This is a genomic window from Collinsella aerofaciens (assembly GCF_039062365.1).
Taxonomy (GTDB): Bacteria; Actinomycetota; Coriobacteriia; order Coriobacteriales; family Coriobacteriaceae; genus Collinsella.
In genome coordinates this window covers 57,672-115,342 of record NZ_JBCJBI010000004.1, presented here as the reverse complement: position 1 = coordinate 115,342, position 57,671 = coordinate 57,672, and the positions used below count along the sequence as shown (strand labels likewise).

Genomic DNA, 57,671 nt, shown 5'->3' with positions numbered 1-57,671 from the left:
CTCGCTGATACGGCTGACGAGCTTGAGGTCATGGAGGAGGACAACGATCCGTATGTCGCCCGTGTCGTCGAGCTGCGCGAGCAATCCAAAGTTGACCGAGCTGGTGCTTTCGAGGGCTTTTCTCGCCTTGTCGAGGAGCTGGAAGCCAAGTGTACTGTTGCTGAGCTTTTGGCGACGGGCCCGGTGCAGACCCAGTTCTGCGATAACCAGCTGGTGCGCATGGTGCTGCCGGTGATGGAGGAGGACCGTTCCGTGCGTATCCTTCGCGCTCCCGATGCGCTGTATTTTGCCCAGCACGAGATCTGCAGCTTTTACGCCGAACAAGAGGACTTTGAGCGTGCGTTGCCCGAGGTGCGTCGTCTCTACGATTTGGCGCGCTCGTCCATGCAGTCTCACTTTGCCCTGATCAACGTGCTGGCACGCCTGGAGCGCTATGACGAGATTATCGAAGTGGCGCGCCACGGCCTACGCATTGCCAGCGACCGGCCTTCGATCGGTTACCTGTTCTATCGCCTGGCGTTTGCCTACTGGAACTGCGACCAGCTCGAGCTGGCGCTGGCATGTTATCGCCTGGTGCCGCGCGGCGAGGAGTCGGGCGGCAGTGCGCAGGAGGAAATGCAGGGCCTTATGAACGAGATGGGCGTCATCAAACCGCCCACGTTTGACGAGGCTGTCGAGACCATCCGCAAGGCGGGTCTTGAGCTGCCGCCGGTGCCCGCCGTGACCAATCAACTTGCGGATGCCGCCGTGCGACTCGTCGATAACGGCTTCTTTTTCTTGGCGCGCGGCTGCATCTATCAAATGTGGCGCACCATGGGCAACGATGAGCTCGGCTCCCTCAACCGCTCGCTGGGGTAGGGGCGGCATAGAGGGGCCGCACCGCGCTATTTGTATCGGTGCGGGCGGGAGGACCCGACAGAATCGGTAAGGCATAAAGCCGCCGAGCCTGCTAAAACTGTTAAACTCTGCTAAAGTTGCTAAACTTTGTTAAAGTTGTTAAAACTGGCAGAGGAGGTCGAATGTCAAAAGCTATTAATCCCTTTAAGCCAACAGCGGGCATGAATCCACCTGAGCTTATCGGACGCGACGCTGTTTTGGATGACTTTGCCGAGGCTCTTGAGAATGGCCCTGGTGCCCCCGATCGACTCATGCGCATCTCGGGTGTCCAAGGCACGGGTAAAACGGTGCTCCTCAACGCATTGGGCGATCTTGCGCGCAAAAAAGGATTCGAGGTTGTCGACGTCGCCTCAAATGCCGGTTTTTGCGACAGAATTCTCGAGGCTCTGCAGCGAAATGTTCGTCTTGCATCAATGTCGATTTCCCCATCGATTTTAGGAGTCAGCCTTGGCTCCGTGGAGCTGTCGAAGTCAGCCTCTCATCTGGGCGAGGCAATGTACGATGCCGCGAAGCGAGGTGGTTTGCTCATCACACTCGATGAGATTCAGGACGCCTCAACTGAGGAAATGCGCGAGCTGGGTAATGAAATGCAGCTCTTGATTCGCCAAGGGGCGAATGTCGCCTTTGCATTCGCTGGTTTGCCAACCTCTGTGGATGGCGTGGTGGTGGATGATACGTTGACGTTCCTTCAGAGGGCGAAGCATATCGAACTCACGCGGCTTTCAGATTTTGAAGTCGGCGGATCGTTTGAGGATACGATGAGGCGTGCGGGCAAGGAACTCGACGAAGGCGTTGCCGAGCTTTTGACAAAGGCTTCGGCAGGCTATCCCTTTATGGTCCAGTTGGTCGGATATTACGCTTGGCAGGTTGCTGCGCGCAGCGGGTCGGAGAGCGTGAGCGAAGAGGCGGCTCGCAAGGGTGTCCAGGCGGCTCTTGATAGTTTCAATGCCATGGTGATTGCCCCCGCGCTGCGCAGGGTGTCGGAGCGGCAGTTTCAATATCTCGCGGCGATGGCGCAATGCGAAGGCGGCGAGATTACGAACGGTGATATTGCCAAAAAGATGGGATTGCCGGCGAACAAGGTCGGCTCGTATCGTAAACGTCTCATCGATGCGGGGTTGATTGAGCCTGCGGGCTATGGCTGTGTTTCGTTTGCAATTCCGTATATGCGCGACTATTTGTTGGAGGCGGTACGGGAAAGGTAAAAATGGAATCGCTCCAAAATTTCCCCTTGCCCATCCTCGACTGTTTGGTTACTATAGAACGGCTGTTACGGAGAGCTGACCGAGAGGCCGAAGGTGCTCGCCTGCTAAGCGAGTATGCCCCAAAAGGGCATCTGGGGTTCGAATCCCCAGCTCTCCGCCAGTAAGACTTTAAAGAAGGGTTCCAAAAGGGACCCTTTTTTAGTTGAACCACGTTAGCTGGGGATTCGAACCCGAGAGGGCACGGGCGTTAAGCAAACGCGAAAGCGTTTGTAGCCCGTGGGCGAAAAGCCGCCAGGCTTTGAAGCCGGAGGGCATGCGCAGCATGCCCGGATATCCCCAGCTCTCCGCCAGTATGACATGAAAGAAGGGTCCCATTTGGGGCCCTTTTTTTATTAGAAGAACGTTAGCTGGGGATTCGAACCCTCAAAAAAATGAGGCGCCCCGTCGGACGCCTCATTTTGGTTCGATGTGATAACGCTTTGGCCCTACACCTCAGGAGCCTTGGCTACGGTCTCGCTCTCGGCTGTGAGCGGGCGGTTGTCGATGCGGCGGCCCAGGCGGTCGAGCTTCACGAGCAGCCACTCGATGGGATTGGGCCCTGTTCCTTCCTCGTCGGCAACCAGGTCCATGACGGCAATCTTGGTGCCGTCCTGCTTAAGCGTAACGCTGCCCACCTTATCGCCAACATGCACCGTGCCCGAAAGGTCATCGTAGCTAACCTTTTCGGTCACTTTGCCGGCGAGTGAGAACACCGTTGCCCGTGCGGCGGGGTCGGCGAGCGTGGCGTCGATTGTCTTGTCCGTCCAATCTGTCTGGCTAATGCGCGCCATGAGCGGGTTGCCGTTGGCGGTCTTCTCCTGTGTATTGGCAATTGCGACCGTCACCTTGTGACCGTAGTACCAGTTGGCAAGGGTCGCCGTATCGGTAAAGCGCTGATCGTTGGTTGTGGAGTTCAAAATAACGGTGTAGACCTCGTCGCCGTCGCGGTTGTAGGCGCTCGTAAAGCAATAGCCCGCGTCGTCGGTGGTGCCGGTCTTGCCGCCAATGTTTCCGTCCTGACCGAGCAAAACGTTGTGCGTGTCCATGGAATGCGAATGGTCTGAGTCATCGGCGCCCGTGACCTCAATCCAAGAATCCTCGCTCGCGACGACTTCGCGAATCGTATCGTTTTTCATGGCCTCCCGCATCATCAGTGCCACGTCATGTGCGGTTGAGTGCATGTCGCCGGCCCACTCATCAAAGTCCAGGCCGTGTGGGTTCTCAAAGACCGTGCCGGTGCAGCCGAGCTTTTTGGCGCGCTCGTTCATGGCCTTCACAAAGGTTGCCTCGGCGTCTTTGGTCTTGGGGTCGATCTTTTTGCCTACGTACTCGGCAAGCACGGTGGCGGCGTCGTTGCCCGAGGGGATCAACAGGCCGCGTAGTGCCTGCTCCACGGTGAGCTCGTCGCCTTCGAGCAGGCCGGCAGTCGAGTTGCCTACGGTGGCGGCAGCGTTGCTCACCGTGACCTTCTCGTCCATCTTGCAGTTTTCGACGGTCAGGATTGCGGTCATGACCTTGGTGATCGAGGCAATCTTGACCTGCTCATCGGCGCCGCGTCCATAGTAGACGGTGCCGTCCTTGTCCATAACAAGGGCATTCGTTGCCTCGATATCGGGCAGGTTTTCTGTCGTGATGTCGCGGGCGTCGGCGGTCTTGCCGCAGACGTCGTCGGTCGTGAGCACTTGGGCACCGGCAACAGAGGGCACGCCGGCAACAAGGGCGATGGCGCAGGCAAAGCCGGCGACAAGCTGGGCGGAGCGCTTTGCAAAAGAGGTGAGGGACTTCACAGGTTTCGCTTTCGACGGGATGGTCTCTTCTGGCACTAGAGTATATCGTTTGCCGGCGACGACGATCGTTGCGTGCGCGCATGGCCCGCATTCGTGCTCGAACGGGCGCAAGGGTGCTTAAGGTCGACTTAATCGCCCGCGCTTGTTGTGTGTGGCGGGCGCCGCCTCGGGCATAATGGAGCGCGAGAGGAGCACGCATGAACGAGCGCATACTGGTAGTTGATGACGAGAAGGCCATCGCCGACCTGGTTGGTATCTACCTTACAAAGGAGGGCTTTGACGTCCAGATCGCCTACAGCGGGGCCGATGCGGCCAAGGCGATCCTAGAGCAAGAGTTTGACCTGGCACTGCTCGATGTCATGCTGCCCGATATCGACGGCTTTGAGCTGCTGCATACCATCCGTGCCAGCCATACCTATCCCGTAATTATGTTGACGGCACGCGATGCACAGCAGGATAAGATCGAAGGCCTTTCTCTTGGCGCGGACGATTACGTGGTCAAGCCGTTCCGCCCGCTGGAGCTCATCGCGCGCGTTCATGCTCAGCTGCGCCGCTACACCAGCTACGGTAGCCGCGCGCAGGCGACCGAGTTGCCGACCCTCCAGCTCGACGGCCTCGAGATCAACCGTGACGCTCGCTCCGTGACGGTGGACGGTGCGCCGGTGCGCCTCACGCCCATCGAGTATTCCATCTTGCTGTATCTGGCCGAGCATCGCGGCAGCGTAGTGCCCGTGGAGGACCTGTTCCGCGCGGTGTGGAACGAGGACTTTATGCCCGGCTCCAACAATACGGTGATGGTGCACATTCGTCACCTGCGCGAAAAGATCGGTGACGACGCTCAGAAGCCGCGTTTTATCAAAAACGTTTGGGGCGTCGGCTATATCATCGAATAACGCCTTTGTTAGCGAGGACATGGACATGACAAAAGACGATAAGCAGGCGTTTGAGGTGCCCGATCGGCTCTTTGAATACGTAAGGGCGGTCGTCGATAATCGCGCACTTGCGACGGTGCTGCTCTTTTTGCTGAGTCTGCTGCTAATCGGCATTGGTAACATCGCCGGTATCTTGGCGGTGCTACTCATCGGCTTCTTGCTGATCGATCGCTTTGAAATCGTGCGCCGTTGCGTGGTGATCGGCGGTGCCGCGTGGGCCATGACGCTGGCGATCGGCGCCATGGCGCTCGGTGGCATTGAGGGACCGGTGCTGTTCGATGCCGGCTTTGTATTCAACATGCTTGGCTTTGTCTTGGCGCTCGCCGTGTGCGTCCTGTTCTTTTGCGGCCGCGTTCTGTACTACCAGGGCTATGAGCAGGGTGAGCGGCATTCCGACCGCGTGCTTGCCGCCCGTATTCAGGACCGCCTGATCGATCATCCTGACGCCTGGGATAACATCGACGGCGACTTCCTGGAGGTCGAGGGTGCGCTCAACAGCGTGCGCGATCGCGAGCGTAAGGTGCAGCAGGCCCTACGCGACGAGTCGCATCGCAAGGACGACTTGGTCACATACTTGGCGCATGACCTGCGCACACCGCTTGCCAGCGTGGTGGGCTACCTCTCGCTGTTGCAGGAGGCACCCGACCTGCCGGTTGAGCAGCGCGCACACTTTACGGGCGTGGCGCTCGACAAGGCGCACCGACTCGACGCGCTTATTGAGGAGTTCTTTGATATCACGCGCTTTGACTTCCACGATATTGTGCTTACGCGCGGCTACGTCGACCTGGGATTGCTACTGGCGCAGGTGGCCGATGAGTTCTATCCCATTCTCAACGAGCAGCACAAAGATGTCCAAGTTGATGTGCGCGAGGATCTGACGGTACTTGTGGATGGCGACAAGATGGCTCGCGTGTTCAACAACATCATGAAAAACGCCATCGCCTATAGCTACGAAGGATCGACCATCACGATTGAGGCTGGGCGCCAAGATGACGGTGGCGTGCGAATTCGCTTTATTAACCATGGTGACCCGATTCCTGCGGCTAAGCTCAAGGTAATCTTTGAGAAGTTCTATCGCCTGGACGCGGCACGTGCGACCAATCGCGGTGGCGCCGGGCTTGGCCTTGCTATCGCCAAGGAGATCGTTACAGCGCACGGCGGCACGATCGCGTGCGAATCGACGCCCGAGCACACGATATTTACCATCGAGTTGCCGGCGGAATAGTCAAGGTGCCCTTACAAACACTTGACAATGCGCTCACGTGCGCATGAGCCGCGATTTCTACTATCGATACTGCTGAATTGATATCGATATGGAGGTATGCGGTATGACGGCTGCTGCGGCGATGGAGCCTACGGAGCTTGAGGAACTCATAGAGGCGCAGGCCGAGGCCGCGCACGAGCGCGAAGTTGGGGATGCGACTCGCCCCACGGCGCAGGACCTTGCCGCCTCGCCGACGCGCATCGATGTTGAAGGCCTTGACCTGTTTTACGGCGACCATCATGCGCTCAAGGACGTGAGCATCAAAATTCGTGACAAGCAGATCACCTCGTTCATCGGGCCTTCGGGCTGCGGAAAGTCGACGCTGCTGCGCTGCTTTAACCGTATGAACGACGGTATCAAGGATTGCCGCATTGAAGGCAAGATTGCACTCGACGGCCAGAATATCCTGGGCGATTACGATATCTGCCGCTTGCGCCAGCGCGTGGGTATGGTGTTCCAACGCCCCAATCCGTTTCCCATGAGCATCTACGACAACGTCGCCTACGGTCCTCGCGGCATGGGAGTGCGCGACCGCGTCGCGCTCGACGAGCTGGTCGAAGACTCCCTGCGACGCGCCGCGCTGTGGGACGAGGTCAAGGACAAGCTCAGGGAATCGGGTCTGGGTCTTTCGGGCGGCCAGCAGCAGCGTCTGTGCATCGCCCGTGCGCTGGCCGTGCAGCCCGACATTCTGCTGATGGACGAGCCGACCTCGGCGCTCGACCCCGTATCGACGCTGGTGGTGGAGCAGCTGGCCTGCGAGCTCAAGGAGACCTGCACGTTGGTGGTCGTTACGCACAACATGCAGCAGGCTGCGCGCATTTCCGACTCGGTTGCGTTCTTTTTGCTGGGCGAGCTGGTGGAGCACGCGCCCACCGCGCAACTCTTCAAGAATCCGACCGATCCGCGCACGGCGGATTATTTGACGGGCCGTTTTGGCTGATACCATCTAGTACAGGCACCTTTAGGGTTAAGATGCGGTCATGTCGGCCGCAAAGGGGTTCAACATGATCTATTACGTCGAGGACGATGACAACATCAGGGATTTGACGGTCTATGCGCTGCGCAAGCAGGGGATTGAGGCCGAAGGCTTTTCGTGCGACGGCGAGTTTAAGGCCGCCGTGGCGCGACGGGTGCCCGATGCCGTCCTGCTCGACATCATGCTGCCCGATACCGATGGTTTGGCGATTATGCGCCGCCTGCGCGCCGACCGCCTGACGGCGACGGTGCCCATCATGATGCTTACCGCCAAGGACACCGAGCTCGACAAGGTGATGGCGCTCGATGGCGGTGCCGACGATTACCTGACTAAACCCTTCTCGCTCATGGAGCTTGCGAGCCGCTGCCGCGCACTGCTGCGTCGCGGCGGCATGGTCAAGCAGGCGAGCGATGTGCTCAGCGTGGGCGACATTGTGCTCTCGCCCAGCCATCGCGAGGTGACCGTTGCCGGCGAGTCGCTTAAGCTCACCCTGCGCGAGTTCGACCTGCTCGAGTACCTCATGCGCAAGCCCGGCGTGGTCTTTACCCGCGAGTCGTTGCTGCAGAGCGTGTGGGGCTGGGACTTCGACGGCGGTTCGCGCACTGTTGACGTGCACGTGCAGACGCTTCGCCAAAAACTGGGCGAGCATGCCAGCGCCATCGAGACCGTGCGCGGCGTGGGCTACCGCTTGGCCGAGCCTTCTGCCGGTGATGGTGCCGAAGGTGACGTCACCGCGGCCACCGCATCGGAGGAGTAACCCGTGGTCTTCGCCCCCCAGGGAAAACATACGCTGTCGCACCGCGTTTTTGTGACGATCTTTGTCTGCGCCATGGCGGTTATCGTGGCGTTTACGGTGCTGGGTGCGTTCTTTGTGCAAAACACCTTGGCGGATGCCACGAGTGCCAATCTGGCGCAGGAAACCGAGCTCATTGCTGCCGCCCTCGACGAGCAGCAGGAGCCCATCCCGTTCTTGCGTAGCCTTGATCGCGAGGACTTGCGCATCACGCTGATTAACAAGGATGGATCGGTTGCCTACGACAACGAGGCGTCGCCTTCCACACTGCCCAACCATGGCGATCGCCCCGAGGTCATCGAGGCCTTTGAGAATGGTTCGGGTTCCGCGGAGCGCGCAAGCTCTACGCTCGACGAGATTATGCTGTATCGCGCCGTCGCCCTTGATAACGGCCAGGTTGTCCGCTTGGCGCAGGCCCAGCCTGGCGTTGCAGCGATTTTGCTGTCGATGGTGGCGCCGATGCTGCTTATCGCAGCAGCGGGCGCGGTACTCTCGTTTTTTATGGCGCGCCGCGAGTCCCGTGCCATCATCGCGCCGTTGCAAGAGGTGGATTTGGACCACCCACGCCGTAGCTATGAGCACGCCTATGCCGAGATGGTCCCCATGCTTGAGCGTATCGAGTCGCAGCGCCAGGAACTCAAGCGCCAAATGGCGGTGCTGGCGGACAACGACCGTATGCGCCGCGAGTTCACGGCGAATATCACCCATGAGCTCAAGACGCCGCTTACGGCGATTTCGGGCTATGCCGAGCTCATCGCAAACGGCATGGTCGAGGGCGAGGACGACCTGCGCAACTTTGGCGGTCGCATCTATCGTGAGGCGGGCCGTTTGGCGGCGCTTGTCAACGACATCCTTACGCTGTCTAACTTGGACGAGGCCGAGCGTGCAACTGAGGGCGAGGCGGTGCCCATTGGGTCCACGGAGCCTATTGAGCTCTCGCGTGCCATCTACGCGGTTGAGCAGCGTCTTGAACAGGTCGCCCGTCAGGCGAATGTGACGATAAGTCATGAGACCAAGCCTGTGGTCATCGAGGGCGTGTCGCGCTTGATTGACGAGCTCATCTATAATCTGGCAAGCAACGCCATCCGCTACAATCGACCCGGCGGTACGGTTACGCTGCAGTGCGGCACCAACGACGAAGGCCATCCGTTCCTTGCGGTCGCCGACACGGGAATCGGTATCGCGCCTGAAGAACAGGGCAAGGTATTTGAGCGGTTCTATCGCGTGGACAAGAGTAGGTCCAAGGCGCGCGGCGGAACCGGTCTGGGGCTTGCCATTGTCAAGCATGCGGCCCTGTATCATCACGCCACGCTCGATCTGTCGAGCGAGTTGGGCGTGGGAACCACCATTACGGTGACGTTTCCCATACAGCAGGACGAGCCATTCGCATAGCGATACAACATAGGTATTGATGTAGACGCCGCATTTGACTTTCGGGTGCGGCGTTGTTGTGCAATTTTACGATTGCTTCCGACATTTTTACAGGAGAGCCTGTTTCTTATGTATAGAGTTTGGTCTCGGTAAAAAGATGCGATAACATACGGACAGTTTTGTCAATCCGAACTGGGGAAATGAAAGGCAAGCTGCATGACCCTTCTCGAACTGTTCCAGCTGCTGAAGAAGCACCTCAAGCTGGTCATCACCCTTCCGGTGGTCTGCGCGATCGCCATGGGCATCGTGTCCTTCGCCGCGATGGACAACACCTATACCGCGACGACGAGCATGTACATTCTCGCCAAGACCGACGATAGCGGCCAGATGAGCTACAACGATCTCTCGGCGAGCCAGATGCTTTCCAACGATATCGCCACGCTGCTGGATAGCGATAGCGTTAAGAGCGGCGCCGCCAAGGAACTGGGCCTCACCGATCTGGATGACTACAAGGTGTCTGTTTCCTCCGAGACCACCACGCGTGTCATTACGCTTTCGGTTACCGGCACCGATGCCAAGGAGACGGCTAAGGTCGCAAAGGCCATGGCCAGCTCGGTGAGTACGGTCGCTCAGAACGTCGGCGCTGCCCAGAGCATCAACGTTATCGACGAGGCTAAGACCCCCGAAGCCCCCAGCGGTCCCAAGCGTATGCTGTACGTTGCTGTCGCGTTCCTCGCGGGCATCTTTATCGCAGTTGCCTATGTCGTTTTGGCAGACATGCTCAACACCCGCATCCGCGGTGCCGAAGAGGCAGAAGAGCTCCTGGGCATTCCCGTTGTTGGCCGAATTCCGGCTATGAAAGGTGGTAAATAGGCATGGCTAAGGCAAAGAACACCGATAAGCTCGTTGTACAGAATGCCGCCAAGACCCTTCTGGCCAACATCCGCTTTGCGAGCGTGGACGACCCCATTCGCACCATCACCGTTACGTCCTCGATTCCCAACGAGGGCAAGTCTACGGTTTCCATCAACCTTGCCCAGGCTATCGCCACCAGCGGCAAGAGCGTCCTGCTGGTCGAGGCTGATATGCGTCGCAGGTCCCTTGCCGATATGCTCGGCGTCCGCTCCCGCGGCGGACTCTATGCAGTCCTTTCCGAGCAGGTTTCTATTGACCAGGCGATTGTCGAGACGGGTCAGAAGAACTTCTACTTCCTCGATGCCGAGCCGCATATTCCCAATCCTGCCGACATCATCGTCTCTCACCGCTTTGCCAAGCTGGTAAAGGCACTGTCCGCCAAGTTCCAGTACGTCATCTTTGATGCTCCCCCGGTCGGCACCTTCATCGATGCTGCCGAGATCGCAAGTCTGACCGACGGTGCGCTTTTTGTCGTGCGTGAGGATTTCACCAAGCGCGAGGAGGCGCTCAACGCCATCGGTCAGCTTAAGAAGTCCGAGAAGGTCAAGCTCATCGGTACCGTTATGAACTACTGCGAGACCGAGACCAGCGAGTACTACTACTCCTACTACACCAAGGACGGTAAGAAGGTGAAGAAGGGCTCCGACGATCAGGGGACTTCCAAAAAGGGCATCTTCACCAACCGAGCAAACGTTTAGTTGATTAAGGCTGACCTATGCGTGACATTCATTGCCATATCTTGCCGGGTGTAGACGACGGCGCCGCCGATCTCGATGAGAGCTTGGCGATGCTCGAGGCTGCCAAGCGGGCCGGTGTAACCAGAATCGTTTGCACTCCTCACTGCCGTGATCCCTATTTTGATTACGACAAGATGTGGGATGCCTTTGAGCTGCTGCGTGATAACGCTGACGGTTTTCCGCTCCAGATGGGCTTCGAGGTCAACCATCGAAAGCTCGTTGAGCTTGGTATCGATGCCGCGGAGCACTTGCATTTCGATGGGACCAACGAGTTTCTGCTCGAGCTTTCGACGCATGCCGATGCGTATGCGTTTAGAGAGTACGAGAACACGATTTACGATTTGCAGTGCCGTGGCTACCAGGTGATCATCGCTCATCCTGAGCGCTATCGTGCGGTTCAAAAGGATGTAAGCGTGGCGGAGCGCCTGGTCGATATGGGCTGCAAGCTGCAGGCTTCGGCGGACTTTATTGCCGGCGGTCGATTTGGTCGCGAGAAAAAGCCGGCACAGCGCCTGTTCGATCAGAACCTGTACAGCTTCATCGCGAGCGATGCCCATAACGTGGGTCATTACGACTGCCTGGCGAAGGTTCGCGCGAAGTTTAGCGTGCGCGGAGCTCATTTTCGCTAATATCTGTCCCTAACGTTCGCATTGAATGAAAGGGCAGCCATGGATATCCAACTTAAGACGGGATGCTTTGATGACGCGGCGTTGGTGCGCCGCGTCGTTTTTATGGACGAGCAAGGCTACGAGAATGAGTTCGACGCTATCGACGAGGATCCAAACTGCATTCATGTGACGCTCTATGTAGACGGCGAGCTTGCCGGTTGCTCGCGCGTGTTTCCCGAGGAACTGGAGCGCGCGGCAGATGCAGAGGCTCCGGTTTCGCCGGCGTGCGACTTGGACGAAGGCGTTGCGGCGGGGGAGACCTACATTATGGGGCGCGTCGCCGTGCTGCCGGCTATGCGTCGTCGCGGACTGGCGAGTGCGATCGTCGAGACCAGTGCTTCGTGTGCACGCGATGCCGGCGCTAAGCTTATTAAGCTGCATGCGCAGGAATACGTGCTGCCGCTCTATGCAAAGGCGGGCTACACGCAAATTGCCCCGGTAGATTACGAAGACGAGGGCCAACCCCATGTCTGGATGGCCAAGCGCGTAGATGGCAGATAGGGACGTTCCTTTTCTGCCGGCAGTTGGGGACACTCCTTGGCAATTGACGCATTGGAGCGCTCGGACATACAGTTTTTCGATTCCGTATGTATATATGCGCGTTAATGGGTTATAAAATCTAAGTCTGAACATAGCAGGTCTGCGATGCGGCTCGGGCGACCGGGCCGTTTTTGCGGACAGGGGTAGCGCGAAAGGACTGCACATGCGTCAATTTAAGACCGAGAGCAAAAAACTGCTCGACCTCATGATTAACTCCATCTACACCAATAAGGAAATCTTCCTGCGCGAGCTTATCTCTAACGCGAGCGACGCCGTCGACAAGCTCAACTTTAAGAGCCTGCAGGACCCGAGCGTCAAGATCGACCAGGGCGACCTGGCCATTCGCGTCTCCTTTGATAAAGACGCCCGCACCATTACCATCTCGGATAACGGCATTGGCATGACCGCCGAGGAGCTGGAGCGCAATCTGGGCACCATCGCCCATTCCGGCTCCGAGGAGTTTAAGACCGAGAACGCCGAGCAGCAGGGCTCCGATGTCGACATCATCGGTCAGTTTGGCGTGGGCTTCTACTCGGCTTTTATGGTCGCCAGCCATGTGAAGGTCGTCAGCCGCGCTTATGGCGAGGATGTCGCCCATGTGTGGGAATCCGACGGTCTTGAGGGCTACACCATCGAGGACGGCGAGCGCGCCGAGCACGGTACCGATGTCATCCTGACGCTGCGCGAGAACGAGAAGCTCGATGCCGACGGCGAGGCCGAGACCTACGATCGCTTCCTGACCGAGTGGGGTCTCAAGAGCCTGATTCAGCAGTACAGTAACTATGTGCGCTACCCGATCCAGATGATGGTGTCCAAGAGCCGCCAGAAACCCAAGCCCGAGGACGCCGGCGACGATTACAAGCCCGAGTACGAGGACTACCAGGAGCTCGAGACCGTCAATTCCATGACACCGATCTGGAAGAAGCGCAGCTCCGATGTCGAGCAGAAGGACTACGACGAGTTCTACAAGTCCACGTTCCACGACTTTGACGATCCTGCGCGCACCATCAGCTTCCACGCCGAGGGCACGCTCGAGTATGACGCCCTGCTGTTTGTGCCGGGACGCGCGCCGTTCGATCTGTACAGCAAGGACTACGAGAAGGGTCTGGCGCTCTACAGCTCCAACGTCCTGATCATGGAGAAGTGCGACGACCTGCTGCCCGACTACTACAACTTTGTCCGCGGCGTCGTGGACTCTGCCGACGTGTCGCTCAACATCTCACGCGAGACGCTGCAGCAGAACCGTCAGCTCAAGGCCATCGCCAAGCGTGTGGAAAAGAAGATTACCGCCGACCTTGAGGATATGCGTGACAACGACCGCGAGGCCTACGAGAAGTTCTTTGAGAACTTTGGTCGCGGTCTTAAGTACGGCATCTACTCGAGCTATGGCATGAAGGCCGATGAGCTCGCCGACCTGTTGCTGTTCTGGTCTGCCAAGGAACAGAAGATGATTACCCTGGCCGAGTATGCCAAGGGCATGCCTGAGGATCAGAAGGCCATCTACTACGCCGCCGGCGACTCGCGTGAGCGCTTGGCCAAGATGCCCGTGGTAAAGGGCGTGCTCGACCGCGGCTATGACGTGCTGCTGCTGACGCAGGATGTGGATGAGTTCACGTTCCAGGCTATGCGTGAGTACATTGCCGCCGATATGCCCAAGATCTACGAGGACGATGCTGCCCGCGAGGCTGCCGAGAAGGCTGTGGCCGACGGTGCCGAGCCCGAGGTCGAGGATCGTCATCTGGAGCTCAAGAACGTCGCGACCGGTGATCTTGACCTGGCGACCGAGGACGAGAAGAAGGAGGCCGAGGACGCCACCAAGGAAAACGAGGACCTCTTTAGCGCTATGAAGGAGGCGCTCGGTGACAAGGTCGAGAAAGTTGCCGTCTCCGCGCGCCTGACCGATGCCCCCGCTTGCATCACCACCGAGGGCCCACTTTCGCTCGAGATGGAGAAGGTGCTCCAGAAAGGACCCGAGGGCGCGCCCGACGGCATGCCCAAGAGCCAACGCGTGCTCGAGCTCAACGCCAAGCACCCGGTCTTTGACAAGCTTGTCGCTGCCCAGAAGGCAGGCGACGCCGACAAGATCAAGCAGTACTCTGGTCTGCTCTATGACCAGGCTCTGCTGGTCGAGGGCATCCTCCCCGAGGACCCCGTAGCCTTCGCGGCGGCTGTTTGTGAGCTTATGTAACTTAGTTACGCGGTTCAACGAACCGCGTAACGGCTCGACGCTGCGCGGGCGCCAGAGCGACAACTTGTCATTCAAAGAGGACGGCATGACCAGAAGGTCTATGCCGTCCTCTTTTCATGCCAATTTGTTCGCTCTGGCGCCCGCTCGCTGGCATTGCCAAAACATCGACGTTACCGTGGTCCAAACTAGTCGTTGGGTGTTCCTATAGTTTTGTCAACCGTCGGGGCTACTCCCGGTAGGGCACCCGGTCGCGCATCACGGCGTATATCGCCCTGAGCCGCTTCCTCGCGACGGCCTTGAGCGCCCGCCCGTGTCCCATGCCCCGCGCCCTGCAGGCCCGGTAGTACTCGCCGTAGCGCCCCGAGGACCTCACCAGGCTGTTGCACGAGAAGATCAGCAGGGACTTGAGCCTCGCGTCGCCGCGCCTGGACGCCCTGACCGACCTCACCGACGTGCCGGAGCTCCTCACCCTCGGGGCTATGCCGCAGTACGAGGCCAGGTGGTCGTGGTCCGGGAACCTCCCGATGTCGACCGACACCGCGAGCTGCGCCGCGGTCCTCGGGCCGATGCCGGGCACGGTGAGCAGGCACGCGTAGGTCTCGTCGCCCTCGAGCAGCGCCGCCGTCTCGGCCTCGAGGGCCCCGGCCTCGTCGAGGGCCTCCGATATCCGGGCGGCCAGGAACCTGACCTGCCTGTTCTCGGCCTCGACGAGCGCCGGCGGGGGCGCGGTGGAGGCGGCCGCGGCCTCCCCGGCGGCTTCGGCCCGCGGGCCCCCGGCCCCGGAGCGGGCGATCCCCCACGCCCCGCCGAACCCGGCGAGCAGCTCCAGCCACCGCCGGTCCGACAGGTCGACCGCGGCCTCGAGGGCCGGGCAGGACTCGAGCAGCACCGCGCGCAGGCGGTTCTTGTCCCTGGTCGCGCAGGCGACGACGTGGTCGCGCTGCGACGAGAGGGCGCGGGCGGCCTCGAGGGCCTCGCCGCGGCCCGGGACCCCCGACAGGGAGTCCGGAACGCCCAGGGCGGTCCGCGCGATCACCGCGGCGTCGCGCTCGTCGGTCTTGGCCTCGCCGGCGAACAGGCCCGCGGCGCGGCTGGCGGCGAGCCCGGGCAGGTGGGCGACCCCGAGCCCCGCGGCGCGGGCCCGCCTCACGGCGAGGGACCCTATGTTGCGGAACTGGTCGACGACGACGAGCGTGCCGGCGGGCGCGGAGGCGAACAGCGCGTCGAGCTCGGCCTCCCTGTTGCGGACGGGGGCGCTGGCCAGCACCTCCCCGTCGCGGTCGACCAGGCAGGCCCAGTGCGATGACTTGCCGACGTCCAGGCCGAGCACGGCCGCGGGCCTGGTGGATGGCGCTTTCACGGTGGTATCCTTCCGGTAGTCGTTCGACCGGATGGCCTCCCCCTCGGCACTCACATTACCAGCCGCGGCGCCTGCCCGGCACTTTCCTATCAGCCGTCGGGGGCGGCGCGTCCCGCGCCGGCAGCACCCAACAGGCCCTCTCGGGGGCAGGGACGTTCGGCCGTGCGCGGGCGCCCGGTCGGCGGCCCGTTCTGGGCGCGCCTCAATCGTAGCCCGAGACGGTCCCGGGCTGACAATTTCGACTGTAATGGACGTTCTTGTTTGACTAGTCGTTTAAGAACGTCCCCAATGACTAGTTGGATTGCTAATTTGTGCGGGTTGTGGTTTTGTGACCTGCTGAAATTTAGGATACTGTACATCTGTACGTTAACTCATCTTCGTAGTATATTGCTACCCGCAAAACTCAACACCATTGTGCTTTGAGACGTTAAAGCGCCTACTACAATGGTTGTCGATAGTACGATTCGATTTAACGACAGGATGGATGGTCCAAGCGTGAGTCTCGGCAGCAAACTATCCAATGCAAAGGTGTCCTTTGCGATATTTAAGCGCGACATTAAGCGACTGCTTGTGAACCCCGTCGCCCTGGTGGTTACCCTAGGCGTGTGCGTTATTCCCTCGCTGTATGCCTGGTATAACATCGTGGCAAACTGGGATCCGTATGGAAACACCCAAGGCATCAAGATTGCTATCGCCAACAACGATCGAGGCACCCAAAACGACTTGGTGGGTGAGCTCAACGCTGGCGACAAAGTGGTCGACCAGCTCAAGGAGAATCATCAGTTGGGCTGGACGTTCGTCGACTCGACGGCCGATGCCAAGGAGGGCGTCGAGAGCGGCGAGTACTATGCCGCTATCGTGATTCCCAAGAACTTCTCGGATAACCTGGTTTCGATGCTCGACGGCAACTACCATCAGCCCAAGCTCACGTACTACGTCAATGAGAAGAAGAGCGCCATTGCGCCCAAGGTTACCGATACCGGTGCAAACACCATCGAGGAGCAGATCAACTCGGAATTTGTCTCTACGGTAGGCAAGACTGTTGCCGGTATCGCCAAGGATGCCGGTGTCGATTTAAAGGACAAGGCAACCCAGACTCAGGACTCGCTGGCAAGTTCGGTGTCCGAGGCGTCCGACACCTTGGGCGAGGTGCGCGATTCGATTGGCGATATGAATGCCGCCATCGATAAGACGAGTGGCGCTATCGCCTCGGCTGATGCGGCACTTGCCGGCTTGCAAGGCCAGGCACCGTCGCTGACGCAGGCGATCTCCCAGGGCAACGACCTGCTGAGCGAAGCTCGCACCACGGCGGGCAACTCCATCACCTCGCTCTCCAAGGCGCTCTCGGAAGGCAGCCTTGCGCTCACCAAGACGTCGGCCTCTGCGAACGCTGCCATCGGCAAGCTGACGGGCGCGGTCACATCTACGACCACCCGTATCGACAACTCGCTCGAGTCTCTTCAAGCGACGATCGACCACAATAAGGCCGTTATCGGGCACTTGGAGATTCTCGCCAATGACACGTCGACAGGTTCCGAGGAAATTGACGCGCGCATTGTATCGACCATCGATTTGCTTCGAGAGCAGAATGAAAAGCTTCAGAGCATCAAGGACGGTCTGTCCGCGCAGTCGAGCGCCATGGCGAATGACGCAGCGGCTGTTTCGGGTGCCAGTGACGCTATCAATAACGCAATTCATACCGGTGCGACCAACCTTGGCCAAGCCCAGACGGACTTGGGCCAAAACGCGCTGCCGAAGGCCTCGAGCGCGCTCGACTCTTTTGCTGCCGTTTCGGGCGACCTGACCGGTATCGTCTCGGGTATGACACCTACACTTGCAAATGCGCGCGGCACGTTGGCGCAGCTTAGCGCTACGCTCGGCCAGGCCAAGACCACGCTGTCCCAGACCGATTCCTCGCTTGCCAAGGTCCAGGACAAGCTTGCAACCGCCGCCAATGACATCGCGGCGCTGCAGACCTCCGAGTCCATGGGCGAGCTGGCCGATCTGATGGGCGTCGATGTCAATGACGTGGCAGATTTCATGGCGTCTCCGGTTGAGTTGACGTCCAAGTCAATCTATCCGGTCAAGAGCTTTGGCTCGGGCATCGCTCCCTTCTACACCAATCTGGCGCTTTGGGTGGGCGGCTATGTGCTCATCGCCATTTACAAGCTCGAGGTCGACCGTGAAGGTGTTGGCAGCTTTACGGCGCGCCAAGGCTACTTTGGCCGCTGGTTGCTCATGGTGATCCTGGGCGCGTTGCAGGCCATCATCGTTACGGTAGGCGATCTGGTGATTGGCGTGCAGTGCGTCAGCCCGCTGCTGTTCGTGCTGGGCGGCATCGCCATTTCGTTCACCTACGTCAATATCATCTATGCGCTGTCCACCACGTTTAAGCATATCGGCAAGGCTATCGGCGTCATTCTCGTCATCGTGCAGATCCCGGGTTCGTCGGGCATGTACCCCATCGAGATGATGCCCGGCTTCTTCCAGTGGCTGCACCCGCTGCTGCCCTTTACCTACGGCATCAATCTGCTGCGCGAGACGGTCGGCGGCATGTATTCGTTCAACTACCTGTTTAACCTGTGCATTCTGGGCGTGTTCTTGATCGTGGCGCTCTTTATCGGCCTGCAGCTGCGTCCGCTGCTGCTCAACCTTAACCTGCTCTTTGATAAACAGCTCTCCACGACCGGTATGATGATTTGCGAGTCCAACGACCTGCCGCGCCAGCGCTACTCGCTGCGCACGGCCATGCGCGTCATGCTCGATTCCGATTCGTACCGTCGCGAACTGCTCGATCATGCGGTCGCCTTTGAACATCGCTACCCGTACTACATCAAGGGCGGTTTTGCCGCCGTGGTGGGCGTTCAGGTCCTGCTCTTTGTCCTGTCGACGGTTCTCGATATCGACAATAACGGCAAGATCATCCTGCTTGTCATTTGGATCATCTCGGTTATTGCCATCTGCGGCTGGCTTATCAATATCGAATATATCCGAGCGAGCCTCAATACCCAGATGCGCATCTCGGCGCTTTCGGATGAGGACCTGCGTCGCGAGATGCGCGAACACACGGCCGCCATTCCTGCCGCCCGCCACATGTTTGGCCTCAACGCCAGCGAGCGTGGTGCCAAGGGCGGCGATCAGTCCACGGGCCGCTTGCCGCATATTGGCTCGCACCATAAATCTCAGGGCAGCGACAGCACAGCCACAAATGATGGAGATACCACCGCGCTTGGCAAGCACTCCAAAGGAGGTGAGGCATAAATGAAGAACATCCTGCATCTGTTTAAGCGCGATGTCCAAAACGTGTCTCGCTCCGTGATCGGCTTGGTTGTCGTGATGGGCCTCATTATCGTACCGTGTCTGTACGCGTGGTTTAACATCGCCGGCAGCTGGGATCCGTACGGCAACACCGGCAATCTTAAGATCGCCGTGGTCAACACCGATGAGGGTTACGAGAGCGATTTGATCCCCGTCGAGGTTAACGTGGGCGAAAACGTGACCGCCACCCTACGCGGCAACGAGAGCTTCGATTGGGTTGTGCTCAACAATCGCGAAAAGGCTATCGAGGGCGTTAAGTCGGGCGCGTACTATGCTGCCGTCGTTATCCCCAAAACGTTTAGCGCTGACATGATGACGCTTTTCTCGACCGACGTGAAGCATGCCGATATCGAGTTCTACGAGAATCAGAAGGCCAACGCCATTGCGCAGATCGTGACCGAGAAGGGTTCGAGCGCCGTCCAGAGCCAGGTTAACAAAACTTTTACCGAGACCATTACGACGATCGGTCTTAAGACGGTGTCCAGCCTGCTCGATTACATGAGCACCGACCAGGTGGGTAACTTTATCGCCAACCTGTCCTCGACGCTCGGCGATTCGATTGAGGACCTGCGAGACGTTCGGGCAAATGCTTCGTCGCTGGCGGGCATTTTGAGCTCCACGTCCGATTCGCTGACGTCGGCGAGCGGCATGCTCAAGCAGACGGGCACGGTCGATGAGTCAACGAAGCAGCTGATGGAGCATGTCAAGAGCGGTATTAGCGATTCCAAGGAAGCGCTGAAGGACGCCAACGACGCCATCAATGCCGCGATTGACGGAAGCGCGGGCTCGTTTGACAACGTGTCCGCCGAGCTTGCGAAGGCATTTGATGCCGCGAATCAACATGTCGACCTTACAGTGTCCCAGCTCAACGATGCCGCGGCGGCGCTCAACACGCGTGCCGACGATATCGACGCCACGGCCGACCAGCTCCGCAGCTTTGCCGATCAGGTGACTGACGAAAAACTCCAGGACAGCCTCAAGTCTGTGGCAACATCGCTGAGCAGGATTGCTGTGGAGTATCGCAACAACGCCAAGGACTTGACGGCCACCGCGAAGTCTCTCTCTGACAGCATGGCAGAGGTTAATAAGTCGCGTGCCGAGGTCGATCAGGCAATCGCGGATGCCAAGGCTGGTATCTCGGGCGCCAAGACTGACTACGACTCTACGTTTTCGGCCAAGGCAAAGGAGCTCAAGAAGACCATCTCGGGCGTTTTGGATTCGCTGAACGGTATTTCGAACGATCTGGATAGTGCTGTTGCTGGCCTGACCGACGCATCCGGTTCGCTGGCAAAGGGCCTCTCCAAGGCTGCAAAGCTGGTCAACAAGGCTTCTGATCAGCTGGGCGAGGCGTCGGACAAGATCAGTGCGTTTAAGGACGAGCTCGACGGCGCCTTGATGTCGGATGACCTCGCTACGATCAAGACGATGATCGGCAATGATCCCGAGGGTCTGGCCGTGTCGCTTTCCGGCCCCGTCGCGCTCGATCGCAAGCCGGTCTATCCGATCCGCAACTACGGTTCGGCCATGGCACCGTTCTACACGATTCTGTCGCTCTGGGTGGGCTCGATTGTGCTGGCGGCCATGATGAAGGTCTCGGTTGACGATGAGCTTATCAACGAGCTCATCCCCGTGCGCCTGCACGAGATCTACCTGGGCCGCTACCTGTTCTTTGGCGGTCTGGCCCTGCTGCAGGCAACGCTCGTGTGTGCGGGCGACATCCTGTTCTTTGGCATCCAGTGCGACGACCCGCTGCAGTTTGTGCTGGCGGGCTGGGTCGCGAGTCTCGTGTTCTCCAATATCGTCTACACGCTTACGGTTTCGTTTGGCGATATCGGCAAGGCGCTCGCCGTCGTGCTGCTGGTCATGCAGGTCGGCGGTTCGGGCGGCACGTTCCCCATCGAGATGACCGGCCCCGTGTTCCAGGCGATCTATCCGTTCCTGCCGTTCACCCACGGCATCAACGCCATGCATGCCGCCATGGCCGGTGCGTACCACATGGAGTACTGGATTGAGCTAGGCATTCTGGCGAGCTATCTGATTCCGTCGCTGGCACTGGGCGTCGTCTTCCGCCGCCCGGTCATCAAAGCCAACGACTGGATCATCGAAAAACTGGAGTCAACCAAATTGATTTAGTTCAGCAACGTAAACGCCGTCGGAACATCGAGATCTTCCAACCCGATGCTTTAGCGTAGTGAATTGCACGGGCTGCTTGGTTGTTGCTACAGTAGCGGGGCGTGCCGGGGGTCCGGTGCGCCCTGCTTTTATTTGACCATGAGGCGGCACGCAGCCATGCGCGTGCGGACACCACGCCCAGATTGAGCGCGAGGATGCCCTATGGCCCAGCATGCCACTGACAATATCGAAATGATGCCCGATAGCCCTGTTGCTCGCGAGGACCTGGGCGCGGGCGGCACCTCCCGCGGCGCCGGCGCTCGCTCGCCGCTGTTCTGGAAAGTCCTGCTGCTTTCGGTGGCAGTCGTCTGGGGCTACTCCTTTACGACCATGAAGGACGCGCTCGACACCATTCCGGTGTTCGAACTGCTCTACGTGCGCTTTCTGCCTGCGGCGCTGGTCATGTTTTTCATCTTCCACAAGCGCATCATCGCGCACCTCAACGCCCGCAACCTTATCGTCGGACTTGGCATGGGCGCACTTATGTGGGCCGCCTACGCCCTGCAGACAGTCGGTCTGGCGCACACCACGGCGGGCAAGAATGCTTTTTTGACGGGCACGTATTGCATCGTTGTGCCGTTCGCGAGCTATTTTCTGAGCGGCGAAAAACTCACCCGCTATAACCTGGGCGCGGCGCTGCTGTGCTTGGCGGGCATTGGCTTGGTGGCGCTCGATAGCGTTGAATTCAACATCGGTGATGTCATTACGCTGGCGGGTGCGGTCTTTTTCGCCATCCAGATGGCGGTGACTGCCAAGTACGGTCGCAAAATGGACATCAACGTCATCACGTTTTGGATGTTTGTGGGCAACGGCGTGCTGAGCCTGGCAACGTCGCTGCTATTCGAGACCCAAGCGCCTCTGTCCGTGTGGACGCCGAGCTTTATCAGCGCGATGGTGTTTCTCTCGGTTGGTTGCACATGCGCGGCTCTGCTCATCCAAAACGTCGGCTTGGCGCATGTCTCGGCCTCGACGGGCTCACTGCTCCTTTCGATGGAGTCGCCTTCGGGCGTGCTGTTCTCGGTGCTGCTGATGGGGGAGGCGCTCACCTCGCGCCTGCTCGCCGGCTTCGCGCTCATCTTTCTTTCGATTATCTTGAGCGAGACGCATTTCGATTTCTTGCGCCGAAAATCACACCCGCAATTGTAAACAACTTGTTGCGCCGCCCTCCCAGGGCGGCATTTTTATGTCATGCCCTTACAGTTGTACCTTGCACTTTACGCTATCAAAGTGCGTGCTGCAAAAACGTTACTGGAGGGCTTCTATGGCATCAGCTCTGTCCGATTTTCAACCGCAACCAGCGCCCCAGGCCACCGCGGCGGCGCAGGCCGCTATCGGTGACGGTCTTGTCGCAGAAGCTCAGGCTTTTGCAGACGAGCTCGCTGCATGGCGACACGATCTACACCAGATGCCCGAGCTGGGTAACAATCTTCCGCAGACGTCTGCCTATATCCAGGCACGTCTGGACGAGATGGACATCCCCCATACCACGCTAGTCGACGGTTCCTGCGTCGTTGGCCTGATCGGTGCCGGTGCGGCCGCTCAGGGCAATGGCACGTGCAAGGACGAGCAGGCCGGAACGGTCGTCATGCTCCGAGGCGATATGGATGCCCTTCCCGTTGTCGAGGAATCCGGCGAGCCCTTTGCATCCACCAATGGCTGCATGCATGCTTGCGGTCACGATATGCACGCGACGGCCCTGCTTGGTGCGGCGCGCCTGCTCAAGGCCCGCGAGGCCGAGCTTGTGGAGGCCAACGCTACCGTCAAGTTGCTGTTCCAGCCGGGCGAGGAGACCTTTGAGGGAGCACGCGCTGCCATCGCCGACGGCTTGCTCGAGAACCCGCGCCCTCAGGCGGCCTTTGCCATGCATGTCAACAGCCAGTCGCCGCTTGGCCTGGTGCTCTACGGCAGCCCGGCGCTCTCGGGTGTGTACGGTTTCCGCATCACGCTCCAGGGCAAGGGTGGCCATGGCTCGAGCCCCGAGATCTGCATCGACCCCATCACGGCCGGCGTCCATGTGCATCTGGCGCTTCAGGAGCTCATCTCCCGCGAGGTGCCGGCGGCCAAGGAGGTCGCACTGACTGTCGGTAAGTTCGCCGGCGGTCAGGCCGCAAATGTCATCCCCGACACTTGTGTGCTCGAGGGAACGCTGCGCGGCTTCGACGTCGAGCTCATGGAGCACCTCAAGACCCGCATCGCGGAGGTCGTCAAAGGTGTTGCCACGACCTATCGTACGCCGGCGACTATCGAGACGCTCTCGGATGTTCCCCCGCTCGTACTCGATGACGATATGACGCAGGCGTCGCTTGGCTACGTGGGCGCGGTGCTGCCCAAGTCCGCCTTCTTGCCACTGTTCCACGCCATGGCGAGCGAGGACTTCGCGCTTATCTCGAGCGAGATCCCGAGTGCGTACTTTACCGTGGGCGCTGCCGTGACCGATACGGACGAGCACTTTGCCCAGCACCATCCCAAGGCACGCTTTAACGATGCTGAGCTTCCCCTTGGCGCCGCGGCTTATGCCGCCGTCGCTTTGGGCTACATCGCCGACCACCGGTAGCACCCAATCTTGCCTTTCAAGCCTGCGGGCATGGCCGACCTGGGCAAAGTCACGGGCACTATTACCTCGCTCGAGATGGTCGGCGGCACCGTGGGTGCCATTGTCTCGGGCGTGCTGTTCGATGCCACGGGCTCCTTTGTGAGCACCTGGATTGTCTGCTTGGCGTGCTCGGTGATCATGCTGGCGTTCTTGCTGGCGTCCGAGCCCATCGCCGCCAAGTTGCGCGCAAGCGTGGCGGGGGAGTAGACGTCCGTCGTTCTTTTCTGTTCGCCCCGTTCTGTCTGTGGCTGTCCTGGAAGCCGAATGGATGCTCGTACCATCATTCGGTTTCCAAGGCGGTCACGGGCCTGCGAAATGATCCGTTTTCCTCCGTCCCCAACAGATCGCGTGATCCGAAGGGGACGGAGGAAAACGGACCGGCTGCCGCGGCGGCGCATCTGGCCGAACGAGTCCCCATACCCTCGTTCGGTCAGACGCGCCGCCGCGTTGCTGCTTTGTGCCGTATAATGTCCACTACCTATGACGCGATACAAAAGAAAGGTGTTTGCCCATGCAGGCACAGAAGGCGGAGGGAACCCGCGACCTTATCGGCGCCGAGATGCGCGCTTGGCAAAAGATGCAGCAGATTGCGGCCGGCGTATTCGAGCCGTTTGGCTTTAAGCCCATCGAAACGCCCGCGATCGAGCAGGTGGACGTCTTTGTCCACGGCATCGGCCAGTCGACCGACGTCGTGCGTAAGGAGATGTTCCGCGTCTTTAGCGGCGCCAACCTGGAGCGCGTTTTTACCGAGGGTACCGACACTAAGCTTAAGCCCAAGCAGCGCCTGGCACTTCGTCCCGAGGGCACGGCCGGTGTGGTGCGCGCCGTCGTGGAGAACAACCTGGTGCCCCAGGGCTCCACGCCGTTTAAGGCATACTACGCCGAGGCTATGTTCCGCGGCGAGCGTCCCCAGAAGGGCCGCCTGCGCCAGTTCCACCAGGTGGGCATCGAGTGGCTCGGCGCTCCCGATCCGGCGGCAGACGCCGAGTGCATCATCATGCTCATGGAGTTCTACAAGCGCCTTGGCTTCGATCTGTCCAAGCTTCGCCTGCTTATTAACTCGATGGGCGATGCTCAGTGCCGTCCGGCCTATCGCGAGCAGGTCAAGCAGTTTATCCTCGATCACGCCGACGAGATGTGCGACGAGTGTCGCGAGCGCGCCGAGCTCAATCCGCTGCGCGCCTTCGACTGCAAGAACGACCACTGCCGCGAGATCATGGCCGATGCACCGCTGATGGGCGACAACCTGTGCGATGAGTGCCGCGAGCACCACGAGCAGGTCAAGCGCTATTTGGATGCGGCGGGTATCGAGTATGTCGAGGATCCCACTCTGGTGCGCGGCCTGGACTACTACACCCGTACCGTCTTTGAGGTCGAGGCTCCCGGCGCCGGTGTCGGCTCCATCGGTGGCGGCGGTCGCTACGACGGCCTGGTCGAGCTTGAGGGCGGCAAGCCTACGGCCGGCGTCGGCTTCGCTGTTGGTTTTGAGCGCGCCCTGCTGGCCCTTCAGGCCTTTGGTAACGACTTGGGTGCCGAGGAGGCCCCGTGCGTCTACGTTGCCAATGCCGGCAAGGAGCTGCGCCAGAACGTCTTTGCCATCACGCAGGAGCTTCGCGCCGCTGGCATCGTGACCGAGGCCGACTACCAGGGTCGTTCGCTCAAAGCTCAGTTTAAGCAGGCCGACAAGGTGGGCGCCAAGCTCATTTTGGTCCTGGGTGGCGACGAGCTTGCCGCCGGCAAGGTCAAGGTGCGCGACATGGAGAGCCATGACGAGGTGCTGGTCGATTTGGCCAACGTTGTCGAGGCGGTTCGCGAGCGCCTGTAGCGCATCTTTTTGAGCTGCGGGCCTGCCAACGTGCCCTGCTCATGGAGAGCGATTGTTACGGGGGTGTTTCGCATTTATGCGGAATGCCCCCGTTTGTGTATGCCGTCCACCGAGAAATACGACCATTTGGGGCAAAAACCCTTGCAATGCAGAAAATACTTTTGTGTGGTAAAGCGCAATCAGCTTCGAAAGTTTTTGCCGAGTGCCTATAATAAATACCGCATGTTACGTGCATAGAAGGAGGAATGGGAGGAAACGTGGCTGAGAACCTAAGCAACCAGTCTGTACCCGAAGCCGCGGCGCGTGTCGCTGCCGTGGTCAACCGCCTCGTTAACCGAATCGGCTCGAATGCCGAGTCCAGGGAGCGTCTCGCCGAGATCGAGATCCCCGAGGAGCTGCGCGATAATCTGGCGCTGTTCCTGCGCCTGGAACGTCGTGTGCTTAGCGAGTATGATCCCGAGATCGCGGACCTGTTCGACAAGATTTTGACAGCCGAGTTTGTGGCCAATGCTGGCAACCCCGGTAGCCGCGCTGCCGACGAGTCCGTTGACGAACAGGGCGTGCCCACTGCCGACGAGCCCACCGCCGTGGCGTTTCGCGAAGTCGTCGATCTGATTGACAGCCTGCCGCTTGATAAGCAGCAGGTCATCGTTCGCGCCTTTACGAGCTTCTTCCACTTGGCAAACCTGTCGGAGGAGAACTACCGTGTGGCGCAGCTGCGCGAGCGCGAGGCCGGCGCATCGACCGATACCGAGGTCGATCCCGCCAACGAACTCACCGTCGCCTATCACCAGTTGGTAAACGAGATGGGCGTCGAGGGTGCCAATGAGCTGCTCGGCAAGCTCGAGTTCCACCCTGTCTTTACCGCACATCCCACCGAGGCCCGTCGTAAGGCCGTCGAGGGCAAGATTCGCCGTATCTCCAACCTGCTGGAGGAGCGTCCGCGTTTGGGCGGCTCCGACCTGGTGGAGAACGAGCGCCATATGCTGCAGGAGATCGACGCCCTGGTGCGTACGAGCCCCATCGCGCTCAAGAAGCCCACGCCGGTCGAGGAAGCCGATACCATCATCGACATCTTTGATAACACGCTGTTCGACGTTATCCCCGTCATCTATCGTCGTTTTGACGACTGGGTGCTGGGCGACAAGGCCGGTACCGTGCCGCCGCTGTGCCCGGCGTTCTTCCATCCCGGCAGCTGGATCGGTTCCGACCGCGACGGTAACCCCAACGTCACCGCCAAGGTGAGCCGTGAGGTCGCCGCCAAGTACTTTACCCACATGGTGCTCAAGCTCGAGGACAAGTGCCGCCGCATCGGCCGCAACCTCACGCTCGAGGCCACCTACAGCAAGCCGTCTGCCGAGCTCATCAACCTGTGGAACCATCAGGTCGAGATGAGCACCCAGTACACGGCCCGTGCCGAGCTGATCTCCGAGCACGAGCCGCATCGCGCCGTCATGCTCGTCATGGCCGATCGTCTGAACGCCACCGTGCGTCGCATCACCGACACCATGTACCACAGCGCCGATGAGTTCCTGGATGACCTGCGCGTCGTTCAGCGTTCGCTGGCCGCCTGCGGTGCCGTCCGTGCTGCCTACGGCCCGGTCCAGACCATCATCTGGCAGGTCGAGTCCTTCGGCTTCCATATGGTCGAGATGGAGTTCCGTCAGCACTCCGTGGTGCACGCCCGCGCCCTCAAGGATATCCACGAGAACGGTATCCATGGCGACCTGCAGCCCATGACGCGCGAGGTCATCGATACCTTCCGCGCTATCGGCTCCATCCAAAAGCGGTACGGCAAGAAGATGGCGCACCGCTATATCATCTCGTTCACCAAGAGCGCCCAGCATGTGGCCGACGTCTTTGAGCTTGCCCACCTGTCCTTTGCACACGAGGAGGATGTCCCCGAGCTCGACGTGATCCCGCTGTTCGAGCAGCTCGAGGACCTCGAGGGCTGCGTCGACGTGCTCGACCAGATGCTCACACTGCCCGTGGTGCAGAAGCGCCTTGCCCAGACCAACCGCCGCATGGAGGTTATGCTGGGCTATTCCGACTCCTCCAAGGACGCCGGTCCTACCACGGCTATGCTCGCGCTGCACTCCGCACAGGAGCGTATTGCCAAGTGGGCCGAGAAGAACGATATCGATCTGGTGCTCATGCACGGTCGCGGCGGTGCCGTGGGCCGTGGCGGCGGCCCGGCCAACAAGGCCGTGCTGGCTCAGCCCAAGGGTTCGGTCAACTGCTTCTTTAAGCTCACCGAGCAGGGTGAGGTCATCTTTGCCCGTTACGGCAACCGCACGCTGGCTCAGCGCCATGTTGAGTCCGTTGCCGCCGCAACGCTTTTGCAGTCGGCCCCGAGTGTCGAGAAGACCAACACCGAGACCACGCAGAAGTTCTGGGATATGGCCGAGAAGCTCAACGCCGCAAGCCACGAGCGCTATCTGGACCTGCTGAACACCGAGGACTTTACGCCGTGGTTCTCGACCGTGACGCCGTTGACCGAGGTCGGTCTGCTGCCGATCGGCTCGCGTCCCGCCAAGCGCGGCTTGGGTGCCAAGTCGCTCGACGACCTGCGTACCATTCCGTGGATCTTCAGCTGGAGCCAGGCGCGCATCAATCTGGCCGCTTGGTACGGTCTGGGCACCGCCTGCGAGCAGCTGGGCGATCTTGACCAGCTCAAGGCTGCCTACCAGGAGTGGCCGTTCTTCCGCACCTTTATCGACAACATCGAGATGTCGATCGCCAAGACCGACCAGCGCATTGCCAAGATGTATCTGCACCTGGGCGATCGCCAGGATCTGTCCGAGAAGGTCTTTACCGAGATGCAGCTCACGCGTAAGTGGGTCCTTGCCATCGTCGGTGACGAGTGGCCGCTGCAGCGTCGTCGCGTGCTCGGCTGCGCCGTTCGCGTGCGCAACCCCTACGTCGACGCCCTGTCCATCGCCCAGGTCCGCGCCCTTCGCGAGGTGCGTATGAACCAGGACGAGATGGCCGAGGAGAAGAAGGCCGAGTACATGAGCCTGATTCTTTCGACTGTGACCGGCGTCTCGGCAGGATTGCAGAACACGGGGTAATCGATAGCCCTGTGGCTCTCACCGGGACCCGATAGGTTTCCCTCTGAATGCGTCCTCGCACTTGAAGCCCCCTTATCCTGCTCCTTCGGAGCTGCGGATAAGGGGGCTTCGTGCTGCGGAATGCATTCAGAGGGAAACCTATCGGGTCCCTTCGTCCTCGGTCTTCAGGGATTGAGGCTGATGAGAATAAAGTGCGCTTCGCGCTTAGTGTGGAGCGCGGCGAGGGCTTCTTGCGTCCTGCGGAGTGTGCCTAAAAGTAAACTGATGGCGGGCCCTGCGATGTCCGGTCTTCGGCGGATCAGCCGCTGGGTGAGGGTGGTGCTTGGAGCGACGTGCAAAAAACGGAGTTTTCAGCAGCCAAAGATTGGTGCATAAGGCTATGGGTGACGTTCGCGGCCCCTGTTGATGCTTTTGCACGACGATTGGGCTTTGGCGATGTTCATATATGGCTGGTTTCTCGCCGCATGCTATCCAGATGGGTCGAGTTATGAGGACTATCTACCTTTTGAAAGACTTTTGACACCAAAATCTTATCTCGCGATGCTGAATACTCGCAAAAATGCACGCTCCGGAGGGTACCACCCTGTTACGGCTAGAAACCCATGCGCCATTTTATGCAATTAATTAACGCATTTATGCAAAATAGCTTACGTGCGAACGTCTCGGGGTAGATGTTTGCCTCGGCGCTGCGTAAATCATCCTGTCTATAGTGTCTTTGGCAGGAGGCCGCGGTTCCCTTTGGGATTGCGGCCGTTTTGTTGTGGGTCAAATATGAACGTTGTGTTAATGAGTCGGTGGACGGTGGTGTTTTTCGGTGAGCGGCGTATCCTTCCAACGGTTTAACTAGTGTGTCAGTTGAAAGGAAGAGGGCGCTCGTCATTGTTTGAATGTGAACTACCGTTTGACCACAAGACGTTGCATCTAGAGCTCGAGGATAAGAACTTCGCTGGTGTGATGGAGGGTCATCAAAACGAGTTTAAGACCACGAAATCGCAGGAAGAGCTAGTAGAGGAGTCGCTTGCCAACCCTTATGGCTCGCCTTCGCTCGAGGAGCTTTGTGCTGGCAAGAAGGATATCGTCATCATTAGCTCCGATCATACGCGTCCCGTTCCCTCGCGTGTGACGATGCCTATTCTGCTGCATCACATCCACTCCGCTGCGCCGGAGGCTCGCGTTCGCATTCTGGTTGCTACGGGTATGCACCGTCCGTCGACGCACGAGGAGCTCGTCAACAAGTATGGCGAGGAGATCGTTGCCAACGAGGAAATCGTTATGCACGTCGCGACTGACGACAGCATGATGAAAAAGATCGGTACCCTGCCTTCTGGTGGCGAGTGCATCATCAACAAGATCGCTGCCGATTGTGACCTGCTGCTTGCAGAGGGCTTCATTGAGCCGCACTTCTTTGCCGGTTTCTCTGGTAGCCGCAAGTCCGTCCTGCCTGGCATCGCCAGCTACAAGACCATCATGTACAACCACAACGGTCAGTTTGTGAACGATTCCCATTCGCGTGCCGGCAACCTGTGCCACAACCACGTGAGCGAGGATATGTTTGCCGCTGCCGAGATGGCTCACCTTGCCTTTGTGCTTAACGTGGTGCTCAACGGCAAGCACGAGGTCATCGGTTCTTTTGCCGGTGACATCCACAAGGCGCACGAGGCTGGCTGCGAGTTCGTGAAGAGCCTTGCCGGCGTTGAGCCCGTCGAGTGCGAGGTTGCGATCACCACCAACGGCGGCTACCCGCTCGACCAGAACATCTATCAGGCCGTGAAGGGCATGTGCTCTGCCGAGGCTACGCTTCCCGAGGGCGGCGTGATCATCGATGTCGCCGGTTGTGCCGACGGTCACGGTGGCGAGGGCTTCTATCACAACATCGCCGACAACGATCCGGCGGAGTTTGAGCGCGCCTGCATCGACCGTCCCAAGGACGAGACCCTGCCCGACCAGTGGACGAGCCAGATCTTTGCCCGCATCCTGGCGCATCACCCTGTGATCATGGTCACCGACCTGTGCGATCACCAGATGCTCAAGGATATGCACATGACGCCGGTCAACACTATCGAGGAGGCGCTCAAGCTCGCCTTTGAGATGAAGGGTGCCGATGCCAAGGTTGCCGTCATTCCCGATGGCCTGGGCGTTGTCGTCGCGCAGCACTAGCGCACGGCCTAAACGAATCGTTTATAACCGACAAGAAAGATAAGGTTTTATGCTTACCAAACTCCTCTGCGAATTCGGCGCGACGGCCCTCATGATCATCTTTGGTGTGGGCGTGCACTGCGATACCGTGCTCAAGGGTACCAAGTATCAGGGCTCCGGCCATATGTTTGCCATTACCACTTGGTCTTTTGGCATCTCGGTCTGCCTGTTTGTCTTTGGCGGCGCCGTGTGCATGAACCCCGCCATGGTGCTTGCCCAGTGCATCGTAGGCCTGGTGCCGTGGAGCAGCTGCATCCCCTTCATGATTGCCGATATGCTCGGCGGCTTTGTGGGTGCCGTAATCGCTTGGCTTATGTATGCCGATGAGTTCAAGGCTTCCGAGGGCGTCGTTGACCCCGTTGCTCAGCGCAACATCTTCTCGACCAACCCCACCACCGAGGGCACGAACTATGCTCGCAACTTCTTCTGCGAGGCTATCTGCACCTTCGTGTTCATCAGCGCCATCCTTGCTGCCGCTAGCCGCGCTGGCGAGAACGTTCTGATGCTCGCTATCTGCGTCGGTCTGATTGTTTGGGCTGTTGGCATGGGCATGGGCGGCATCACCGGCTTCGCCATGAACCAGGCTCGTGACCTTGGTCCTCGCATGGCCTATCAGGTGCTGCCGATTAAGAACAAGGCTGACAACAACTGGAAGTACGGCCTGCTTGTTCCCGGCATCGCTCCGTTTGTCGGTGCCATTGTGGCTGCGCTGTTTGTGCATGGTTTCTTGGGCATGTTCTAGCTCGAAGCTACATAGGTTGTCCGCCGTCCGCATGGGGTAACTTCCCAGCGCGTCCTCGGACATGCAAAAAGGCTCGCTGCGCACTTCGTGCGGCGAGCCTTTTTGCGTCCTGCGGAGTGCGCTGGGAAGTTACCCCATGCGGACGGCTGCGGGGTCTTTGTTGCGTTCGTGCAAGCAACCCAACATATATATCTGAATTTGGATGGGAGGGGCTTGTTGCTGATAGGGGCGTTGGACTGTTGTTGACACTTTGGGATGCGTGGTGCCTTGGGGTGGGGCGGGGCTTTGGGATGAGGGTTCTGTCTAGCCGAAGAGGGGTTTTATGGCTGATAAGTAGTCTTTAGCTACGTCGGCCTTATCTGCTTGGAAGTTGTGCCAGGCCCACCATTGGACGGTGGCTACGAAGCTTGAGGCTATGTGGTGTAGTAGGAAGCTTCGGTCCATGGTGGCGGCGGGGCCGTTTGGGTCGGTAGGGACGGTTTCGGCTGCTCGTGACATGATGGTCTTGCGGAGGCTGTCGGCGAAGACGCGTGAGCCGGCGCCGGCTACGAGGGCTCGAACGCCCTGGCGACGTTCCCATAGATTGTTGAGAATATGCTCGACCTGCACGAATGGGTCGTCGAGCGGCGTGCCATCGTCGTCGAGGGCGTGGGTGCAGATGTCGCTCACGAGCTCGGATAGTAGGTCATCTTTGCTCTTGAAGAGGCCGTAGAACGTGGCCCGACCCACATGGGCGCGAGCGATAATATCGCCGACGGTGATCTTGCCGTAGTCCTCTTCGCGCAGCAGCTCAGAGAACGCCGCAACGATGGCAGCGCGGCTTTTTGCCTTGCGGGCATCCATGGCTATGCGTCCGCGTGAACGAGCAGACAGCGGAGCGTACCGGAGCAACCCTCGTAGGGGCGCTTGCCGGCGCCGTAGCCGACGGCTTCGATGTGGTAGCGTGAGGGCAGTTGGTCGGACGTACGCAGCGCGGTAACGATGGCGGCGCCCGTGGGCGTCACGAGCTCGCCGGCGACCGGTGCGGGCGTGAGGGCGATATTGCCTGCTTGGCATAGGTTGACGACGGCGGGGACGGGAATGGGCATGAGGCCGTGGGCACAGCGGATGGTGCCGTGACCCTCGGAAAGCGACTCGACCACGATGTCCTCAATACCCAGGTCGTCGAGGCAGATGGCGACAGAGCAGACGTCGACGATGGAGTCGACGGCGCCCACCTCGTGGAACATGACGGTCTCGGGCGTTTTGCCGTGGGCCTTGGCCTCGGCAGCGGCGAGTACGGAAAAAATGGCGAGGGCGCGACGCTTAGCGCCATCGCATAGCTGCGAGCCGTCGATGATGGCGGTGACGTCCGCCAAAGAACGGTGGCGATGGTGGTGGGCGTGATGATGACCCTCGTGCTCATGGGCGTGGCCTTCATGGTCGTGCTCGTGCGCATGCTCGTGGCAGTGCTCGTGTTCGTGTTCGCCATGGTCATGATGGTGGTGCTCATGCTCATGTGTGTGCTCGGTGCCCGCTTCGTTGCCGTAGAGCCAGGCCATGTCGTGGTCGTGGTTCTCGAGCTCCTCTGCCAGCTGAACGTCAAAGTCGCAGGCGTCGATGCCATGCTTGTTTACGCGTGTAACGGCAATCTCAAAGCCATCGACCGGAAGCGTGGCGAGCTGTTCGCGCAGATGCTCCTCGCTGGCGCCCAGGTCGAGCAGGGCCGCGACGGTCATGTCGCCGCTGATGCCCGAGGTGCCGTCGATGATAAGCGTGTGCTGATGGTTGGACATGGAATGCTCCTTAACGGGCGCAGGGCGTACCAGCGCTCAGATGATTGATAAGACTTGCCTGGTAGGCGGCACCAAAGCCGTTGTCGATGTTGACAACCGAAACGCCGCTGGCGCAGGAGTTGAGCATGGTGAGCAGTGCGGCCACGCCGCCAAAGCTCGCGCCATAGCCCACGCTGGTGGGAACGGCGATGACCGGACAGCTCACCAGACCGCCGATAACGCTCGCCAGGGCGCCCTCCATGCCGGCGATGGCGATGACCACCTGCGCCTGGGCGAGTTCCTCGGCATGAGCGAGCAGGCGGTGCAGGCCGGCGACACCCACGTCGTAGAGGCGATCGACCTCGTTGCCGTAGAACTCGGCCGTCAGTGCCGCCTCTTCGGCGACGGGCAAGTCGCTCGTGCCGGCGCAGGCGACGACGATGCGTCCGTTGCCGGTAGGGGAGGGCTTGCCACCCACCAGGGCGAGCTGGGCGTCCGGGACATATCCCAGGTCGATGCCGTTGCCGAGAAGCTCAGCGGTGCGCGCAGCTTTTTCGGCATCCAAGCGTGTGACCAGGATGCGCTCCTGGCCGGCATCGCGCAGTGCTTCGATAATGGCGGCAATTTGCTCGGCGGTTTTACCGGCACCGTAGACAACCTCGCCGGCTCCCTGGCGCACTCCGCGCGAAAGATCGAGCTGCGCAAAGCCCAAATCGGCGGTCGGAGCCGTCTGGATGCGCGTGAGGGCGACCGCCGGGGTGACTGATCCGCCGGCAACATCGCTCAACAGCTGCTCAAGATCTCGCTTATCCATATATGTTCCCTTCGACGGCGCAAAGTCTAGCACTCAAAGGGTATGTTTCCGAACACTAAGACAAAATTGTTCGGAAACTATAGGACAGACTGATTCAGTTGTTAGACAGATCGGCTAGTCGCGCAGGATGATGTCCATGGCGAGCATCAGGTTGCGCTCGTCGATGGTAAACGGGGCCGCCTCGCGCGTCTTGGGCTTGGCGCAAAACGCGATGCCCGTGCCTGCGGCCTGGATCATGGGGATGTCGTTTGCACCGTCGCCAATAGCGACCGTGTGGGCCATGTCGACGCCGCACTCAACTGCCCAGTCCAGCAGCTGGATGAGCTTGGACTCCTTGGTCACGATGTCTGCCGCCAGCTTACCGGTGAGCTTGCCGTCCACGACCTCCAGACGATTGGCCAGGCAAAAGTCGATACCCGCGGCAGCCACGATCTTGTCGGCGACCTCGTGGAAGCCGCCGCTCACCACGCCGACCTTCCAACCCTTGCCGTGCGCCGAGCGCACAAGCTCCAGCGCGCCGGGGGTAAACGTCACGCGCTCAAAGGTGCGCTCGAACACGCTCTCATCCAAGCCGGCAAGCAGCCCCACGCGCTCCTCGAGCGCCTGCTTAAAGTCGAGCTCGCCGCGCATGGCGCGCTCGGTGATCTGCGCCACTTGCTCGCCCACGCCGGCTTCCTCGCCCAACAGGTCGATGACCTCCTGGTTGATGAGGGTGGAGTCGATATCCATAACGATGAGGCGTGCAGTCATGGCGGGCCTTTCCGAGTGCAGTTGTATTGGGGCACATTGTCGCACGTAGCGCGCGTTGGCGACGGCCACGGTGCGTCAATTGTTTCGTCTCCGTCAAGTCTTTGGGCAGGAGCTACTTTTTCGTGGCACATCGACACAGGTGCGATAAGATAGAACGCCATGTCTGGCTGCGCGGTTTACGCAGGCTGGGCAAATCTGTACGACGCCGCCCGGAACGACACGGGGCGGCACAGATCCATAAAGGAGGATCACTGGTATGAGCCAGACCCGTCCCATCGACGAGCATTCCATGCACACCCGTACCTGCGGCGAGCTTCGCCGCGAGAACGTGGGCGAAGAGGTCACCCTCACCGGTTGGGTGAGCCGTCGCCGCGACCACGGCGGCCTTATCTTCTGCGATCTTCGCGACCGCGAGGGTATCACGCAGCTCACCTTCGACCCCGAGCACTCCGACGGCGACGCCTTTAAGATCGCCGAGACCATGCGTCCCGAGTGGCCCATCAAGATCCACGGCGTCGTGCGCTCCCGTGGCGAGGAGACCACCAACACCAAGCTCGCGACCGGCGAGATCGAGGTCCTGACCGACCACGCCGAGGTGCTCAACACGTCCGTCACCCCGCCGTTCCAGATCGAGGACGGCATCGAGACCAGCGAGGACACCCGCCTGCGCTATCGCTATCTGGACCTCCGCCGTCCCGAGATGATGGCCAACCTCAAGCTGCGCTCCGACTTTACCTTTGCCATTCGCGAGGCGCTGCACAACCGTGAGTTCATGGAGGTCGAGACGCCCTCCCTGTTCAAGTCCACGCCCGAGGGCGCCCGCGACTTCATCGTCCCCAGCCGCATCCAGCCGGGCAACTTCTACGCCCTGCCGCAGTCCCCGCAGCTTCTGAAGCAGCTGCTTATGGTCGGTGGCGTCGAGCGCTACTACCAGGTTGCCAAGTGCTTCCGCGACGAGGATCTGCGCGCCGACCGTCAGCCTGAGTTCACTCAGGTCGATATCGAGATGTCCTTCGTGGATCAGAACGATGTCATGAGCGCTCTCGAGGAGGTTCTGTCCGATGCTTTCGGCCGCATGGGTGTTGAGATGCCCACGCCGCTGCGTCGCATGGACTACTGGGAGGCCATGGACACCTATGGCTCCGACAAGCCCGATACCCGCTACGGCATGCACCTGGTCGACCTGACCGACATCTTTGCCAACTCCAAGTTCAAGGTCTTCGCGACCGCTGCGAACGAGGAGGGCTCTGTCGTCAAGGCCATCAACGCCAAGGGCGCCGGCGTCTGGGCACGTGCCAAGATCGATAAGCTCGCCGGCGTGGCTTCCACGTTTGGCGCCAAGGGCCTGGCATGGATCGCCTTCCGCGAGGACGGCTCCATCAACAGCCCCATCGTCAAGTTCTTCTCGGACGAGGAGATGGCCGCTCTGCGCGAGCGCATGGACGTCGAGCCCGGCGACCTTGTGATGTTCGCCGCCGGCCCGCGCCTGCTCTCTGACGAGATCCTGGGCGGCATGCGTTCCCACATGGCCAACGCACTCGAGATCAAGCGCGAGGGCCACGACTTCCTGTGGGTCGTCAACTTCCCGCTGTTCCATTGGGACGAGGATCGCAAGGCCTATGCTGCCGAGCACCAGCCGTTCACTCTGCCGACCGAGACCGACATCGCCAAGATCGAGGCCGATCCGCTGGCAGCCGGTTCGTGCACCTACGACTTTGTCATGGACGGCTTTGAGGCCGGCGGCGGCGGTATGCGTATCCACAACGCCGAGATGCAGATGTCCATGCTCAAGCTCCTGGGCTTTACCGAGGAGCGCGCCGAGTCTCAGTTTGGCTTCCTCATGGAGGCGCTTAAGTTTGGTGCGCCCCCGATGGGCGGTTTCGCTCTGGGCCTGGACCGCGTGTGCATGCTGCTCACCGGTTCCGACTCCATCCGCGACGTCATGGCGTTCCCCAAGACGGCCAGCGGCTCCGACCTCATGTCGGGCGCCCCGAGTGCCGTTAGCGGCGCCCAGCTCAAGGACGTCAGCCTGCGCCTGATGTAGGCGAGCGGCTATATATTGCCCGCAACGAGGGAAGGACGTGTGCCTTCCCTCGTTTTTTATACGCCGAGATTGTGAGGGCATGGGATGACCGGGCGTCGCGGAAAGTGCGTCCCGGAATCTGCGTCCAGAACGGGTCGCGCTTTCCCAAAGGGGGTCCTCTGGGAAAGTGCGACCCAGAATTCGGCAAAATAATGGGGCATAGTTTCCGGTTGAGCTGTCTAACGGAAACTGTGCCCCAGAATGAGCGCTCAAAACGGGATAGACTTTCCGCAACAACTGTCTGGCGGAAAGCCTGCCCCAGTTTCTTATAGCGAGTCTCTCTGGATTAGCTGCATGTGCATCACGGAGGTGGTGGGCTCGGCACCCTTGATCATATCGAGCGCGATGTTGGCGGCCATGTGGCCTTCTTCGCGCAGGGGCTGGCGGACGGTCGTGAGCGCGGGGACGCAGCGCGTCGCAATCTCGTGATCGTCGAAGCCGACGACAGAAACGTCCGCCGGAACGGATAGGCCTGCCTCGTTGAGTGCGGTGATGACGCCAGCCGCGATACGGTCCGATCCGCAGAGCACGCCATCGAAAGCCATCTCGCGCGCGAGGATCTGGTGTATGGCCTGATAGCCGTCTCCGCTGTTCCAGCCGGTATAGATAACGTTTGCGTCTGGGAGATCTTCGCCCAAGACGGCGCGGTAGCCGCGCAGGCGGTCGACAACAGCGGGGTTGTCTTGCGGTCCCAACACGGCGACGATATCTTTGCGCCCGCGCTTCTTCATGGCGAGTGCCGCAAAGTGTCCGCCCTCTTCGTCGTCAGAGTAGACCGTCGAGAACACGTCGCGATAGGGGTGGCCCTCGAGCTGGCCGCACAACACGGTGGGTACGCCCAGCTCGCGCAGCACCTCGAGCAACTCGCTGCCTTTGTAGGGGGAGACGTCGATCACGGCGTCAAACGAGCGTCGCTCAAAGTGCTCGCGTGCGCGGTTGCGCTCATGCGTAGAAGACGCCTGCAAGATAACGGACAGATAGGACGACTCCGACAGTTCCTCGGTAATGCCGCTCAAAAACTCGCTATAGGTGGGGTCGCTGAAGAGTTCACTCAGGGGCTCGGTCACGAGCACGGCGATGATTTCCGTGCGCCCGACAGCGAGCGCTCGGCCACGAGCGTTGGGGACAAAATTGACTTTCTTGGCCGCCGCGCGGACGCGCTTTTTGGTTTCCTCGCTAATGCGGGGCGAATCGTTGAGGGCACGTGATGCCGTGGAGCGCGACACGCCGGCAGCTGCGGCAACCTCGGCAAGCGTAGGTGCGGTGCGAACTGGCTGGGTCATGGCGTCTCCTGGAAAATGCGGTCGATGTTTCACTGATACGGGCTGGTGCGGATACAGCTTACTATAGTGCGCCTGAACAGCGTTCATGATATCCGGTGACCGGTGTCGTTTTGCAACCAAGCCGAAATCGAATACGTCTCGTGTGGGTGAGATATTAGCGGGCGTGGCGGTTGTCTACGAGCTTGAGAACGATGTCTTGCGCCGAGTTTCGATACTCAGGGTGACATAAGTGCCGCGGTTGTACAACCGGTTGCACCGTTAATCCGGCCAAATCGACCGTTCAGCGGACAACCGGTTGCACAGCTTTTTGCATCGCCCGTAAGATAAGGACAACCGGTTGCACAAGAATCACTACGATGACGAAGGAGCATCACCATGGACGCCATTAACGATTGGGAAAACCAAGCGCTCACCCACAGGAACCGCCTGGCACCCCATGCGTACTTTATGGGTTACGAGACCGCCGATCTCGCTGCATCGTACAGCCGCGAGCTGTCGCACGGGTTTGTCCAGCTGTCCGGCTCGTGGCAGTTCCGCCTCTTTGAGGGACCCGCTGCCGTCTCCAACGAGGAGCTCTCCACGTACGAGCCCGAGTGGGATCACGTGGAGGTTCCGCACCTGTGGCAGGTAGACGGCTATGGCAACCTTGCCTACACCGACGAGGGTTTCCCGTTCCCGGTGGACCAGCCATTCGTTCCCTCCGATGACCCCACGGGCGTGTACCAGCGTATCGTCAATCTTCCCGCTGTTCCCGCCGGCGCTCGCGAGATCATTCGCTTCGACGGCATCGAGAGCTATGGCGAGCTGTACGTCAACGGTCAGTTTATCGGCATGACCAAGGGTTCGCGCCTGTCTGCCGAGTTCGACGTGACCGACGCGCTCGTCGAGGGCGACAACCTGTTTGCTGTCAAGGTCCTGCAGTACAGCGATGGCAGCTATATCGAGGATCAGGACATGTGGTGGGCCTCGGGCATCTTCCGCGATGTGTACCTTATGCAGCGTCCCGCCGCGCATCTGGTCGACTTTAGGTTCCGCACGCACCGCGAGGGCGATACCGCTCTGATTACGCTCGATACGGTTGCCGAGGGCGCTACCCGCGTTGTGTATACGCTCAGCGATGGCGGGAGCGTGGTGGCTACGGGTGAGTGCGTCGACGGCCATGCCGAGTGCAGCGTGACCGATGCCCACTTCTGGAATCCCGAGGACCCCTTCCTCTATGACCTGACGTTTGAGGTCTACGACGGCGACGAGGTCAGCGAGTACGTCCCGCATCGCCAGGGTCTTGCCGAGGTGACGGTCGAGGGCAATCATATCTACCTCAACGGCACTTACTTTAAGATGCATGGCGTCAACCGCCACGATCACGACGATCACAAGGGCCGCGCCGTGGGCCTCGAGCGCATGCGCCGCGACCTGGAGCTCATGAAGCAGCACAACATCAACGCGGTGCGCACGTCCCACTACGCCAACGACCCGCGCTTCTACGAGCTGTGCGACGAGTACGGCATCATGCTGGTCGCCGAGACCGATATGGAGAGCCACGGCTTCGAGAATATCGGCAATATCGCCCTGGTCACCGACGACCCGGCATGGGAGCCGGCCTACGTCGACCGTATTGAGCGCCTGGTGATGCAGGAGCGCAACCACGCCTGCATCATTATGTGGTCGATGGGCAACGAGAGCGGCTATGGCTGCAACATCCGCGCGATGTACGCCAAGGCTCACGAGCTCGATGGTCGTCCGGTCCACTACGAGGAGGACCGCAACGCCGATACCGTCGATGTCATTTCCACGATGTACTCCCGTGTGTCGCAGATGAACGACTTTGGTGAGCATCCGTTCCCCAAGCCGCGCATCAACTGCGAGTACGGCCACTCCATGGGTAATGGTCCCGGAGGCCTGTCCGAGTACCAGGAGGTCTTCGATCGCTGGGATTGCATCCAAGGCCAGTTTATCTGGGAATGGTGTGACCACGGTTTGGCTGCTGTGACCGAGGACGGCGTTGCCTACGATATGTATGGTGGCGACAACGGCGATTACCCCAACAACAGCAACTTCTGCATCGATGGCATGGTGTTCCCCTGGCAGCAGCCGAGCCCGGGCCTCACTGAGTATGGCCAGGTCATCTGCCCGGTTCGCATGGCTTACGATGCCGAGGCGGGCGAGCTGACCGTCACCAACAAGCGTTGGTTTACCACCCTCGAGGATGTCTGCCTGTCGGCCGAGACCCTGGTGGACGGCGACGTGGTCTGCCGCAAGACGCTCATGCCCGGTGCGGTTGCCCCCGGTGAGTCCGTCCAGCTTCCGCTAGTGATTCACGAGGCCGCGGTAGGCGAGACCCTGCTGACCGTGCGCGCCTACACCATGGCCGCTCACGTCTGGTGCGAGCCGATGTTCCAACTGGGCGCAAGCCAGTTTGCCATCGCCAACCATCCGGCGCCGGCCATCGCGGCTCCCACTCGTCCTGAGCTTACGGTCGAGGAGACCGAGCAGGAGATTCGCATTCACTCCCTCAACGGCGAGCTGACCTTCAGCAAGGTAACCGGCACCGTGAGCGAATGGAAGGCATCCGGCCGCGACGTCATGGCCTCTGGCCCTCAGGTTGGTTTTTGGCATCCGCTCGTCGACAACCACGCCCAGGAATATGACTCCCTATGGAAGGACAACTTCATCGATGTGATGCAGACGTCCACCCGCAAGGTTTCTTGGAAGCAGGACGGCAATGCGGTCGTCGTTACCGTGAGCCAACGTATTGCTCCTCCCGTTCGCGCGTTCGGCATGCGCGTCGAGCTCGTCTACACCGTGCTTCCGAGCGGTCGCGTCGACCTCAAGGTTTCCGGCGAGCCCTACGGCGATTACTCGGATATCATCCCGCGCATCGGCATCTCCTTTGAGGTTCCCGGTTGCGATCGTGCCGTCGAGTGGTATGGCCACGGCCCGGGCGAGAACTATCCGGACTCGCTGCGCGCCAACCCGGTCGGTCATTACCGCACTACGGTCGACGACATGTTCACGCCCTACGTTATGCCTCAGGACTGTGCCAACCGCGAGGGTACCCGCTGGGTTGCCCTGCGCTCGAGCCACGGTGACGGCGTGCTGGTGACTCGTCCGGCCGACGCCGCTTCCAACCCGTTCTCGTTCTCGGCATGGCCCTATAGCTGCGAGGCTATCGATAACGCCAAGCACGTCTACGACCTTGTCAAGGGCGACACGGTTACGGTCAACATCAACGACCAGTTGCTCGGCCTTGGCTCGAACTCTTGGGGTTCCGAGGTGCTCGATTCCTATCGCACCCGTTTTGAGAGCTTCAGCTTTGAGGTGTCCCTGCGACCGCTGACGTCTGCCGATCTGGCTCAGGCGCTGGCACCCATTAAGGAGGCATAAGTCATGCATGTCTTTAACTCGCGCGCCGATTTCGACGCTCAGATGAAGTCCGTCAAGAAGTGGATGCGTACCGGACAGGCGCTCGATGGTGTTGCCGACCTGCAGCACGACGTGGCTTACTCCATCGGCGACTCGTTGGTGTATTGGTGGGTGAACGCCCACGAGGCCGCTACCGCCGATCTGGTCGGTCACCGTCGCTATCATGCCGTGCTCGCCCCGCTCGACGGCGACCTGACTGTCGAGGTGGCTTCTAAGGCCGATCTTACCTGTACGCGCGCCTACAGCGATATCGACGATCGTGAGCGCTTTGAGGGAGCGGGGGAGACCGTGACGATTCCTGCCGGCGGCGTTGCCGTCGTCGAGATCGACGAGGCCTACCGTGTCGTGGCTGATGCCGCGGATCCCCGCGTCGTGGTACTGCACGTGACGGTTGAAGGATATTCCTTCCCCAACAAGTAGTATTCGTCCGCCTGGACGTTTGCTTCGCGCCGTTAAGGGGGATGGCTTTGTTGACTCCCTTTTCCCCATTCCCCTTAGCAGGTGCACCGTCCGTGTTTGCACTTGCAGCTCGGACGGGTTTAGATGACATTTAATAGATGATTGGGAGGGCTTATGAGCTCTGAAAAACGAGGAACGATTGGTTCGTTCGCTCTGCTGGGCATGACGGTTGCCGCCGTGTTCGGTATCAAGAACATCATCAACAACAACGCGGCCATCGGCTTGGCAGCTGCGCCGTCGTTCTTTTTTGCCACGCTTTTGTACTTTGTCCCCTATACCCTGGTTACCGCCGAGTTCGTCGGCCTCAACAAGGACTCCGAGTCTGGCGTGTACGCATGGGTTAAGACCTCGATGGGTGGTCGCTGGGCGTTCCTGACGGCATTTAGCTACTGGTTCGTTAACCTGTTCTTCTTTGCGTCCGTCCTGCCCAACGTCATCATCTACGCGAGCTACGTGTTCTTTGGTGCCAACGCCGAGCTTTCGCAGCTGTGGATCACCATTATCGAGATCGTCGTCTTTGCTATCGCCACGTGGGTTTCGACCAAGGGCGCTAAGTGGATCGGCTCCATTTCCTCCTTCGGTTCGACCGCGGCTCTCGGCCTGACCGCCGTGTTCATCCTGCTGTCCCTGGCTGCTGCCTTTGGCGGCGTTGAGTTCGCTACGGCTCCTACTCCCGCTAACATGGCTCCCGACATGAGCAACTTCGCAACTGCGTGGGGCTTCTTCGGTACGCTTGCCTGGATCATCCAGGGCGTTGGCGGCGCTGAGTCTGTCGGCGTTTTCCTCAACGACCTCAAGGGCGGCGTCAAGGCCTTCGTGCGCACTGTCGTTATCGCCGGCCTGACCATCGGCCTTCTGTATGCAGGCGCTTCGCTGCTGGTTAACCTGTTCATCCCCGAGGGCAGCGTTGCCATCTCCACCGGCATCTTCGACGTATTCGGCGCTGTCTTTGCCCACTTTGGCATTCCCATGGAAGTGTCTACGCGCGTCATCGGCCTGATCCTACTCGCCGCTACGCTGGGCTCCCTCATGATGTGGACCTCCGCTCCCATCAAGGTGTTCTTCACCGAGATCCCCAAGGGCGTCTTTGGTAGCAAGATTGTCGAGCTTAACGAGCACGGCATTCCTGCCCGCGCTGCTTGGCTGCAGTTCGCCATCGTCGTCCCCATCCTGATCATCCCGGCCCTGGGCTCCGGTAACCTCGACGACCTGCTCATGATCGTCACCAACATGACGGCTGCCACCGCTCTGCTCCCGCCGCTGCTGATCCTGCTTGCCTACTTTATGCTGCGCAAGAACTTCGACGCCGCTCCCCGTGACTTCCGCATGGGCTCGCGCAGCTTTGGCCTGGTCGTTGCCGCATTCCTGCTTGTGGTCTTCTGCTTCGTGCTTATCTGCGGCACCATTCCGCTCGATCAGCCGCTGTGGCTGACGCTGGTCTACAACGTTGGCGGTGTGGTTGTCTTCCTGGGCCTTGCCGTGATGTGGTACAACCGCTACATCAACCGCCTGCGCGAGACCGATCCCGAGGCTGCCGAGAGCGAGCTGCGTCCGTCTGTCCTTGACATGATGGAGTAGAAGCTGGGATTTATCCACAGCTGAGGAACAACTTGATTCCCTTTCCTAAGGAGGGGCCCTTCGGGCCCCTCCTTTTGTGTTTTGGGACATGTTTTGGACCCTGTGGTCAAAAAATGCCAAATATGAGTACTGTTGCAAAAGAGGTGTCATATTTTTCGGCCTGCTCTGAGCGAAAATGGGCTCAAAATCAATCTATCTAACCCCCTATAAAGGGCGTTTGACGGCTTTCAACCTCTTCGAATCGCTCAAAGTAGGCAATTTGCTCTCGATTTTGCTGCTACTAAATTGGTGACAGTACTCATATTTGCCACTTTTTGACCACGAGGTGTTCAGAGGAGCTCTCGAGAAGCATCTAACGCTACAATAACTACCACGTGGCTGGGTTTGCCGGCCGAATGTGCGATGTCGTGGGAGGGGACATGGTCGAGTTTACAAAGACGATTAAAGATCCGTTGGGACTACATGCCCGCCCGGTTGCGCTGCTCTATGACATCATTGCCAAGCATCGTAGCGACGTATCAGTCAGCATCGGTGATCGCCACACGGATGGCCGCGATGTCATGGGGCTCATGGCTCTCTACGGCGAGTGCGGCGAGGACATCATCTTCCGCGTTTCGGGCGTAGACGAGGCTTCCTGCGTCACGTCGATCAGAAACCTCTCGCTTTAAGCATGACAGGGCGCGGCAAAGGACAGCTCTTTGCCGCGCCCTTTTGTTTCATATAGGAAACCTTTTCGAAATCTGAATGGGGACCCTTTCCAAAAAGTTAACCACGTGTTAGTTTACTAAAGCGAACATAGACGTGGTTAACTTTTGCCGCGTCGATGTTAAGGACGAACTGACGTTAGGAGCCACTCATGTCTTGCGGACCGCAGATGCCGGCAATGCCGCTTTCGATGGTAAAAGCGGGCGAAACCGTGCGCGTGTCTCGTGTAAAGGGCAATGAGGATATGAAGCACCACCTCAAGGACCTCGGCTTTGTCGAGGGCAGCGAAATCCACGTGGTGAGTTCGAGTGGCGCCAACATCATCGTCACTGTGCTGGGCGCACGCTTTGGTATCGATTCCAAGGTTGCCATGCACATCATGACCGTCGGTTAGTCGACGGTATTTCTGTACGCACTGAAAGGGGGACAAGTAAATGAAGACGTTGGGTGACGTTAAGGTGGGCGAGAGCTCCACCATCGTCAAGCTTCACGGTGAGGGTGCGCTTCGCCGCCACCTTATGGACCTGGGGCTCATCAAGGGCACTTCGTTCAAGGTCGTGAAGGTTGCACCGCTCGGTGATCCGGTCGAGATCAGCGTGCGCGGCTACGAGCTTTCCATCCGCAAGGAGGAGGCGGCCGTCGTCGAGGTCCAGTAAGGGCCCGAGACGTATATTTCTGCAGATAAAGTTAGGTATTTCTAACTTGATGCTGCAACTTTGAAGCACATTATCCAGCTCGCGCGGAGAAAGCAGCGCGAGCACACAAGGAAGAAGGATTGAATGGCGGATTCTCAGATCCATGTCGCGCTTGCGGGTAACCCCAACTGCGGCAAGACCACGCTTTTCAACCTGATCACCGGTGCCAACGGCTACGTTGGCAACTGGCCCGGCGTCACGGTTGAGAAAAAGGAAGCCAAGCTCCTGAGTGACAAGAACGTTACCATCACGGACCTCCCTGGCATCTACTCGCTTTCCCCCTACAGCCCCGAGGAGCAGTGCTCGCGCGATTACCTCATGAGCGGCGAGCCCGATGTCGTCGTCCAGGTGGTCGACGCCACCAACCTCGAGCGCAACCTGTACCTGGCGCTTCAGGTTATCGAGACCGGCCTGCCCGTGGTCGTCGCCCTCAACATGGCCGACTTGGTCGAGAAGAACGGCGACAAGATCGACACGGACAAGCTCTCCAAGAAGCTCGGCTGCCCGGTCATGATGATCTCCGCCCTTAAGAATAAGGGCATCACGGAGCTGTTCGATCAGGTCAAGAAGTCCGCTGCTTTCAAGGGCCAGGTGCCGGAGCACAAGTTCGATTCCTCCATCGAGGACGTTCTGGACCACATCGAGAACAATCTGCCGGCGAGCGTTCCCGCCAACAAGCGTCGCTACTACGCGGTCAAGCTGTTTGAGCGCGACGCGGACGCCTGCAAGCTCATCAACCTCACTAAGGAGAAGGCCGCTCGCGTGGAGCAGCTGGTCGCTCAGTGCGAGCAGGATTGCGACGACGACGCCGAGTCCATCATCACCGGCGAGCGCTACGGCGTGATTGCCCACATCATTGACGAGTGCATGACCAGGGCCCCTGCCAAGATGAGCACCTCCGAAAAGATCGACCGCGTGGTTACCAACCGTATCCTGGGCCTGCCGATCTTTGTGGTCATCATGTTCTGCGTGTACTACATTGCCGTCTCCACCTTGGGCGGCACGGTGACCGACTTCACCAACGACCAGCTCTTTGGCACCGACGGTTGGTATGTGCTCGGCCAGGGCCGCGACGCCTACGACGCGGCTGTCGAGGCTGCGGGCGACGATGCCGACTCGGTCGACCCGGCGCAGTACGGCCCCTATGTCCCGGGTATCACCACCATGGTGCACGACGCTCTCGTGGCGGGCGGCACTGAGGACGGCGGCCTGGTCGATTCGCTGGTCTGCGACGGCATCGTCGGCGGCCTGGGCGCCATCTTCGGCTTTGTGCCGCAGATGTTCCTGCTGTTCGTGATGCTGTCCTTCCTGGAGGACTGCGGCTACATGGCCCGCGTCGCCTTCATCATGGACCGCGTGTTCCGCCGCTTTGGCCTGTCCGGTAAGTCCTTTATCCCCATGCTCGTGTCCTCGGGCTGCGGCGTCCCCGGCGTCATGGCCACCAAGACCATCGAGAACGAGAAGGACCGCCGCATGACGGTCATGACCACCACGTTCATTCCCTGTGGCGCCAAGCTGCCGATCATCGCCCTGCTCATGGGTTCCATCATCGGCGATTCTTCCACCACCGCCGCGTGGATCAGCCCGCTCTTCTACTTCCTGGGCGTCTTTGCCGTCATCGCCTCGGGCCTCATGCTCAAGAAGACCAAGCTCTTCGCCGGCCGCCCGACGCCGTTCGTTATGGAGCTCCCTGCCTACCACTTCCCGGCGATCCGCTCTTGGGCGCTGCACGTGTGGGAGCGCTGCTGGGCCTTTATCAAGAAGGCCGGCACGGTCATCTTCGCGTCCACCGTCGTGGTTTGGTTCCTCTCCAACTTTGGTAGCTACAACGGCTCCTTTGGCTTCCTGCCTGCAATGGAGGGCATCCCCGAGGAGTTCATGGACTACTCCGTGCTTGCCATGCTCGGCAACCTGATCGCCTGGATCTTCGCCCCGCTCGGCTTTAGCACCTGGCAGGCAACAGCACTGTCCGTCTCGGGTCTTGTCGCCAAGGAGAACGTCGTCGCCACCGCCGGCTCGCTGCTGTCCGTTGCCGATGCCGCCGAGACCGATCCGAGCCTGTGGACCGCGTTCGCCGGCATGTTCCCGACCATGGGCGCTTGCGTTGCCTTTGGCGCTTTCAACCTGCTGTGCGCTCCGTGCTTTGCCGCTATGGGTACCATCCGCAACCAGATGGACTCCGGCAAGTGGACCGCGATTGCCCTCGGCTACGAGTGCGCCTTTGCTTGGGTGATCGGCCTGTTCATCAACCAGTTCTACAACCTGCTGGTCCTTGGGCAGTTTGGTATCTGGACGGTGGTGGCCATCGTGCTGCTGGTTGCGATGCTCTTCCAGATCTTCCGTCCCATGCCCAAGCATGCATGGACCGACGAGGACGAGACCAACACAGCTTCCGCCGCAGTTTCCGCTTAAGTCCGAATAAGGACCAGCCCCTTTCCACGAGCCCGGGTGTCCCAGCGACACTCGGGCTTTTTGGTGGGGGAGATGTGACGTTTCCGCAGATAAAACCGACCAAAATAAACCTGTCCCTTTTTGGTAGGTGGAGAATGGGGTAAAGTAAGTGGTGGTTAACTAGAGGAGGCTTGCTATGGCACCTATCGATATTGTTGTACTGGCTGTTATCGGTATTGCGTTTGTCGCCGTGTGCGTGCGCATCTACCGCAAGGGCACCTGCGCTGACTGCGCTCAGGGTGGCGTTTGCACGGGGCATTGCTCCAACAAAAAGACGTGCGCCGCACTTAAGGGCGTAGACAAAATCGCCGAAGACTTGGGTCGCGGTATCAAATAAGGTCCGGACATCCAAACACCTCGCGAGCATCCGTTCGCGAGGTGTTTTTCACTTTTGTGGGGTGGGCTAGAGACGCTGCATGCGGTACCCGACACCCATGTGCGTCTGAATCATCTTGGGGTGAGAGGGGTCTGCCTCGATCTTCTTGCGCAGGGTGCGCATGAACACGCGCAGGCTCGCCAGATCGCTGTCCCAGCTCGTGCCCCATATCTCGCGGGTGATGAAGGTGTGGGTGAGCACCTTGTCGACGTTTTTCGCCAGAAGGACGAGCAATTTGTACTCGGTTGGGGTGAGCGAGAGCTCGCGTCCGTCTTTCGTAGCGTATCCCGCGGCGTAGTCGATATGCAGCGGACCGTTGTCGAACGTGCTCGCTTCTGTCGACTCGCTCGACGCCATCGAGGAGCGCCTCAAATTCGCACGGACGCGCGCGAGCAACTCATCCACAGAAAAGGGCTTGGTGAGGTAGTCGTCTGCCCCTGCGTCAAGTGCTGCAATCTTGTCGGAATCTTCGGTGCGCGCCGAAATGACGATAATGGGGACTGCCGACCAGCTTCGGATCTTCGTGATGACCTCGATACCGTCAATGTCGGGAAGGCCGAGGTCGAGCATGATGAGGCTGGGGCCGTGCGACACCGCATCCATGATGGCGGCCTGGCCGTTGCAAACCTTGCTCACGACATAGCCGTGGAGGTCAAGCGCGGTCGAAACGAGGTTTTGAACGGTCAGGTCATCTTCGACCAGGAGGATGCGTGGCTTAGCGGCATTATTCATGAATCTCGATCTCCTCGGCGGGCAGGGTAAAACGGAAGACGGCCCCATGGGGGTGGTTGTCGCGAACTTCGATGACGCCGCCATGCGCCTCCACGATGGAGCGGCAGAGCGACAGCCCAAGGCCGATGCTTCGACGCGAATCCACGGGCCGCGTATTGCTTGAGGTGAAGAAGCGCTCAAAGATATGAGGCTTGTCGCAGTCTGCCACACCCGGCCCATCGTCTGCGACGTCCACCACGACAAACGCACCCTCGCGACGTGCGCTGATGGTGACAGTCGAGTCCTCGGGCGTGTATTTGAAGGCGTTCATGATGAGATTCGTAAGCACCTGCATGATGAGATGGACGTCGATGCGCACCAGCAGGATGTCGTCAGTGTGCTCGATGGTGACGGTGCGTCCATGCGATGCTTGGGCGACATGGCTGAGGGCGGCCTCGATGACCTCGTCGATGAGCTCGGATGTGAGGTTGAGGCGAATGGTGCCGTCCTCGACGCGTGTGATGGCGAGGAGGTTCTCCACGGTATCGATAAGCCAGAGGGAGTCGTCGTAGATGGCATCGGCAAGATCGCAGCGTTGTTCGAGGCTGAGCTTCTCGTCACTCTTCCGAAGGATTGCCGCAGATCCGGATATAGCCGTGAGAGGTGTCCTCAAATCGTGGCCGATGGAGCGCAAAAGGTTGGCGCGCAGCTGCTCGTTTTTCGCCAAGACCGCAGCCTCTTCGCGCTCTTGCGCCGCCCGGTCGCTTTCGAGCGCCAAGGCGCATTCACCTACGATAGATAGGACGATCGAATGCTCGAAGGCTTCGATCTCGCGCCCCTCCAGGGCGATGCCGATGACACCGAATACCTTGTCGCCGGTGCGAACCGCGAGGTAGAGACAGCGCGCCTCAGGCAGGGTCCGTGTGCTTGCGCCCGCGCGCTTGTTGTTGGTGTAGGTCCAGGTTGCAACGGCGCGCTCGTAGTCGGTGAGCAGCGACGCGGATCGGTTTTCGGTGCCAGCGGACTCATAGAGCGCCTTGTCGAGCGTGCCGTGTTCGGCGGTGTAGAAGACCACGTCGAGTTTTAGCAGTTTGATGAGTTGGTTCATGGCGACGCGGGCGCACTCCTCCGCGCTATGGGCTTGCTGCAAGAGCTGGTTCGTTTCGAGGAGTACGCGCGTTTTGAATGCGTTCTCGGCGGAGGTACGGGCGTTGTCGGCGATGCGCGCAGTTAACTCGCCGGCGACCATAGCGGTAGCGAACATGATGCCGAACGTGACCAGATAGCTTCGGTCGTAGCTGGCGAGCGAAAACAGAGGCGTGACGAAGCAGAAGTTGTAAAGCACTACAGAGAGCACGCTCGATACGATCGTACAGATACGCCCCGTCGTGGTGACGGCGGTCAGCAGGGCCGTGAGGATATAGAGGGATATGATGCTGGAATCGGCAAATCCCAGATGGCGGAAAGCCGTGCCGATCGCCGTGGCGACAAGAGAGAGGGCCAGCGTGCGAAGCACGTTTCGGCTGCTGGGCGGCTGCAGGGCGAGCGCGCGGCGGCGTCCTTTGGGCCGGGAAGGCGGAGTCGACTGGTCTGGAATGATGTAAATGTCGAGGTTCGGGGCGAATGTTATGAGCTGTTCTACGAGAGACTTGCGGCCGAAGAGGGCCTGACGGACGCTGCTGCGCTCGCCCGTGCGCCCCATGACGATCTTCGAAATACCCGACAGGCGCGCGAACTCGGAGATCTGAAACGCGATGTCGTCGCCATAAACGGTTTCCATATGTGCTCCGAGCTGCTCGGCTAGGGCGATATTGGCTGCAAGCTTGGCGCGCTCATTATCGCTCATGGCTTGCGTGCGCGGGCTCTCTACGAACAGGGCGACGAGCTCGCTGCGAAACGCTTTCGCCATGCGCGCGGCGGCACGGACGATGCGGGGATTGGTCGGCGCCGGGGAGACGCAGACTAAGATACGCTCCCTGGTGTAGTAGTCACGGTTTCCCAGCACGCGTGCGGCGTCTGTGAGGTGGCCGGTGCGATCGGCGCAGCGGCGCAGCGCGATTTCTCGGAGTGCGGTGAGGTTCTCGACGGTAAAAAAATGTTGTTGCGCTCGGTCGGCTTGTGCGGGACGGTAGACGAGGCCGGCGCGAAGGCGCTCAAGTAGGTCTTCGGGCTCTATGTCGACGAGCTCGACCTGGTCAGCATCATCGAAGATATGGTCGGGGATTCGTTCGCTCACGACAACGCCGGTGATGGATGCAACCATGTCGTTTAGGCTCTCGATATGCTGAACGTTCACGGTCGTATAGACGTCGATGCCCGCATGTAGAAGTTCTTCGACGTCTCGATAGCGTTTGTCGTGGCGAGACCCCGGCGCATTCGTATGGGCGAGCTCGTCGACAAGGATGAGCTGAGGGGCGCGTTCGATAGCCGCATCTAGATCGAACTCGCTGAGCGCAATGCCGCTGTGCTCGATGAGTTTACAGGGCACGTTCTCGAGCCCTTGTGCAAGATGGGCAGTTGCCGGACGTTCGTGCGGCTCGATGTATCCCGCGACGACGTCGACACCTCGCCGCTTGGCGGCGTGGGCGGCTTGAAGCATCGCATAGGTTTTGCCTGCGCCAGCAGCGTAGCCAAAGAAAATCTTGAGGTGTCCCCGGCTGGTTCGAGCGTCATCGACGACCTCGTCTTTCTCAATTGCCTTGAGGATGAGGTCTGGATTGACGCGAGTATCCGATGCGTCGCGCTGCATAGCGTAGCCTTTCTGAAGCGTTGTCCATGCGTGCATACGCGGTGAGGACGCCACTGTATGCTCGCGAGGTCGAGTATAGACGCACTGCAGCCGCAATAGTGCTTTCTACCTGCATCTTTACGGCATCTTAAGGACGTGAGCCCCGGCCCTCACACCTCTTTAATCCCTAGAAGCGTTTACTGTCCCCAGGCGCTTGCGAGAGCAGGCGTCCGAGAGATCGGACCGCGTGTGAAAGGGGCGGTAAATGGACATCCTCATTCCCATCATCGGAGTCGTCTGCATTGGACTCTTTATCTATTACATCTACATTCTGATGAGGAGTGATTCGTAAACTATGGACGCTGCGATTCAGTACATCTTGTACTTTGCCGTGCTCGTCGTCCTGGCCGTTCCGCTCGGTCGGTTCATGGCCCATATCATGGATGGTGAGCATACGTTCCTGTCGCCTGTGATTGCTCCTGTGGAGCGTGGCGTCTATCGTCTGCTTCGCATCGACGCGGCAGAGCAGATGGGGTGTAGGCGCTATCTGGCAAGCGTGCTGGTCTTTTCGGGGATCGGCCTCGTGGCTCTTGTGGCACTCCAGGCACTGCAGTCTTTCTTGCCAGGCAATCCCCAGCACCTGCCGGGTGTGTCATGGGACCTGTCGTTTAATACGGCTGCTTCCTTCATAACCAACACCAACTGGCAATCCTATTCCGGTGAGACCACCCTGTCCTACTTCGTGCAGTTCATGGGCCTCACCGTGCAGAACTTCGTTTCCGCTGGTACCGGTATCGCGGTCATGTTCGCGCTGATCCGCGGCTTCCGTCAGGTCAAGGAGCAGGGTCTGGGTTCCTTCTGGGTCGACCTCACCCGCACCGTCCTGTATGTGCTCATCCCGCTGAACCTCGTGTTCGGCATCTGCCTGGCTGCCGGTGGCGTCATCTCCAACTTCCAGCCGGCTCAGAAGGCTGAGCTCGTAGAGCCCGTCGCTGTCCAGCCTAATGCAGACGGCGGCTGGAGCGTCATCGACGGCGCCCAGATCGAGGGCGACACGGTCAAGGTCGACGGCAAGGTTGTCGAGGGCGCGCGCGTGGTCACCGAGCAGTTCCTGCCCCAGGGTCCTGCGGCCAGCCAGGTTGCCATCAAACAGTCCGGCACCAACGGCGGCGGCTTCTTTGGCGCGAACTCTGCGCATCCGTATGAGAATCCCAATGTCTTCACCAACATCATCGAGATGACCAGCTTGCTGCTGATTCCGGTCGCCTGCTGCTTCACCTTCGGCATCGGTGTCAAGAATGCCAGGCAGGGCAAGGCCATCTTCGCGGCGATGCTTATCCTGCTCGTGGTCTTTACCGGCATCATCGCCGTTAACGAGCATATGGGTACGCCGCAGCTGGCAGATGGCGGCGCGGTCAACATCGAGATGACCGATGGCCAGGCGGGCGGCAACATGGAGGGCAAGGAGAGCCGCTTTGGCATCGCCTCCTCTTCCACCTGGTCCGCTTTCACGACGGCTGCTTCCAACGGCTCGGTCAACTCCATGCACGACTCCTACACCCCGCTCGGCGGGTTTGTCCAGATGCTCCAGATAGCGCTGGGCGAGGTGGTGTTCGGCGGCGTGGGCTGCGGCCTGTACGGCATGATCGGCTTCGCCATCCTCACGGTGTTTATTGCCGGCCTTATGGTCGGCCGCACGCCCGAGTTCCTGGGCAAGAAGATCGAGCCGACCGAGATGCGCTGGGCAGTGGTTCTGTGTCTCGCCACTCCGTTCGCCATTCTGGTGAGCTCCGCTATCGCCTGCATGGCGCCCGGTCTTGTCGACCAACTCAACAACGGCGGGGCGCATGGCTTCTCCGAGGTCCTGTACACCCTTACTTCGGCTGGCGGCAACAACGGCTCCGCATTCGCCGGCATGAACTGCAACATCCCGTGGATTAACGTGCTGCTGGGTATCGAGATGCTGTTCGCGCGGTTCCTGCCGATTGCGGGCACGCTCGCCATCGCGGGCTCGCTGGCCGGGAAGGGCAAGGTCGCCGAGGGCGCCGGCACGCTTTCCACCACCAATGCCATGTTCGTGTTCCTGCTGGTATTCGTCGTTCTGCTGATTGGCGCCCTGAGCTTCTTCCCAGCGTTGGCGCTTGGTCCCGTTGCCGAATTCTTCCAGATGGTTGCGTAAAGGAGTCGCAGATTTATGGCTATGCAAAAAGACATGATGAGCCGCGCGGTCCGCGACTCGTTTGCCAAGCTGGATCCTCGCGTCCAGATTCAAAACCCGGTCATGTTCCTGGTGTGGCTTTCCGCCGTCATGACCACCGTCCTGGCCGTCGCTTCCATTTTCGGTGTGCAGGACGCGGGTGTGCCCACGTACTATGTGATCGCCATTGCCGTCATTCTCTGGCTGACCGACCTCTTTTCAAATTTTGCCGAGGCACTTGCCGAGGGCCGCGGTAAGGCGCAGGCAGACTCCCTGCGCGCGGCGAAAAAGGACGTCGAGGCCCATCGCATCGAGTCCGTCGAGGATAAGGACCGCTTCACGGTTGTTCCCGGTACCGAGCTCTCACGCGGGGATCTGGTGGTCGTGCGCGCCGGCGAGCAGATTCCGGGAGACGGCGATGTCATCGAGGGTGCTGCCTCGGTTGATGAGTCGGCCATCACCGGCGAGTCTGCACCCGTGGTTCGCGAGGCTGGCGGCGACCGTTCTGCCGTCACCGGCGGCACCACCGTGCTTTCCGATTGGATTGTGGTGAAAATTACCAGCGAGCCTGGCCAGAGCTTCCTGGATAAGATGATCGCCATGGTCGAGGGCGCCGCCCGCAAGAAGACCCCCAACGAGGTCGCGCTCGAGATCTTTTTGGTTGCCCTGTCCGTCATCTTCATCCTCGTGACGCTCGCACTGTACTGCTACTCGAGTTTCTCTGCAGGGCTCAACGGTATGGCGAACCCCACCGCTGTGACCACGCTCGTTGCCTTGCTTGTCTGTCTGGCACCCACCACCATTGGTGCGCTGCTGTCCGCCATTGGGATCGCCGGCATGAGCCGACTGAACGAGGCCAACGTGCTGGCCATGTCCGGCCGCGCCATCGAGGCCGCCGGCGACGTCGACATCCTCATGCTCGATAAGACCGGTACCATCACCTTGGGCAACCGCCAGGCCGCTGAGTTCATTCCGGTCGACGGTGTCGATCCGGCAGAACTCGCCGATGCCGCGCAGCTGTCCTCTCTGGCGGACGAGACCCCCGAGGGCCGCTCCATCGTCGTGCTCGCCAAGGAGCAGTTTGGGCTGCGCGGCCGCACGCTCGAGGATAAGGGCATGGAGTTCATCCCCTTCACCGCGGCGACCCGCATGTCCGGTGTGAACTACGCCGACAGCGAGATCCGCAAGGGCGCTGCCGATTCCGTGCGCACCTATGTGGAGGCTGCCGGAGGAGTGTTCTCGAAGGAGTGCGACGAGGTTGTCGAGCGCATTGCGAAGGTGGGCGGTACCCCGTTGGTCGTGGCAAAGGACCGACGCGTGCTGGGTGTTGTCTACCTTAAGGACATCATCAAGTCCGGCGTGAAGGAGAAGTTCGCCGATCTGCGCCGCATGGGTATCAAGACCATCATGGTGACGGGTGATAACCCGCTGACCGCCGCCGCCATCGCAGCCGAGGCGGGCGTGGACGACTTCCTGGCCGAGGCCACCCCCGAGGGCAAGCTCGAGAAGATCCGCGCGTTCCAGCGCGAGGGTCACCTGGTCGCCATGACCGGCGATGGCACCAACGATGCACCGGCGCTCGCCCAGGCGGACGTCGCCGTGGCCATGAACACGGGAACCCAGGCTGCCAAGGAGGCCGGCAACATGGTCGACCTCGACTCCAGCCCCACCAAGCTCATCGATATCGTGCGTATCGGCAAGCAACTGCTCATGACCCGCGGCTCGCTCACGACCTTCTCGGTCGCCAACGACGTCGCCAAGTATTTCGCCATCATCCCGGCATTATTTTCGCCGATCTACCCCGGCTTGGACGCCCTCAACATCCTGGGGCTCACCAGCCCGTTGTCTGCCGTGCTGTCCGCCATCATCTACAACGCGCTGGTCATTGTCGCGCTGATTCCTGCCGCCCTGAAAGGCGTGAAGTACCGCGAGCTTTCGTCCGGCCAGCTGCTGACCCACAACCTGCTGGTGTGGGGTCTGGGCGGTATCGTGGCGCCGTTCGTATTCATCAAGATTATCGACATGCTGCTTGCCTTGTTCGGCATTGGCATGATGTAGACGGAGGTTTGTATGTTCAAAGGTATCGCATCGCGCGCACTTGGCGTGTTCGCGCTGTTTACCATCGTCTGCGGCCTGGGATACACGCTCGTGGTGACCGGCGTCGCGCAGCTTGCGTTTCCGTACCAGGCGAACGGATCGCTCATTACGGTCGACGGCAAGATTGTGGGTTCCGAGCTCATCGGCCAGAACTTCGATGACGAAGCCCACATGTGGGGTCGTATCCAGAACGTGTCAATTGTCGAAGGAGAAGACGGCGAGCTCATGGCGTATGGTGCCCCGTCCAACCTGTCCCCGGCGAGTGAGGAGTATCGGCAGCTGATAGATGCGCGCGTGAAGAAGATCCGCGCCGCCAACCCCGATGCCGATATGGACGCTGTACCCGTCGACCTGGTGACGTGTTCTGGCTCAGGGCTCGACCCCGAGATCTCTCCCGATGCCGCCGAGTACCAGGTACCGCGCCTGGCGAAGGCCACGGGCAAGAGCGAAGGCGAGGTTCGCGAGATCATCGCCCAGTGCACCAAGGGCCGATTCCTGGGCGTCTTCGGCGAGCCTACGGTCAACGTGCTCAAGGTGAACCTTATGCTGGACGGCGCGCTGTAGGTGAGGGAGTGGCGGATGAGGGCATGACTGACTATCTGAGCCCTTAATTCCACCCCGCCCATCAGTTGCGGTGAAATACGGACTGTTTTGGCTGTCAAAGGTCTTGACTGCTCCGTATTTCACCGCAACTTTTTGGGGGTTGAGCAGAGACTGGGGGAGCGCGTGCGGTCGGGTGTTGTGCAGTTGCTGGTACGATAGATAAGTCAGCAACTGCCGCCGAGCGGCTTAAACGAAAGGAACCCTGTATGGAGTCCTCCGCCTACCCGATGCTCTTTAGCCCGATCAAGGTCGGTACGACCGAGGTCAAGAACCGCGTCTTTATGCCGCCGGTGTCCACGAACCTGGCCGATCATGGCTATGTGACCGATGACTTGGTCGATCATTACCGTGCCCGTGCCAAGGGCGGCGTGGGCCTGATCATCACCGAGGTCGTGACGGTCGAGCCTACCTATACCTATCTGCCGGGTGACATGTGCTGCTACGATGACGCGTTTATCCCCGGCTGGGAAAAGCTCGCCGCGGCCGTCCACGAGTACGGCTGCAAGATCATGCCGCAGCTCTTCCACCCCGCCTACATGGCCTTTAACATTCCGGGCACGCCGCGCCTGATCGCTCCGTCCTTTGTGGGCCCGTCTTACGCCCGCGAGGCACCGCGCCCCATCACGGTCGATGAGATCCACGAGCTCACGCACCAGTTTGGCGACGCTGCCGTGCGTATGCAGAAGGCCGGCGTCGATGGCGTCGAGGTCCACGCGGCGCACGCCCACGGTATGCTCGGCGGCTTCTTGACTCCGCTCTATAACAAGCGTACTGATGAGTATGGCGGCTCGCTCGACGCCCGCATGCGCTTCCTGCTTGAGGTCATCGCCGAGATTCGTGAGCGCTGCGGCAAGGACTTTATCATCGACGTCCGCATTTCGGGCGACGAGTACACCGATGGCGGCCTGACCCTCAACGACATGATCTACGTCTCACGCCGCCTGGAGAAGGCCGGCGTCGACATGATTCACGTGTCGGGCGGTACCACCATCAAGCGCGGCTCCGCGATTCCCGCCGCCGGTACCCAGCAGGCCTCGCATGCCGCCTGCTCGCGCGAGATCAAAAAGCACGTCAACATTCCCGTCGCCACCGTTGGACGCATCAACGAGGCCTGGATTGCCGAGGAGCTGATCGAGGACGGCGCTGCCGACATCTGCATGATGGGCCGCGCCAATCTGTGCGATGCCGAGTTCTGCAACAAGGCCGCTGCCGGCAACGCCGACGACATCCGCCCCTGCATCGGCTGCCTGCGCTGCCTGAACGGCATTATGTTTGGCAAGCGCATCTCCTGCACCGTCAACCCGGACGTGGAGCGCGACGAGGCTGGCTACGAGCCTGCCGCCGAGGCCAAGAACGTGCTGGTTGTGGGCGCTGG

At 60.1% G+C, this 57,671-nt stretch carries 43 protein-coding genes and 1 tRNA gene (2 of these 44 cut by a window edge); 35 read left to right on the top strand and 9 right to left on the bottom strand.

Annotated elements, in window-relative coordinates:
* From ABCN01_RS03475 to ABCN01_RS03465, 3 genes are all read left to right on the top strand, one after another.
* On the top strand, positions 1–858 hold the final stretch of the coding sequence (locus ABCN01_RS03475; protein ID WP_342995935.1) for a tetratricopeptide repeat protein. 1,584 nt of this gene lie to the left of the window's left edge; only the last 858 of its 2,442 coding nucleotides appear in the window; its start codon lies beyond the left edge, outside the window; it ends in the stop codon at positions 856–858.
* 161 nt (positions 859–1,019) lie between these two features.
* Entirely contained in the window at positions 1,020–2,102 is a 1,083-nt protein-coding gene (locus ABCN01_RS03470) for an AAA family ATPase (protein ID WP_342995934.1), read from the top strand.
* A gap of 69 nt (positions 2,103–2,171) precedes the next feature.
* Positions 2,172–2,262 (top strand) — tRNA-Ser (locus ABCN01_RS03465).
* Positions 2,263–2,587: 325 nt separating this feature from the next.
* Here the strand turns inward: ABCN01_RS03465 and ABCN01_RS03460 are convergent.
* Complete coding sequence (locus ABCN01_RS03460; RefSeq protein WP_342995933.1) at positions 2,588–3,928, bottom strand: D-alanyl-D-alanine carboxypeptidase family protein; 1,341 nt, start codon at positions 3,926–3,928, stop codon at positions 2,588–2,590.
* A 197-nt stretch (positions 3,929–4,125) separates the two neighbouring features.
* Between ABCN01_RS03460 and ABCN01_RS03455 the strand changes: the two genes are divergently transcribed.
* From ABCN01_RS03455 to htpG, 10 genes are all read left to right on the top strand, one after another.
* Entirely contained in the window at positions 4,126–4,821 is a 696-nt protein-coding gene (locus tag ABCN01_RS03455; RefSeq protein ID WP_342995932.1) for a response regulator transcription factor, read from the top strand.
* 25 nt (positions 4,822–4,846) lie between these two features.
* Positions 4,847–6,085, top strand: coding sequence for a sensor histidine kinase (locus tag ABCN01_RS03450; protein WP_342995931.1), 1,239 nt, complete (start codon positions 4,847–4,849; stop codon positions 6,083–6,085).
* A gap of 103 nt (positions 6,086–6,188) precedes the next feature.
* On the top strand, positions 6,189–7,064 hold the full coding sequence (gene pstB / locus ABCN01_RS03445; protein ID WP_343014189.1) for a phosphate ABC transporter ATP-binding protein PstB: 876 nt from the start codon (positions 6,189–6,191) through the stop codon (positions 7,062–7,064).
* A 64-nt stretch (positions 7,065–7,128) separates the two neighbouring features.
* Positions 7,129–7,857, top strand: coding sequence for a response regulator transcription factor (locus ABCN01_RS03440; protein ID WP_052044009.1), 729 nt, complete (start codon positions 7,129–7,131; stop codon positions 7,855–7,857).
* A gap of 3 nt (positions 7,858–7,860) precedes the next feature.
* Positions 7,861–9,285: a sensor histidine kinase gene (locus ABCN01_RS03435; protein WP_342995928.1), complete on the top strand. Its 1,425-nt coding sequence runs from the start codon at positions 7,861–7,863 to the stop codon at positions 9,283–9,285.
* Between the two features lie 195 nt (positions 9,286–9,480).
* Positions 9,481–10,137: a YveK family protein gene (locus tag ABCN01_RS03430; RefSeq protein WP_342995927.1), complete on the top strand. Its 657-nt coding sequence runs from the start codon at positions 9,481–9,483 to the stop codon at positions 10,135–10,137.
* Between the two features lie 2 nt (positions 10,138–10,139).
* Positions 10,140–10,877: a CpsD/CapB family tyrosine-protein kinase gene (locus ABCN01_RS03425; RefSeq protein ID WP_035136836.1), complete on the top strand. Its 738-nt coding sequence runs from the start codon at positions 10,140–10,142 to the stop codon at positions 10,875–10,877.
* 17 nt (positions 10,878–10,894) lie between these two features.
* Complete coding sequence (locus tag ABCN01_RS03420) at positions 10,895–11,545, top strand: tyrosine-protein phosphatase (RefSeq protein ID WP_342995926.1); 651 nt, start codon at positions 10,895–10,897, stop codon at positions 11,543–11,545.
* A gap of 39 nt (positions 11,546–11,584) precedes the next feature.
* On the top strand, positions 11,585–12,085 hold the full coding sequence (locus ABCN01_RS03415) for a GNAT family N-acetyltransferase (RefSeq protein ID WP_342995925.1): 501 nt from the start codon (positions 11,585–11,587) through the stop codon (positions 12,083–12,085).
* A 202-nt stretch (positions 12,086–12,287) separates the two neighbouring features.
* Entirely contained in the window at positions 12,288–14,312 is a 2,025-nt protein-coding gene (gene htpG, locus ABCN01_RS03410; protein WP_342995924.1) for a molecular chaperone HtpG, read from the top strand.
* 226 nt (positions 14,313–14,538) lie between these two features.
* Here the strand turns inward: htpG and ABCN01_RS03405 are convergent, their stop codons facing one another.
* Positions 14,539–15,672: an IS110 family RNA-guided transposase gene (locus ABCN01_RS03405; protein ID WP_152073669.1), complete on the bottom strand. Its 1,134-nt coding sequence runs from the start codon at positions 15,670–15,672 to the stop codon at positions 14,539–14,541.
* 495 nt (positions 15,673–16,167) lie between these two features.
* On the opposite strand from ABCN01_RS03405, the gene ABCN01_RS03400 reads away from it, so the two are divergent.
* From ABCN01_RS03400 to larD, 9 genes are all read left to right on the top strand, one after another.
* The gene (locus tag ABCN01_RS03400; protein ID WP_233540206.1) at positions 16,168–18,933 is read left to right on the top strand and encodes a YhgE/Pip domain-containing protein; all 2,766 of its coding nucleotides are present in this window, start codon (positions 16,168–16,170) and stop codon (positions 18,931–18,933) included.
* Entirely contained in the window at positions 18,934–21,123 is a 2,190-nt protein-coding gene (locus ABCN01_RS03395) for a YhgE/Pip domain-containing protein (RefSeq protein WP_117790208.1), read from the top strand.
* A gap of 201 nt (positions 21,124–21,324) precedes the next feature.
* Positions 21,325–22,308 carry a DMT family transporter gene (locus tag ABCN01_RS03390; protein WP_117790209.1) on the top strand — a complete coding sequence of 328 codons (984 nt, stop codon included), beginning with the start codon at positions 21,325–21,327 and terminating at the stop codon, positions 22,306–22,308.
* 115 nt (positions 22,309–22,423) lie between these two features.
* Positions 22,424–23,716: a M20 family metallopeptidase gene (locus ABCN01_RS03385; RefSeq protein ID WP_342995922.1), complete on the top strand. Its 1,293-nt coding sequence runs from the start codon at positions 22,424–22,426 to the stop codon at positions 23,714–23,716.
* Between the two features lie 9 nt (positions 23,717–23,725).
* On the top strand, positions 23,726–23,962 hold the full coding sequence (locus tag ABCN01_RS03380) for a hypothetical protein (RefSeq protein ID WP_342995921.1): 237 nt from the start codon (positions 23,726–23,728) through the stop codon (positions 23,960–23,962).
* 304 nt (positions 23,963–24,266) lie between these two features.
* Positions 24,267–25,580 (top strand): histidine--tRNA ligase, encoded by a 1,314-nt coding sequence (hisS, locus tag ABCN01_RS03375; RefSeq protein WP_342995920.1) that lies wholly within the window; start codon positions 24,267–24,269, stop codon positions 25,578–25,580.
* A 257-nt stretch (positions 25,581–25,837) separates the two neighbouring features.
* A complete protein-coding gene (locus ABCN01_RS03370) occupies positions 25,838–28,651 on the top strand; it encodes a phosphoenolpyruvate carboxylase (protein ID WP_425458725.1) in 2,814 nt (937 codons plus the stop codon).
* A gap of 879 nt (positions 28,652–29,530) precedes the next feature.
* Positions 29,531–30,808: a nickel-dependent lactate racemase gene (gene larA / locus ABCN01_RS03365; RefSeq protein ID WP_342995919.1), complete on the top strand. Its 1,278-nt coding sequence runs from the start codon at positions 29,531–29,533 to the stop codon at positions 30,806–30,808.
* 49 nt (positions 30,809–30,857) lie between these two features.
* Positions 30,858–31,589 carry a D/L-lactic acid transporter LarD gene (gene larD / locus ABCN01_RS03360; RefSeq protein WP_342995918.1) on the top strand — a complete coding sequence of 244 codons (732 nt, stop codon included), beginning with the start codon at positions 30,858–30,860 and terminating at the stop codon, positions 31,587–31,589.
* A 303-nt stretch (positions 31,590–31,892) separates the two neighbouring features.
* On the opposite strand, the gene ABCN01_RS03355 is transcribed toward larD, so the two are convergent.
* From ABCN01_RS03355 to serB, 4 genes are all read right to left on the bottom strand, one after another.
* Positions 31,893–32,432: a TetR/AcrR family transcriptional regulator gene (locus tag ABCN01_RS03355; RefSeq protein WP_342995917.1), complete on the bottom strand. Its 540-nt coding sequence runs from the start codon at positions 32,430–32,432 to the stop codon at positions 31,893–31,895.
* Between the two features lie 2 nt (positions 32,433–32,434).
* On the bottom strand, positions 32,435–33,364 hold the full coding sequence (gene larC / locus ABCN01_RS03350) for a nickel pincer cofactor biosynthesis protein LarC (protein WP_342995916.1): 930 nt from the start codon (positions 33,362–33,364) through the stop codon (positions 32,435–32,437).
* A 10-nt stretch (positions 33,365–33,374) separates the two neighbouring features.
* Complete coding sequence (larB, locus tag ABCN01_RS03345; protein ID WP_342995914.1) at positions 33,375–34,157, bottom strand: nickel pincer cofactor biosynthesis protein LarB; 783 nt, start codon at positions 34,155–34,157, stop codon at positions 33,375–33,377.
* A 114-nt stretch (positions 34,158–34,271) separates the two neighbouring features.
* Complete coding sequence (gene serB, locus ABCN01_RS03340) at positions 34,272–34,907, bottom strand: phosphoserine phosphatase SerB (RefSeq protein WP_342995913.1); 636 nt, start codon at positions 34,905–34,907, stop codon at positions 34,272–34,274.
* A 256-nt stretch (positions 34,908–35,163) separates the two neighbouring features.
* Here serB and aspS point away from each other — a divergent pair, with 256 nt between their 5' ends.
* Positions 35,164–36,951: an aspartate--tRNA ligase gene (aspS, locus tag ABCN01_RS03335; RefSeq protein WP_342995911.1), complete on the top strand. Its 1,788-nt coding sequence runs from the start codon at positions 35,164–35,166 to the stop codon at positions 36,949–36,951.
* 305 nt (positions 36,952–37,256) lie between these two features.
* On the opposite strand, the gene ABCN01_RS03330 is transcribed toward aspS, so the two are convergent.
* The gene (locus ABCN01_RS03330) at positions 37,257–38,273 is read right to left on the bottom strand and encodes a LacI family DNA-binding transcriptional regulator (RefSeq protein WP_343014186.1); all 1,017 of its coding nucleotides are present in this window, start codon (positions 38,271–38,273) and stop codon (positions 37,257–37,259) included.
* A gap of 375 nt (positions 38,274–38,648) precedes the next feature.
* Between ABCN01_RS03330 and ABCN01_RS03325 the strand changes: the two genes are divergently transcribed.
* From ABCN01_RS03325 to ABCN01_RS03290, 8 genes are all read left to right on the top strand, one after another.
* Entirely contained in the window at positions 38,649–41,657 is a 3,009-nt protein-coding gene (locus ABCN01_RS03325) for a glycoside hydrolase family 2 TIM barrel-domain containing protein (RefSeq protein ID WP_342995909.1), read from the top strand.
* A gap of 3 nt (positions 41,658–41,660) precedes the next feature.
* Positions 41,661–42,116, top strand: a complete 456-nt coding sequence (locus ABCN01_RS03320) for a NanQ anomerase/TabA/YiaL family protein (protein WP_195234168.1) — start codon at positions 41,661–41,663, stop codon at positions 42,114–42,116.
* A 153-nt stretch (positions 42,117–42,269) separates the two neighbouring features.
* On the top strand, positions 42,270–43,733 hold the full coding sequence (locus ABCN01_RS03315; protein WP_217749826.1) for an amino acid permease: 1,464 nt from the start codon (positions 42,270–42,272) through the stop codon (positions 43,731–43,733).
* A 419-nt stretch (positions 43,734–44,152) separates the two neighbouring features.
* Complete coding sequence (locus ABCN01_RS03310) at positions 44,153–44,401, top strand: HPr family phosphocarrier protein (RefSeq protein ID WP_022094361.1); 249 nt, start codon at positions 44,153–44,155, stop codon at positions 44,399–44,401.
* A gap of 188 nt (positions 44,402–44,589) precedes the next feature.
* Positions 44,590–44,832 carry a FeoA family protein gene (locus ABCN01_RS03305; protein WP_040358815.1) on the top strand — a complete coding sequence of 81 codons (243 nt, stop codon included), beginning with the start codon at positions 44,590–44,592 and terminating at the stop codon, positions 44,830–44,832.
* A gap of 40 nt (positions 44,833–44,872) precedes the next feature.
* Positions 44,873–45,094 (top strand): FeoA family protein, encoded by a 222-nt coding sequence (locus ABCN01_RS03300; RefSeq protein WP_342995908.1) that lies wholly within the window; start codon positions 44,873–44,875, stop codon positions 45,092–45,094.
* 123 nt (positions 45,095–45,217) lie between these two features.
* Positions 45,218–47,545 carry a ferrous iron transporter B gene (gene feoB / locus ABCN01_RS03295; protein WP_342995907.1) on the top strand — a complete coding sequence of 776 codons (2,328 nt, stop codon included), beginning with the start codon at positions 45,218–45,220 and terminating at the stop codon, positions 47,543–47,545.
* A 175-nt stretch (positions 47,546–47,720) separates the two neighbouring features.
* Positions 47,721–47,921, top strand: a complete 201-nt coding sequence (locus tag ABCN01_RS03290) for a hypothetical protein (protein WP_035136858.1) — start codon at positions 47,721–47,723, stop codon at positions 47,919–47,921.
* Between the two features lie 66 nt (positions 47,922–47,987).
* Here the strand turns inward: ABCN01_RS03290 and ABCN01_RS03285 are convergent, their stop codons facing one another.
* Both ABCN01_RS03285 and ABCN01_RS03280 read right to left on the bottom strand, forming a co-directional pair.
* The gene (locus ABCN01_RS03285; RefSeq protein WP_117583373.1) at positions 47,988–48,692 is read right to left on the bottom strand and encodes a response regulator; all 705 of its coding nucleotides are present in this window, start codon (positions 48,690–48,692) and stop codon (positions 47,988–47,990) included.
* Complete coding sequence (locus tag ABCN01_RS03280) at positions 48,685–51,420, bottom strand: ATP-binding protein (protein WP_342995906.1); 2,736 nt, start codon at positions 51,418–51,420, stop codon at positions 48,685–48,687. Before ABCN01_RS03280 ends, ABCN01_RS03285 begins: the two co-directional genes overlap by 8 nt.
* Positions 51,421–51,754: 334 nt before the next feature.
* On the opposite strand from ABCN01_RS03280, the gene kdpA reads away from it, so the two are divergent.
* The 4 genes from kdpA to ABCN01_RS03260 form a co-directional block, all read left to right on the top strand.
* On the top strand, positions 51,755–53,578 hold the full coding sequence (kdpA, locus tag ABCN01_RS03275) for a potassium-transporting ATPase subunit KdpA (protein ID WP_342995905.1): 1,824 nt from the start codon (positions 51,755–51,757) through the stop codon (positions 53,576–53,578).
* A 15-nt stretch (positions 53,579–53,593) separates the two neighbouring features.
* The gene (kdpB, locus tag ABCN01_RS03270) at positions 53,594–55,654 is read left to right on the top strand and encodes a potassium-transporting ATPase subunit KdpB (protein ID WP_342995904.1); all 2,061 of its coding nucleotides are present in this window, start codon (positions 53,594–53,596) and stop codon (positions 55,652–55,654) included.
* 12 nt (positions 55,655–55,666) lie between these two features.
* Positions 55,667–56,257 carry a potassium-transporting ATPase subunit KdpC gene (gene kdpC, locus ABCN01_RS03265; protein ID WP_342995903.1) on the top strand — a complete coding sequence of 197 codons (591 nt, stop codon included), beginning with the start codon at positions 55,667–55,669 and terminating at the stop codon, positions 56,255–56,257.
* A 245-nt stretch (positions 56,258–56,502) separates the two neighbouring features.
* Positions 56,503–57,671 carry the 5' portion of an FAD-dependent oxidoreductase gene (locus ABCN01_RS03260; protein WP_342995902.1) on the top strand. The gene runs 781 nt beyond the window's last position, so the window shows 1,169 of its 1,950 coding nt (coding positions 1–1,169); the start codon lies at positions 56,503–56,505; its stop codon lies beyond the right edge, outside the window.

Bases quoted from the DNA above. Each gene is read 5' to 3' on its own strand.
- ABCN01_RS03385 (WP_342995922.1), top strand. From the start codon at position 22,424: ATGGCATCAGCTCTGTCCGATTTTCAACCGCAACCAGCGCCCCAGGCC.
- ABCN01_RS03285 (WP_117583373.1), bottom strand. From the start codon at position 48,692: ATGAATAATGCCGCTAAGCCACGCATCCTCCTGGTCGAAGATGACCTG.
- ABCN01_RS03355 (WP_342995917.1), bottom strand. From the start codon at position 32,432: ATGGATGCCCGCAAGGCAAAAAGCCGCGCTGCCATCGTTGCGGCGTTC.
- ABCN01_RS03455 (WP_342995932.1), top strand. From the start codon at position 4,126: ATGAACGAGCGCATACTGGTAGTTGATGACGAGAAGGCCATCGCCGAC.
- larC (WP_342995916.1), bottom strand. From the start codon at position 33,364: ATGTCCAACCATCAGCACACGCTTATCATCGACGGCACCTCGGGCATC.
- ABCN01_RS03450 (WP_342995931.1), top strand. From the start codon at position 4,847: ATGACAAAAGACGATAAGCAGGCGTTTGAGGTGCCCGATCGGCTCTTT.
- kdpB (WP_342995904.1), top strand. From the start codon at position 53,594: ATGGCTATGCAAAAAGACATGATGAGCCGCGCGGTCCGCGACTCGTTT.
- ABCN01_RS03300 (WP_342995908.1), top strand. From the start codon at position 44,873: ATGAAGACGTTGGGTGACGTTAAGGTGGGCGAGAGCTCCACCATCGTC.
- ABCN01_RS03395 (WP_117790208.1), top strand. From the start codon at position 18,934: ATGAAGAACATCCTGCATCTGTTTAAGCGCGATGTCCAAAACGTGTCT.
- ABCN01_RS03305 (WP_040358815.1), top strand. From the start codon at position 44,590: ATGTCTTGCGGACCGCAGATGCCGGCAATGCCGCTTTCGATGGTAAAA.
- htpG (WP_342995924.1), top strand. From the start codon at position 12,288: ATGCGTCAATTTAAGACCGAGAGCAAAAAACTGCTCGACCTCATGATT.
- larB (WP_342995914.1), bottom strand. From the start codon at position 34,157: ATGGATAAGCGAGATCTTGAGCAGCTGTTGAGCGATGTTGCCGGCGGA.
- ABCN01_RS03425 (WP_035136836.1), top strand. From the start codon at position 10,140: ATGGCTAAGGCAAAGAACACCGATAAGCTCGTTGTACAGAATGCCGCC.
- aspS (WP_342995911.1), top strand. From the start codon at position 35,164: ATGAGCCAGACCCGTCCCATCGACGAGCATTCCATGCACACCCGTACC.
- kdpC (WP_342995903.1), top strand. From the start codon at position 55,667: ATGTTCAAAGGTATCGCATCGCGCGCACTTGGCGTGTTCGCGCTGTTT.
- ABCN01_RS03390 (WP_117790209.1), top strand. From the start codon at position 21,325: ATGGCCCAGCATGCCACTGACAATATCGAAATGATGCCCGATAGCCCT.
- ABCN01_RS03320 (WP_195234168.1), top strand. From the start codon at position 41,661: ATGCATGTCTTTAACTCGCGCGCCGATTTCGACGCTCAGATGAAGTCC.
- ABCN01_RS03330 (WP_343014186.1), bottom strand. From the start codon at position 38,273: ATGACCCAGCCAGTTCGCACCGCACCTACGCTTGCCGAGGTTGCCGCA.
- ABCN01_RS03430 (WP_342995927.1), top strand. From the start codon at position 9,481: ATGACCCTTCTCGAACTGTTCCAGCTGCTGAAGAAGCACCTCAAGCTG.
- feoB (WP_342995907.1), top strand. From the start codon at position 45,218: ATGGCGGATTCTCAGATCCATGTCGCGCTTGCGGGTAACCCCAACTGC.
- ABCN01_RS03280 (WP_342995906.1), bottom strand. From the start codon at position 51,420: ATGCAGCGCGACGCATCGGATACTCGCGTCAATCCAGACCTCATCCTC.
- kdpA (WP_342995905.1), top strand. From the start codon at position 51,755: ATGGACGCTGCGATTCAGTACATCTTGTACTTTGCCGTGCTCGTCGTC.
- larD (WP_342995918.1), top strand. From the start codon at position 30,858: ATGCTTACCAAACTCCTCTGCGAATTCGGCGCGACGGCCCTCATGATC.
- ABCN01_RS03440 (WP_052044009.1), top strand. From the start codon at position 7,129: ATGATCTATTACGTCGAGGACGATGACAACATCAGGGATTTGACGGTC.
- ABCN01_RS03470 (WP_342995934.1), top strand. From the start codon at position 1,020: ATGTCAAAAGCTATTAATCCCTTTAAGCCAACAGCGGGCATGAATCCA.
- ABCN01_RS03325 (WP_342995909.1), top strand. From the start codon at position 38,649: ATGGACGCCATTAACGATTGGGAAAACCAAGCGCTCACCCACAGGAAC.
- ABCN01_RS03310 (WP_022094361.1), top strand. From the start codon at position 44,153: ATGGTCGAGTTTACAAAGACGATTAAAGATCCGTTGGGACTACATGCC.
- ABCN01_RS03420 (WP_342995926.1), top strand. From the start codon at position 10,895: ATGCGTGACATTCATTGCCATATCTTGCCGGGTGTAGACGACGGCGCC.
- pstB (WP_343014189.1), top strand. From the start codon at position 6,189: ATGACGGCTGCTGCGGCGATGGAGCCTACGGAGCTTGAGGAACTCATA.
- hisS (WP_342995920.1), top strand. From the start codon at position 24,267: ATGCAGGCACAGAAGGCGGAGGGAACCCGCGACCTTATCGGCGCCGAG.
- ABCN01_RS03315 (WP_217749826.1), top strand. From the start codon at position 42,270: ATGAGCTCTGAAAAACGAGGAACGATTGGTTCGTTCGCTCTGCTGGGC.
- serB (WP_342995913.1), bottom strand. From the start codon at position 34,907: ATGACTGCACGCCTCATCGTTATGGATATCGACTCCACCCTCATCAAC.
- ABCN01_RS03290 (WP_035136858.1), top strand. From the start codon at position 47,721: ATGGCACCTATCGATATTGTTGTACTGGCTGTTATCGGTATTGCGTTT.
- ABCN01_RS03415 (WP_342995925.1), top strand. From the start codon at position 11,585: ATGGATATCCAACTTAAGACGGGATGCTTTGATGACGCGGCGTTGGTG.